This is a genomic window from Acidisarcina polymorpha, from assembly GCF_003330725.1.
Taxonomy (GTDB): Bacteria; Acidobacteriota; Terriglobia; order Terriglobales; family Acidobacteriaceae; genus Acidisarcina; species Acidisarcina polymorpha.
In genome coordinates, this window is sequence record NZ_CP030840.1 from 2,709,862 (window position 1) to 2,767,532 (window position 57,671).

Below are 57,671 nucleotides of genomic sequence, written 5' to 3' on the forward strand. Positions count from 1 at the left end.
CACATAAAAGGTATCGCCAAAGTTGTCGACATCGAAGCGGCTCTCGATCCCGTAGACCAGCGGCACGATGGGAGCATCCGCTATTCGCAGATCTTTCAACAAAACATCCTGGCGCTTGGCGGGAACGCCATGACCGACGCTGAGCACCAGAAAATGACCATTCTCGGTGATTCGAATCTGGACGTTGTCGATCTCACCAAGTTTTTCGCCTCGATACTCCCCGCCGAGGATGGTAACGTCGCTCTCCGGAGGCGTTCCAAAGACGTGGTAGAAGGCCCGGGTGCCCTCTTGCGGAAAAAATTTGGAATAGTAAGCACCCTTGCCGTCGGGACTGATCTGGACTCCGTAATAGCGTGCGCTGGGCAGCTTGTCTGAAGTATCTTTACGGCTTGCGAGATCGAGGAAATGGACCTCTAATTCGTCCGCGCCTCCCACTCGAAGGCCATAAGCCATCAAGGAACCACTGTCGTTCAAGTCGAGCATGGTTACCGAGGTGTTCTGATCGGTACTGAGGGTGTTGGCATCGATCAACCGGTCATCCGTACCATGGAGACCATTTCGCAGATAAATCGATGCCTGGTTTTCGCTAGCGAGTCGTTTGGTAAAGAAGAAGCGATCCCCGCGACGAACCGGGGTGCCAATGACATCGACTCGAAGGAGCGCCGCCATTTGAGTTCGTACTTCGGGAAGGATTTTCACCTGATGGAGATATTGCTGGGTATACGCATTCTGGGCCGCAATGAAAGAGCGGGTCTCCGGACTTTTCGCGTCTTCGAGCCAGCGGTAATTGTCGCTGACTTTGACGGGCTGGCCGGAATCCCCGCTTTGGTATACGTCGACGACTGGAGCAGTCGCTGTTGCCGGGGGCGCGGGCAAGGTAATGCCGGCTCGTCCATGAATTGTTACTGAATCTTGGGCGGTCGAGGGCAAAGGCTCTGCCGCCGCGAGAAGTATCACAGGAGTCACAAACAAAGGCATCAGTCGCATCCATTCTCCTAAACGCGGCTACCGCTGGATTTCGAACGCACGTTTGACGTTATCTTAGCTTGCAATGGATTTGAAAGTGAGTAGGAGCGTTACGGAACGAGGCTCGATGGCTCTCGCATTGTTGCGGTGGCTGTATGCCTTCTAAGTGAGAGTGCAGAAGCCCCTCTCCCCTCGGAAAAAGGTCAACTCCACCGTTTTCCAGATCCGTACCAAGGCAGAGAATGCTTTAGTAAACGCGGCTTCGATCTAAAGGAAGCCGTACCTGGAAACAGGTCCCGGCTGGGCTCGACTCAACGCTGATGGAGCCGAAGTGCTTGTTCACGACTCTTTGCACGAGATCCAGGCCGAGTCCAAGCCCTTTGCCGATCGGTTTCGTCGTGAAAAATGGCTCGAAAATTCTGGACTTCAAGCCAGGGTCGATGCCTTGTCCGCTGTCCCCCACCTCGACAAAGACGATTCGGCCCTTCAGGCTGGTCGACAGCCTGAGCGTTCCGTGGCCTTCCATCGCGTCCAGGGCGTTCTCAATCAGAGCGGTCCAAACATCATTCAATTCACCGCCAAAGCCCCGCAACGCCGGCACCATCGGATCATACTGCCGCCGGATTTCGACTAGACTCAGGCGCGATCGAAACATGGCCAGCGTGCTCTCTAATGCTTGAACCAGGTTAATCTCTTGCAGGGGCTCCTGATCCATATAGGAGTAGTCTTTGATTGCCGTGATGATGTCGAAGATCCTGGAGGTCGATCCCACGATCGTCTCCGCCGCGCGTTCGCTGCTGATGGCTTCCGCAAAGGTGGAAATCGCGAGCGGAAGAACGGCGGAATTTACGGCAGCTGCCAAGTCTTCGAGCATTTTGACGGGCAAGCGAGCATCGGCCAAGGGAGGAGCGATCTTCCAGGCATCCGGAATGTGTCGCGCCTCCAGCCAGTTCAGGATCTTTTCCTCATCAACCCCAGTGGAGTGGCTCGAGTCCGTGGTGGCGCCGGCGACCCAATTCCGGGCCTCCTTCATCCAGTTGCAATAAGCATTCAACTCTTCATCAGAAGTGCAGAGATAGCCCAGCCGGCACTTCGCCGCATCGGTTTCGCGAAGATTTGACGAGAGCGTCTCGGCCGCTCGCCTCGCAGCGGAGGCGGGATTATTGAGCTCGTGGGCAAGATTGGCCGCCAGCTTGCCTAGAGCGTTCAGCTTGACCGTCTGTTCGTCGGCCCGGGTGAATTCGCGAACTCGATCGAGAAGAGTCGACACGACCCGCTGATTCAGAGCAGGGATTGCCTGGAGCATCGCCGGAAAGCAGTCCTCGTGTATATCGAGCCCCCAGAACGACCCGGCAGCGGTGCCGTCGCCTCCCCAGGTTTTCATCCGGGAATACGGAAGCTTGCCGGTCATTCGCCCAGTCCGGCCAAAGAAAAGCGAGGTCGGCCCCATGTTTCGCCGCCGCACGTAAACCTCGCCCCCCAGGATGAAGGTGAGGTGGTGCGACGGCTCATTCTCGGTGAAGACGACGCTGCCGTCTGGTCCAACGCGTTCGCTTCCGTGGCTCGCAATCCAGTGAAACTCTTTATCGGAAAGCCCTTCGAGTTCCGGAATGGTGCGAAGTGCAGCCATAATCTCGCCGATGGGTGTTGGCTTTTCCGGCGGTCCGATGGCGGCCCGTTCCGGGCAATCTGAGGCCTTCACGTCATCGACGCTGAGTTCGATGTTCATCTTCGCCTCCTTTTGCATGACAAGGAAAAGGGAGTTTCGCGGGGTGATTTCAACTACTCAAAGACTACACCAGGCCCACGCTGCCGCTCGAGGCTGCTTCTTCCTGAGGAACGCCCCGAATACAACTCCATTTTCACCCGCAAGGCCCGGTCGGGGAAGACTAGATCGAGTTAGCGATCGACGCTTCTTTGTGGGGGAAACAGGGCAGCAGTGGAATATTTGATTTTCATGGGTTACGCCCCTATGATTAATGCATGCTTGTGCAAGGTCATTCATGTTGTCGCTGCTGTTGCTTCTCTGAGCGCGCTGGCGGCCTGACCCTGTAAGCCGGATCAACCCCAAGGTTTCCGAAGCCCGCGACCAAAAACTACTGTCGCGGGCTTTCCTGCTTTATCGAGAGAAAAATGACTGAAGTTGCCGCCGTCAAAGAAACCAAAGCCCAGCGTGTGGAGCGCCTGAAGCGCGAAAAAAACCCGTGGGAGGCCTTCGACGAGGTGCGCAGGTTTGCCCGCGAGGGTCGTGCCAGCGTGGTCCCCGAATGGGCCTCTGCATACTTCAAGTGGTGGGGCGTCTACACTCAGGGCGATGGCGTCGGGGCGACCGGAGGCAAAGGCGGCGAGGGCCTCGCCACCGATTACTTCATGATGCGCATCGGCATTCCTAATGGAATTCTGAACTCGCAGCAGCTTCGTGTCATGGGCAATCTTACGCGAACGCATGCTCGTAACCTTGCCGACATCACGGTCCGGCAGAACCTACAGTTGCATTGGCTCAGCATCGAGTCGCTGCCCGAGGTGGTCGACGCTCTTGATCGAGTCGGGCTTTCGCCAAAAGGCGCTTGTGGCGATGTCGTTCGCAACGTTACCGGCTGCCCGCTCGCCGGAGTTGCCGCGGACGAGCTCATCGATGCCTCGCCATTGGCGGTTGAGATCGCCGAGTTGCTGACGGCCAATCCCGACTTCTACAATTTGCCTCGCAAGTTCAAGATTTCCGTCACCGGCTGCCCTTCCTGGTGCTCCTATCCTGAGATCAATGACATTGGTTTCACAGCGGTGAGATCAGGCGATCAGGTGGGTTATTCGGTGCGGATTGGCGGCGGTCTCTCCGCGGACCCGCATCTCGCAGTTCGGCTCGATGCGTTTGTGCTTCCGAGTCAGGGTTTAGCTGTCGCTCGTGCGGTAACTGAGATCTTCCGCGACCAGCAAGGCCTGCGCGAGAGTCGCGACCGGGCTCGCCTCAAGCACCTGTTCCTTAAAGAGGGATGGACAGCGGAGAGCTTCCTGGCTGAGCTCGAGTCTAGGCTTGACTTTCCCCTATTGCCGGGCGTTCCCGAAGAGATACCCAACGACATCTACCGGGACCATGCGGGTATTCATCCGCAGCGGCAGCCCGGGCTCTGCTATGTTGGCGCTTCCGTGTTGCGTGGCCGTCTCAGCGGAGAGCAGTTGGAGGCGGCAGCAGAACTCGCCGAGCGCTTTGGCAGCGGCGCCCTTCGGGCGACGGTCTCGCAGAATTTGCTCTTCATTGATGTTCCCAATGGCAAGACTTCTGAACTAGCCGGCGAACTGCAGCAGATTGGCCTTGAGGTGGAGGGAAGCCCCTTCTGGCGTGGAGCCGTGGCCTGCACCGGCACGGAGTTTTGCAAGCTTGCGATTACCGAGACTAAAGGATTTACCCGATGGCTGGTCGATGAACTCGAAGAGCGGCTTCCGGAGTTCGATCAACAGCTCAAGCTCCACGTGACCGGCTGCCCCAATAGCTGCGGCCAGCACTGGATCGCGGACATCGGCATCGAAGGCAAGAAGATCAAGCACGAAGGCCAATTGACCGATGCGTACTACTTCTGCGTGGGAGGGGCGGTCGGCAAGCATGCCGCCATTGCTCGCGCAGTCGGTTACCGCTGCCCGGCGCCGCTTGTTCCCGAGGCAATTGAACGCCTGCTGCGCCGATACCTGGCCGATCGCGCCCCGGAGGAAAATCTTCGCGCCTGGTTCGGCCGCTATCCCAACGACGAACTGCGCGCCCACCTGGCCGGAGAAGTGCTTGCGCCAGTCGAGCGCGATACTCCCACCGGCCGCGCCCCGCATGGAGTCGACTAATGGCAATGCTGCCCATCTTCCTCAAGCTATCCGGCCGCCGGTGCCTGCTGGTGGGTGCGGGTACTGTTGCCCTGGAGAAGATTGGAAGCCTGCTCAAAACCGGAGCTAAACTCACCGTGATAGCCCCGGAAGCGCGGCCCGAGATTCAGCAGCTTGCAACCGAGGGCAGGCTGGTATGGATTCAGCGGGCATTCGAGTTGACAGACCTCGATGGCAATTTTCTGGTGATCACGGCGACCAATGTTCCGCAGGTGAACTCCGCTGTTTATCAAGGCTGTCTGGATCGGAATGTCATTTGTAACAGCGTCGATGACATTCCGAACTGTGACTTCTATTTTGGCTCGATCGTAGCTCGTGGAGACTTGCAAATTGCGATCTCGACTGCTGGGGAGAGCCCTGCGGTTGCGCAGCGACTTCGCCGCGAGATAGATGAGCAGCTCCCCGAGGACTTAGGCGAGTGGTTAAAAAACCTGGGCCAGCTTCGCCGCGAGGTGCTCGAGAGCCATCCCCGGGGGGATGCGCGTAAGGCAGTGCTGCATCAGCTCTCGCATCGCCAGGTGTGCGAATCGCCGACATGCCCCTCGCGGAGGATCGCCTCGCAAGCGATTCCCGAAAATTCGCCGAACACTGTGATAAATAGCGTCGAGCCAAAGGTCTACCTGGTAGGAGCTGGGCCGGGCGACCCGGATCTCCTTACCGTCAAGGCGCTTCGCCTCATTCAGAATGCCGAAGTCGTTCTCCACGATGATCTGGTTCCTCCGGCTGTTCTCGAGAATGCTTCGCTCAACGCGGAAATCGTGAACGTGGGCAAGCGTTGCGGCGCCAAGAACATTACCCAGGACGAAATCAACGCGCTGATGGTGGAACATGCGCGCGCCGGCCGCAGGGTGGTTCGTCTCAAGAGTGGCGACCCGCTCATTTTTGGCCGCGCTGCCGAAGAAATGAGAGCTCTAGGCGAGGCCGGCATCGCTTATGAGATTGTTCCCGGGATCACCGCGGCCTTCGCGGCTGCAGCTGCTATTCAATGTTCATTAACCGACCGTAATTGCGCGTCCAACGTCGTTTTCTCCACAGGACAACATGCGCAGTCGCACAATCAATCTCCCTTGCCGGAGCGGGAAGACGCCACCCGTGTGGTCTACATGCCTGGACGGGATTTGACTCTGCTTGCCGCTCAGTGGCTCGACGAAGGTCTTCCGCCTAATCTCCCTTGCGTGGTCGTCTCCCGCGCCGCTCAGCCCGACCAGCAAGTGCGATGTACGACACTTGCCGCCCTGGGTGCTGCCGAAGCTGCTCTCGCGCCGTCGCTGCTCATCGCGGGTTGGAGCGTTCGGAATGTGACTTCGGCAGCTATCGCGGATGTGTGGGCTGGTCAATCCGCGGTCTGAGATCGAGGAATTGTAAGGAGAAAAGCATGGCAGAAGTAAAAAGCGATTCGAAGCGAGGGGTCTCGCTCGATGTTTATGCGGTAGCCCTCGCGCTTATCCTTGCGCTGCTGGTGCGATTCAATCTGCTGCCACCGGTGACGTGGTAGGGTCTTTTCGCCATTGCAGCGGGCGTTCCAGTGAAAAGCGAGTCATCGCTGGCTGAGAGACGCAAGCAGTGCCACATCAAACCTCGGGGAACTGTGCTCTTAAGGGAGCAAGGAGAAGGCTATGGCCACCACCGCAATCCCAACGTCAACGCCCCCACTGAGTATCGGCAGGCAGATCGTCTCGCTTATTCCAGGCTTGTTGCTGCTCGCGGCTGTCGGATATGCGGGGAAGTTCATTGAACAGTCGATCGGTCATTACACCAAAGCCAACCACATTACCTTTCCAAACATCGAGTATGTTCTCTGGGCCATCGTTATCGGCTTGATTATCGCGAATACGGTCGGCGTTCCACGCATCTTCGAGGCTGGTGTCGCGACTTACGAGTTTTGGCTGAAGGCGGGCATCGTCCTTTTAGGCTCGCGCTTCCTGCTTGGAGATATCCTTCATTTGGGCGGCATCTCGCTGCTCCTGGTCGCAATTGCGATTACGCTTTCCTTTGCATTTATGCACCTGCTTGGCCGCAGCTTCGGCCTCAAACCTAAATTAACGTCGCTCCTGGCAATCGGCTCTTCCATCTGCGGAGTCTCCGCGATCATCGCCGCCAAGCCGGCCATCGACGCCGATGACGAGGATGCGTCTTACGCGATCGCGGCGATCCTCGCGCTCGGCGCGATTTCGCTCTTTACCTTTCCGCTGATCGGCCATGCTCTCCATCTGAGCGACAAGGCTTACGGCCTTTGGGCTGGTCTCGCCGTGGACAACACCGCGGAAGCGACCGCCGCTGGTGCGCTTTACTCCGATGCGGCCGGCAAAGTTGCGGTACTCGCCAAGACGACTCGGAATGCATTGATTGGCTTCGTCGTGCTGGCTTATGCCTTATATTGGGCCAGCAAAGGAGAAGCTCATGCAGTTGGTAACAAAGCGGCCTTTCTCTGGCGTAAGTTTCCCAAGTTTGTCCTGGGGTTTCTCTTGATCTCCCTACTGGCGACACTGGGCTATTTCACCAAGCCGCAACTGACCAGTCTGGCGAACCTTTCACGCTGGGCATTCCTCTTGACCTTTGCTGGTGTTGGATTGAGGACCAGCCTCCGCGAACTTGGCAGGCAGGGATGGAAGCCGTTTGCTGTAGGCGCAATCGGTGAAGTCTTTATAGCATTGGTCACTTTGGGGCTGGTCTACGGAGCGGACCACTACTTGCACTTGTGACGTAGGCTTCCCCCAGCCCATCGTTACAGATTTTCTTTTCTCGTTTATATATTTTCTTTGATCGCTCCCCACTGCGCTGTGGAAGCTTTTAAGCGTAGTTTTCTAGCTGTAACCATTCACTCCCCGCGTGCTCTAATGATTGCGCTCAGTTCGCCCTCCCCAAGCCTCTGCTCCGGCTAGGGGTGAGGTCTGAGCTGATCGCGCGCATTCGAGTAATCCCAAGGAGATGGTAATGATGAAGGCAGGACGCGGAATCCTCGCGCTCACGCTTGGATTCGGCACATTCGCACCAGCGATGTTTGCCGCGGCAGGCTCCACCGTTAACCCAACAGTATTTGTGATGACAAACGCCGCAGACAGAAACGAGGTCGTTGTCTACACCCGTGAGCGCGATGGCGGCTCCTCCGAGGCCAACCGGTTTTCAACTGATGGACGAGGCAGCGGCGGGACGAATGACCCCTTGCAGTCCCAGGGGTCCCTCACTCTCAACAGCGAGCACACTCTCCTCTTCGCGGTGAATGCGGGAAGCGGCACGCTTGCTAGCTTCCGCGTTCGTGGCAAGGGCGAGCTTGCCCTGGTTGATAAGGTCCCTACTGGCGGCAGCGAGCCATTGGCCGTCGCTACGTTTAAGAATCGTGTCTACGTGCTCGACGGAGCTGGTCAGGGGACCGTGGTAGGGTTCTCGGTTGACGAAGCCGGACGCCTGCACGCAATTACTGACGCGTCTGCCTTCCTGAGCGCGACTTCCGCTGGTGGTTCCTCGATCTCCATCACGCCTGATGGCCAATTCCTGGTGGTCACCGAACGCCTCACCAATGACATCGACACTTTTCGCATTTTCTCCGATGGCACACTCGGCCCTATCAACACGATTGCCAGCCCGGTGCCTGGCGTCTTCTCCGCACGGTTCGATCCTCAGGGACAGCTGATACTCTCGGCAACTGGTCCCGCAGGTGCGGCCAATGCATCGACCATCTCTTCGTTCTCCGTAAAGAGCAACGGTGCGCTCACTGCAGTCACTGAATCCCTTCCCACGTTTGGCAACGCAAACTGCTGGAACGCGGTCACTCCGGACGGCAAGTTCGCCTATGTTTCAAATGCCGGATCCTCGACGATCTCTGCGTTCTCGATCTCGAAGACCGGAGTGCTGAAGCCGGTGGGCTCGACGGTTGTTGCAACTCAACCTGAAGGCACGACGAATCTCGACATTACGGTTAGCGGCGACGGCAAGTATCTCTACACGCTGGACTCTATGGTCGGCAGCGTCAGTGTGTTCGCGATCAATGCCGACGGAACACTCACGTCTCAGGGTGAGATCTCCGGCCTCCCGAAGAACGTTGGCTTTAACGGAATCGCGGCTCTCTAAACTTCATCCACTTCCAGCATCACGAAGAGCCTGTGAACATCTGCAACTGTTCACAGGCTCTTTTGCTGGTACCTTTCTCCGCGAAGTGAAGAGCTCCCGTCCCGAACCCGGAGCGAGCACCGGAAACTCAGCAGCTAATGTTTTTTTCTTGAGTGCACTAGGATTGAGGTGAGCGGACTATCCGGAACAGTAGAGGATTGAGAATGCAATGCAAGTAAGCGACGAAGCGGCACTGGATGTATCTCTCGCGGGGATCGAGCGCGCTCGAGAGCGAATTCGCGACTTTATCTTTCTTTCGCCGTGTCTGCGTTCGGCGGAATTGACCCGGATCACGGGGCAGGAGATCTACCTCAAGCTGGACAATTTGCAGCGGACCGGGGCGTTCAAGGAACGGGGTGCGCTCAACAAGATTCTGACGTTGAGCGCCGAAGAGAAGCAGCGCGGCGTCATCGCGGCAAGCGCAGGCAACCACGCCCAGGCGGTAGCCTACCATGCGACCCAGCGAGGCATCCGGTCGCAGATCGTGATGCCGTTGATGACCCCGCTGGTGAAGGTGGCTGCGACGCGCGGCTTTGGCGCGGAGGTGGTGCTGCATGGCGCAAACTACGACGAAGCCTGCACTGAGGCAGTGCAGCGCGCCGAGACCCACGGCATGACCTTCCTGCACCCTTTTGATGACTCCGAGGTGATCCAGGGACAAGGTTCAATTGGGCTCGAGATTCTAGAGCAGGTGCCCGACATTGAGGCGGTCGTCGTGCCCATCGGAGGCGGGGGCCTGATCGCCGGTGTCGCCTGCGCCATCAAGGAGAAGAACCCGCTTGTCCGCATCATTGGCGTCCAGACGGAGCGTCTGCCTTCGATGTTGCGAGCGACCGAGGCGGGCGAGCCGGTCACTGTTCCGGCTGAGGCCACTATCGCCGACGGCATCGCGGTCAGACGTTCAGCGGAGCGGACGCTTCGGCTGGTCGAGCGATATGTCGATGAGTTGGTCACCGTGGACGAGGAAGAGATAGCCAGCGCCATCCTGGTCTTGTTGGAACGGGAAAAGACCCTCGCCGAAGGCGCCGGAGCAACCGCGCTGGCGGCGGTTCTGCAGCGCAAATCCTCGCTCACCACTGAGCGAACGGCGGTGCTGGTTTGCGGGGGAAACATCGATGTGAGTCTGCTGGCCAAAATCATCGAACGAGGTTTAGTAAAAGACGGCCGGTGGATGAGGCTGCGAATTCATCTCTCGGATCGCCCAGGGGCACTGCACCAACTCACCAGGATCATTGCGGAACTTGCCGCCAATATTGTGCAGACGCAATATGACCGCGCGTACTACGGAGTAAGCCTCGGCGATACCGTGATCGACTTCACTCTGGAGACCCGCGGTTCCGATCACATTGCGATCATCGAGCGCAAGCTGACGGAAGCGGGCTACCGGCATCAGCGAATTGAGTAGTTTAGGAGTATTTTCCTTAACCAGTGATCTGCGCTTTGCCAAAGCGAATGCCGGCGTCTCCGCTTTTCTGCTGCCTGCGGGGCGATCCGATGGGGATCATTCTTCCCGTCGATTTTCGTTCGATCAGGGTCGGATGGATGGTGAACTCTGCCCCTTGAGGAGGCGTATCCTGGTTAGAAGAGTAGAGGGCGCGGAAGGCAGTGCGGGCGATATCCGGCCGCGAAACGCGGATCGTGGTCAGCGGCGGCTGAGTGAAGGAACTCAGGTCGATGTCGTCGAAGCCGATGACCGAGATGTCTTCAGGAACGCTCAGCCCTTGCTCGAAGATGGCTCCCATAGCGCCAATCGCCGTCATGTCGTTTGAGGCGAGGATTGCCGTCGGCCGCACCGGCCGGTTAAGCAGGCGGGCCATGGCATCATGGCCGCCGCCCATCCGATGATCTCCTTCTTCCACGAAGGAGGGATTGAGGCGGATGCGCTTGCGCTTGAGGCTGGCGAGGAACGCCTGATGACGGATGCGCGCCGATGTGAGATTCATTGGGCCGGAGATGAAACCGATGTCGACATGGCCGAGATCGGAGAGGTGCTGGACAGCGGCGTCAACGCCGGCCGGATAATCAAGCACGATATTGGATATGCCTTCGCTGGGTACGCCCATGTCCAGGAAGACCATCGGAATGCGGCGACTGCTGAATTCATCGATCAGGTGGGCCTCCATCTCCGAGGTAAGGATGGCTACGCCGTCGACTTTGCGCTGAAGCATGCGGCGAACACATGTTTCCATACGGATGGGGTCGTAGTTGGTGTTGGCGACTAGCACCTCCTGGCCATACTGGACGGCGATCTCCTCGAAGCTCCGTACCAGTTCGGGGAAAAACGGGTTGGTGATGTCGGAGATAATCAAACCATAGAGGCTGCTCCGCCCTGAACCCAGAGCACGCGCATTGTTGTTGGGGTAGAACTTCAGTTTGTGAATGGCCTCGCGAACGCGTTCGGCGGTCTCGGGCGCAACCTTATCAGAACCGTTGATGGTGCGTGAGACGGTCGCAGTGGAAACTCGGGCTACCCGGGCAACTTCTCTGATGTTCATCGGTCTTTCTTGGCGTTCGACCTGCAGATGCATCTCCGCAAACCGACTGCCCGCGACAAGTCCTCCCCTAGAGTTATATACAGATAGAACGGAGTTCGCGTAAGTGTCCAGTGATGAAAGCCGAGTATTTCGACCTTTTGTTCGAGAGTCAAGCAGAGCTCTCGAGCTGGAGCAGGCAGTTGCAGCAGCTGTAATGTGCCTGAAAGCCACCGCTGCGGCTTTTTTTTTGAGGATAAGCCTGGAACGTGCACTTCGCGCTTTCGTAACTTTGCCTGCTCGAAAGCCCGGTTGCTGGCGCGCGTAATGAAGTGGGGAATAGAGGGTTATTCGTGAGGGTGTTTAGCAGGGAATTCTGTTGGAGTACGGTAGTCTTCCTAGGCGCCGGTTGCTTTTGCGGGCCTGGCGTCGCGGCTCAGGAAGCGCCCATCAAGCCCACGGCTCCTGCCCAGCAGTCGGGGATGGGAAACTCGACGGCCGGGGTCTTTGCGCCGGTTAAAGATGCGGAGAATCGCCCGATTACGGCCGGCGGGTTTGTAGACTCCGGGCCAATCGTCTTTCAGGACATCTCGAAGCAGGCCGGCCTCACCGTTTGGAAGCATAAGGTTGGCACTCCGGAGAAGAAGTACATCCTGGAGACCATTGGGTCGGGAGTCGCGCTGCTTGACTACGACAATGATGGCTGGCTCGACATCTATCTCGTGAACGGTTCGACCTATGAAGCCCTGGACGGCAAAGAGCCAGCTCCGCACGCTGCCTTGTTCCACAATAACCATGATGGGACGTTCACGAACGTGGCGGAGAAAGCGGGCGTCACCAACGAACGCTGGGGAGTTGGCGCAGTCGTCGGCGACTATGACAACGATGGCTGGCCGGACATCTATGTGACCAACTACGGCAAGAACCGGCTCTACCACAACAACCACAACGGCACTTTCACCGATGTAGGAGAGAAGGCGGGAGTCACCTTCGGCGGTTGGTCGGCGGGCGCGACGTTCGGAGATTACGACGGCGACGGCAAGCTGGATCTGTTTGTACCGGGCTACGTTCACTTTGACCGCAGCAACCTGCCTGACCCCGGATCGAAGGCGGTCAACTACTCAGGATGCCAATTTCGCGGCGTCAGCGTCATGTGCGGTCCCCGCGGACTGCAAGGGGAGAAGGACCATCTCTACCGCAACAACGGAGATGGCACATTTAACGAAACCACTGAGAAGGCGGGAGTTGGCGATCCCAACGGCTACTATGGACTGGCTTCGGTCTTTGTCGACGTGAACAATGATGGCAAAGTCGATCTGGCGGTAGCTGACGATTCGACTCCGAATTATCTCTACATCAACAAGGGCGATGGCGCCTTCGAGGATGATAGCTATGCCTCTGGATATGCGTTGAACCAGGATGGCCGCGAGACCGCTTCCATGGGCATCGCGGTTGGCGACTATCAGAACAATGGACTGGTGGACCTGGTGAACACAACGTTTTCCGATGATTACAAAGTTGTCTACCGCAACGATGGGGATGCCAACTTTACCGATGTCAGCTACAAACTGGGGATTGCGCAGACGACGATCCCCTTCCTTGGCTGGGGAGATGGCTTTCTCGACTATGACAATGATGGCTGGAAAGACCTGTTTTTCATCGATGGTCATGTCTATCCTCTAGTGGACAAGAACGACTGGGGCACGACATTTGCACAACGGCCGCTGCTCTTCCGCAACCTGAAGGGGCAGAAGTTTGAGAATGTTCCGCCGGTAAAAGGAACTGGCCTGGCGGACGTGATCCCTGGCAGGGGCGGAGCATTCGGCGACCTCTTCAATGATGGCAAGATCGACGTTGTGATCAACGTGATGGATGGCTCACCGGTGCTTTTGCGCAACGTGAACGACGACCATCATCACTGGGTAGAGCTCAAGTTGATTGGTGGTCCGAAGGGACCGCGCGATGCTGTGGGCGCCTCGGTCTACTTGACGGCCAATGGGATGAAGCAGCGCCAGGATGTGCTTAGCGGCGGCAGCTACGCCTCTTCCAACGACCAGCGGGTGCATTTTGGCATAGGCGACGCGGCGGCGGTCGACGGGGTGGAAATTCATTGGCCGGGCAATGTTGTCGAACAAGTGAAACTGCCGGGTGTCGACCGCATCTTTACCGTGGAGCAGGGTAAGGGAGTGACCGGGGAAACCTGCGCCAAGTGCGCGACCGTCGCCACTTCGGCAGCAACACCGAAGACGGCCGCGCCGCGGCGATAGTCGGATCAATAAACGGGCAAAATCAATAAACAGGCCGCTCAGTAAACCTTAGGAGACGGCGGCAAGCCCTCGCGCAACATTGCAAGGTCGCGCCATCCCAGCGGCAACAGGCAATTGGCTGGGGCGTGAAGGAAAAGAGGCGCGACACCATTGTCCTGGTAGCCGGCCAGCCCGCAACCTACCCGAGTCACGAAGAAAGACTGTTCAGGATGTTGGTCCGCGTATTCGATGAAGTGCTGCACCTCATCCTTGAGCCGGTTCCAGCCATTCATGGTAGGGATCGCATAAGCGCGGCCTGTCGGCCCGACACCGATCCCTGGCTCGGCGCCGCAGTGTTCCTGCGCATACTTGGCGGCTCCTGCATAGTGGCGCCCCTCGTCATTGGTGCCGAAAACAAAAATGTCCTTCGCCGAATCAAAGGGTCGCTCGTGTTCCTGGGTGTACTCTTCACTCGCCATCACAGGCTACGATACGGCGGGCGGGATTTGGGTTGCAAGCCGAAGCCACTTCGTCATCTCCGAGCTCGAAACCATTGGCGAAAGATGATCCACAGAAAACGCGGGTTGCCGAGGAGGTACCTGCGCCATAGTCGCTTTGGTTCCGCGAGCAAGCGCCCGAACCACTCAAGCCCGATGACTCTCATCCATCGCGGCGGCCGCTTGCGCAGCCCGGCGTAAGTATCGATGGCCGCGCCGACGCCCTGGATCACGCCCACGGGCAAATCCCGGCAGTTTTCGTGAATCCACCACTCCTGCTTCGGTGAGCCGAGAGCGACGATGAGGAAGTCGGGTGCGGCGGCGGCGATTTTGTCGCGCACCTGCTGTTTGAGCAGATCGTCTGCTTCGAAGCCGAGTGGCGGGCTATCGATTCCTGCCAGTCGCAGACCTGGATAGCTCAACGTCAGCCGACGGGCGGCAATCTCCGCGGCCCCGGAGAGGCCGCCAAGAACATAAAAGGACATGCGATGAGCCGCGGCTGCCTCGCAGATGTTTTCCATCAGGTCGACGCCACGAATTTGCCCGCGCAGCGGAGTCCCCAGCAAGGACGCCGCCCATACCAGCGGCAATCCGTCGGCTACTACCAAATTGAAGCTGCGCAAGAGGGAGGCGAATCCTGGGTCGGCATCCGCGAGTGCGACCAGCCACGCATTGGGGGAGACGATTCGACGGGGGGGATGCTCGGCTCGAGTCTTCATGGAGTCGAGCGCCCAGGTGACAGCGCCCTCAAAATCGATGGCGTCGAGCGCCACGGCTCCGATAATGACGCGCTCTCCAGCCGGCCATGCACGATCCGCTGCACGATCCGCGGGCCAAGGCTTAAGGCGGGTATTTTGCGCTTTGGGCGGGACCTGTTTAGCCATGTCGCCTCCACCGCACCGGTGATCCGATCAAAGTTCACGCATTAATGCGTCGAGGTTAGCGTCTTCAGGAATTGGTAATAGAAGTCCACCGCGGTGAAATACGACTTCACCGGAACTCGTTCGTCCTTGCCATGCATGCGTATGTCGTTGGTCTCGATCGCGATCCCCGAAATTCCGTACGTCGGCATGCCCGCAGCGTTGGTGTAGACGCCGTCAGACGCACCGTCGGCCATGTCGGGGATGATTGGCGTTCCCGGCCAGAACTTGCCCGCCACGGAGGTGAGCGCCGCGAGCACCTCCGGCTGTAGGGCGGCTGGCGGAAGCGCCTTGGCGTCAGGCGCGCTGGCAGAGACATCGCCTGCATCGCTTACGTAATTCACGGTGATCTTCGGATCGGCAAAGATGCCAATCAGTTGCTGCCGGACTTCCTCACGCGAATGACCGGGCAGGATCCGGCAATTCACGTTGGCTTTGGCCATTTGCGGGAGCGCATTGTTTGCATGGCCCGCGTCGAGACGGGTAGCCACGCAAGTAGTGTGCAGAGTTGAGTTATGGGCGGGGTCCTGCGACAGCCGGTCGATGGCAGCTTGGTCCGGCGGGGTGCGCAATATCGCCTTCATGTCTGCGGCGGTCTGGCCGCTCTCGACCGTGCTCATCACTTCGAAATAAGCCCGGGTCACCGGATTGAGTTCGAAGGGGAACTTATACGCCTGCAGCTTCGCGAGTGCATCGGCGATATGGTAGATGGCATTGTCGGGTACCGGCAACGAACTATGCCCACCGGGATTGGTGACGACCAGCTGATAGTCGGCGTAGAGCTTCTCACTCGCGTCGACGTTGACGCTCAGCGGTTTGCCGCTCTTAAGGTCGACTCCGCCACCATCATGGTTCAGCACGTACTCGGCGTCGATCAGGTCGCGATGATTCTTGAGCAGCCAATCGACTCCATTGGACTTGCCTCCCTCCTCGTCGGCGGTGAGAGCAAGGATGACGTCGCGGTCTGGCTTATAGCCTTCCTTTTTCATGCGGATGAGCGTGGTAATCATGATGGCGTCACCGCTTTTCATATCCTGGGTACCGCGTCCATAGAAGTAGCCATCCTTCTCGACGAACTGAAACGGATCGGTCGTCCAGTCTTCGCGGCGCGCCTCCACCACGTCCAGGTGTCCGATCAGCAGGATCGGCTTGTGTGATCCGAGTCCTTTGAGCCGTACCACCAAGTTGCCTTTACGAGAGTTCGGGCCCATGACGATCACATCTTCTTTAGAAAAGCCGCTGTCAAGGAGGCGTTTTGCCATAGCGTCCGCGGCAACCGTCGTGCTTCCGACGGAATCTGTGGTGTTGATCTCGATCAGCTGCTGAAAAACATCCCGAGAAAGCTGGTGATCTACTTGGCCCCGCGCGTATCCCGGTCCGAACGGGACCACGCACAGTGGAAGCGCCAGTGCAAAAGAAAAGCGACGCGCTGCCACAAATCGAAGCAAGTGAATCATGGGGCTCTCCAGCCGAAAGGCAGGTAAATTCGAATGATGGCCAAGCGTAACAGATGTGAAAGCGCGCAGTATGGCACCACATCTGAGCAGGATGAGCGGCAACTGCGGGGTCCCTAGGCGCGGGCTTAGCCGAGTGATTGCTCCCTCATACGTCTGTCCGTGATCGAGTCGAAACGTTTAATTTTGTCCGGAGGTGATCCGCACCTTTAGACAGCGGGGTGCTTGATCGGGCCCCTCGATTCCCGCGTCCTGGATGGAACCGGCACTCTCGATATAAGAGCCAATCCGGCATAACTCTATGAAAAATATGAACTTTGAGCCGTAATTTATTTTCATGTTCCTGAGCTATTAACCTCCCGTTCATAAAAGACCGTTAGCGTAATAGTCTGTGAATCTCAACGCTCAGGACACTCGATTGGCTGGAACCCTCGCAACGAACTTCCCCAACGGGTCGTCCGGATCCCCTATGCCAGGAGGTCCTCCCCCCCTCAGTGAAGGCTCGGCGATACGGAAATTCCTGAAGTCGCGAGGTAGTTCGGCGAGGACGGATCGGGTTTTCGGCGGGGTGATGTTGGTGTGCGCCATGGCCATCTTCGGCATCGTGGGGCTCATCCTGTTTGAGCTGATCATGCGTTCCCGGCTTTCGATTGCGAAGTTTGGGATCAGTTTCTTTTTCACCCAGGCCTGGGATCCAGTTACGGGTGCTTTCGGGGCCCTGCCATTTATCTATGGGACGTTGGTCTCGTCGTTTCTAGGATTGCTGATCGCCGTGCCCCTCGCGATCGGGGTCGCCATATTCCTGACCGAGATGTGTCCGCAATTCCTGCGGGGCCCATTAGCTTTTCTTACTGAATTACTGGCAGCAATTCCCAGCGTCGTCTATGGGTTATGGGCAGTATTTGTTCTGGTGCCGATTTTGCGCACGGATGTCAACCCGCTGCTGGCAAGAGTGTTTGGCTGGACCGGCTTCTTTGGTGGCCCGAACTACGGCATCGGCATGCTGGCCGCCGGAGTCATTCTGGCGATTATGATTCTGCCGGTGATCTCCTCTCTCACCCGGGAAGTCATGATCTCGGTTCCCCACTCGCAGCGTGAAGCCGTGCTCGCACTGGGCGCTACCCGGTGGGAAATGATTCGCATGGGCGTGTTACGCAACGCCCGCATCGGCATTGTGGGGTCGATCATACTGGGTCTCGGGCGTGCACTTGGGGAAACCATGGCAGTCACCATGGTGATTGGGAATCGCCCTGAGATTGCAAGATCTCTCTTTGCGCCCGGCTACAGTATGGCCAGCGTCATCGCCAACGAATTCAGCGAAGCCTCGGACGACCTCTATCTCAGCGCGTTGGTCGAGATCGGTCTCGCTCTATTTCTCGTCACGATCGTTGTCAATGCTTTGGCTCGAGTGCTGGTCTGGGCGGTAACGCGGGGTGCTCCGGCCCGCGTCGCATAGAGGCGGAAGCCGGGCAGGCAGCGCTTTCCAACAGTCGAACGGGCTTGATACCTATGGCTACCAGTGTTTACAAGACGGGCACCTACAACCGGATCAGCCGGCAAATCGCGGACCACGCCGCGAGTGTGCTTGCCGTACTGAGCACGGTCATCGTGGTTGCGCCACTGGTGGCGATCTTCGCGTACTTAATTTACAAGGGCGCTAGTTCACTGAATGTGGCATTCTTTACCCAGGTTCCCCGGCCGGTTGGAGAAGCTGGCGGCGGTATGGCGAACGCAATCGCTGGCTCGGGGCTGCTATTGCTGATTGGCAGTGTCCTAGGCGTGCCGATCGGGATTGGCGGGGGGATTTTCCTGGCGGAATTTGGCCGCGGCACGCGGCTTGCCAATGCTGTCCGCTTCACTGCCGACGTGTTGAATGGTGTGCCGTCGATCGTTATGGGCATTGCCGTCTATTCTTTGATCGTTTTGCCCCAGAAACATTTCTCCGCATTCTCTGGTGGCATCGCCCTGGGCATTATGATGATCCCGACGATCACCCGGACCACGGAAGAAATGTTGTTGATGGTGCCTAATTCGATTCGGGAAGCTGCGTTGGGGCTGGGACTGCCGAACTGGCGTTCGGTGCTGTCGATTACCCTGCGAACGGCGTCACCAGGCGTGATTACCGGTTGTATGCTGGCGTTTGCTCGAGTCGCGGGCGAGACGGCTCCGTTGCTGTTCACTGCATTCGGAAACCAGTTCTGGAGTGCGAATCTCGATCAACCTATTGCCGCGCTCCCCCTTCAAATTTTCGTATACGCGATTTCTCCCTATGACGAGTGGCATCGGCTTGCCTGGGCAGGCGCGTTGGTATTGATCGTTCTGATCGTGATTTCCGTTGCGCTGGTACGTTTTGTGACTTCGCGTGGCGTTTTGAAAGGAACCAGCTAGGTGGGTGCCGGAATCCAGGTAACAGGACTGAACGCTTGGTATGGCACCAACCATACTCTGCACGACGTCAATCTGAACATGCCGGCAAACAATGCGACAGCATTGATCGGCCCGTCGGGCTGCGGCAAATCAACCTTTGTCCGCTGCCTCAATCGGATGCACGAAACCAATCCTGGAGCGCGAGTGACCGGCAAGGTCCAGATTGCGGACCTGGACATCTATGCAGACCTGTCGGCGGTCGAGGTGCGACGGCGAGTAGGGATGGTCTTCCAGCGTCCTAACCCTTTTCCGACGATGTCTATTTACGATAATGTCGCCTCGGGGCTCCGGTTGAACGGCTTTAACAATCGGCGGGCGTTGGACGGGATTGTCGAACGATCTTTGAAGGATGCCGCACTCTTTGACGAAGTGAAGGATGATCTCAAGAAGAAGTCCGGCGCCAGTCTTTCCGGCGGCCAACAGCAGCGGCTCTGTATTGCGCGGGCTTTGGCGGTCGACCCGGAAGTCCTGCTGATGGATGAGCCAGCGTCCGCGCTCGATCCGGTTTCAACGGCGAAGATCGAAGACCTGATCTTTCAGTTGAAATCGCAATACACAATCGTCATCGTGACCCATAACATGCAGCAGGCGGCGCGGGTTGCGGAGAACACCGGGTTTTTCCTTAGCGGGAAGATGATCGAGTTCGATGCGACGCACAAAATATTCACGAACCCCAGTGATAAGCGGACTGAGGATTACATCACCGGCCGCTTCGGTTGACCGGGAGCAATGCAGCCGGCCGGGTCTGTTCCCGGCGGCACTCTTCAGTCCATTTAGGACAGCGTAGTATGCAGTAGTCAGTATGTAGGAGCCGAAGTACAGAAGGCGTCATGTGCCAGAGATTAGTTTTGTAGGCTTTTCCTGAGGGATAAAGCCCGTCGTATTCGGTTATTTTGCATTAGATACCTGTACTTCTGCTTCAGCGGGAGAGAGATGTCATGGTACGGCTACGGTTTCAACAGAGCCTTGACGATTTAAAAGAACGGCTGTTGGTCATGGCGGGCATGGCTGAGCAAGCCATTCAACGCGCGATTGAGGCCTATCGTACCCGCGACATGTCTATCTGCGACCTTGTGGATCACGGCGAACAAGCGATTAACCGTTTCGAACGAGAGATCGACCAGATGGCGCTTGATCTGCTCGCCATGGAACAGCCGATGGCCATTGATCTACGGTTCATCCTGGCGGTGATCAAGATTAATGCCGACCTCGAACGAGTTGGTGATGCGGCCAGCAGTATCAGTGATCGCGTCCGCGACTTGCAGGCCTTCCCGGTAGTGGATCTTCCTGTCGACATACCTCGTATGGCGTCTCTGGCCGCGGGAATGGTGCGTAAAGCGCTTCACGCTTTTATCGAAGGAGATGCAGAACTGGCGCGTTCGGTGCTGTCGATGGATGATAATGTCGACCGCCTGAATGACAGCGCGTATTTTTCGCTATCGAGCCTGATGAAAAGCCAGCCGGAACTGACGCCACAGGCACTCAATGCAATGATGATCGCTCGCAACCTGGAACGCGTGGCCGACCATGCAACCAACGTTGCGGAAGATGTGATTTTCTGGGTACGCGGCGCCGACGTTCGCCACCATGTGCCGCAGGCGGGCGGCTCTTCGACTCCAGCTGCGGATTAAAGCAGCTGTCTCGATTGTGATGTGCTGGAATTGGGGCCTCTCCTGGTGAAGGGCCTGCCGGTGCTAGCAGTTCGCATTGCGGTTGGTGTGCGTCTACTCTGGGCCAGTCCTCTCGCGGTTCAGGCCGCCCACCATAGCAGCTTCTTCAGAAGGGGATAGTAAAGCCCAAGGCGAAGTTTCACCTCATCGCCATGAGCGAGGCGCATCATTCGGCCATAGCTCTCCAGTTGTTCTCTATAGATCAGTTGCTCCTCGTCGAGAAACCCCGAAACGTTGGGGGCGGCGGTCTTGTAATCGATGATCCACAGGCAATCGCTACCTTCGCTCAGCGGTTCTGCCCCAGCTCGAAAAAACCGGTCAATTCGAAGCGTCCGCGCGACTCCATCCACCAAGCCCGTCCATGAGCTCTCGACGCCATCCTCGTCACGAGGAGTCAAGATCCACACTCCTTCCTCATCTTCGAGCGCGAATCGAAGCGCCTTCATGCTCAGCTTCGCGCAAGCCTCCGCATCTCCCGGAGTCAGTCCTTCGTGACGCGCCAAACCGAGTGCTTGTTCGTAGAGACGGGGGGAACCAGCCAGCAATTGACTTCCGGGAAGTCCCGATCGACGTAAGCTGATCGATCGTTCAAAAAGGGCGTGAACCACCGTGCCGAGCGTCCTCGATGATCTTGCCCCCTGGGGTCGTCTTTGATCTTGAACAGGTACGTCCGCCGTGACTGCTGTATTCGACACAGTCTTTGTTACATTCGAAAGAAAGGTCTGTCTGCTCCAGTTCGCCGGTAAGCGTTGGATCGTGGAAACAGCCGCCCCTGCCGCGATCGCACTCAGAATGCTGGACGAGGATGCAGGCGGAGGAAAAGCGAGTATGCCCTGTATTGGTTCAGCCACAGGCAGGGGGCGCCGACTGACGAAAACAGGCTCCAAAGCGGGCCATGCCGTGTTCAGCAGAGTGCCTGGCTTACTGCTCAGAGTTGAATTCGTCACCGTCGCGGTGCCAAAAAGATGAAGCTCCTCTCGCGCCCGGGTGCAAGCAACATACAGCAAACGCTTGCGCTCCTCGGCCTCCCGGTTGTCTCGTTGGAGCTGCACCCAGCGGTTCAATGCCGAGGTGTCTTCGCCTTTGCTGTCGATGGGTGCGGCCAATAATTCGATACCCTCACCGGTTGTCCGTTCGAGGTAGCGGATCAACGACGGAGCATCACGCTGCGCCCTCTTGTGCAATCCGGGCAGCAGGACTACGTTGAAGCCCAGTCCTTTTGCCTTGTGGATCGTCATGAGCTGAATCCCGCATCGCTCGCTTGTCTCGGGATCCGGTCTGGCGAAGAGCCGATTCAATTGATCGCTGAACTCCTCGCCCATCGCACCGATACCATCCGGGGAGACTCTCTCTAACATCCGAAAATAGGCGAGGGCATTTTCATATCCCGTGACATCGACGCAGGCGGCTCCACCAAGGCTCCGCCACGTTCTCTCGATCCAGGATGCAAACGACGTCTGGCTGTACCGGGAACGAAGCGCTGTCTGAAGTACGGAAGTAAGTCGGCTGACACGCCGTTGCGCCTCTTCCGTTAGAAGACAAATGCGCTCTTCGATCTGCCGGGCGACGCTCGCTTCCATGCGCTGCCGGTCATCCGTTCCACACAGCAAATGGATCTCGCGCAGCTCAAGCGCGCACCAGGGCGCACGCAACAAGGCAAGCCAAGCGATGCGGTCCATCGGATGGAGTAGAGCACGAGTGAGGGACTGCAGATCGAGGATCTCTTGCCGGCCACCCAGGTTCTCAAGTTCGATCGCGCGAAAGGGAATCTGCTGCTCTCGAAGCGCAGCGGCGATGTGGATCAGGTGGTTCTTGGCTCGCGCAAGCACCGCAACGGTGAATTCTTTGCCGTCACGCTGGGCCGCCTCAATCGTTGGAAGGTGGCGGTGGATGATCTCCAAAACTCTTGATGTCTCTCCTTGATCAGCTTCACCTGCATGAAGTGAGCGATCGTCCTCGTCGGCGTCATCTCCTTGCAAGTTCTTTGCGGACTCTACATAGTCAGGATGGACCTGGTAGGCGCCTGGAGACTGGTTCATATTTTTGGCCACACCAGGAAGAAAATCGACAGCGGCTGCTTCGGCGTTGGCGTTATGAGGAAAGATGATTTTGAAGATCGAGTTGAGTGGCTTGACGATGCCGGCACTGGAGCGGAAGTTGGTCTGGAGATGGAGATCCTTCACCGGGAGCATCCGTTTGCCGGTGTTGAGCCCTTGTCTGCGGACGAGGTCAAAAAGCTCTACGTCTGCCTGGCGAAACATATAGATGGACTGCATCGGATCGCCAACAAGGAAAAAGGTACGTCCATCTTCCGCATCGGCTGTCCAACTTTGAAGGAGCAACGCAATTAATTCGTGTTGGCGGCGAGAGGTATCTTGAAACTCGTCGATCAGCAAATGATGTATTTGTGTGCCCCGATCGCTCGGCAGGCCCTCGGCGCCAATGCCGAGCAGGACCGCGCGGGCAGCCATTCCAATCTCGACGAAATCAACCGAGCCTCTCTCGGCAAAGACAGAGTTCAACTCAACAGCTGCATGGCGAAGCGCCGTAAACATGGAGCGCAGCGTCTTCCATTGCTGCTCTGAATAGCGGGCAGGTGGGAGGTTGCGAATATCGACGAGCAGACCGTGTAGCCGCGGGATCTTGGTGAGGTCGCCCACCAAAAGATTCATGCGCTGCTTCGCGTTATTCTTCTTGGGTGGGAAGCCGGTGGTAATGTCGTAGCGTTTGCGCGGTTGACCTTCGTTGGTAAGCAACAGATCGCATAAGCAATGCCAATGCTGGATGAATTCTGCGGACACGCCAGGAAGTTCCTGAAGCCCCGCCAGCAACTTGATATCGATCTTCAATTCCGTGCTATTGCAGGCGTAATCTGCAAGCTCTAATAGCTCGGCGGTCATCATTGGGTGCGAGGAGAGCAGAGCATGGGCCTCGTTGAGCACCTTACCGATCTCTCGTTGAAGCGGCGCTTCAAGCTTGACCCTTGCTTGCTCCCAATCGATTTCGCCGGCCAGAGGAAAGGCCCGCATCCATTGGTCCCGGGTGCCGAGCATGCCGGTCAGCAACGACTCGCAGTCACGAAGATTACTGTCACGCAGGGTAAGCAGCGAGGTAAGCGCGGCGTTGAGTTCGACATCACTTCCACCGAGTTGGTCGAGCGTCCGGCGTGCAGCATCCCGGTAAAGTGGTTGTGCATTCTCGGTCGGCTCGAGTGTTCCGCTGAGCCTGGCCGTGAGTGGCATCTGGTGGGCGATACCGAGGCAGAGCGAGTCGATGGTCTGGATGTTGAGCCGCTGCGATTGTTCGAGCAAGCGCCAGCCTCGCTGGTTGGAGTTGGCGAGCGCGGCCCGTGCGAGCGCCACTGCCTGAAAGTCCTCTGAAGACAAGGCTTCGTTGCTCCTTACCTGCTCGAGCTTGCTTAGAATTCGATGCCGCATCTCGGCAGTCGCAGCCTTGGTGAAGGTGATCGCAAGCACCTGCTCCGGTTCCTCGACCATGGCGAGCAATTTAAGGAAGCGCATGGTCAGAAGCTCGGTTTTGCCCGAGCCCGCGGGGGCCTGGACGAGAATCGAACGGGTCGTATCCAGCGCCTGATCGCGGGCCTCCTGGTCGAGGAGGATTGTTTTACTCGCTCTCGTCATTCACCGGGTCCCCAGGGTCAACGTCGTTTTCCTGATCGCCTTCTTCGAACTCAAGAACCACAGGCGTCTCGGCCACACGGCACAAGGGGCCGAGAGCGCAATAAGTACATGTTTTCGGATAGGCTTTTGGAGCAACGGCGGCGTCGCCTCGCAGAAACTGGTCAGCCAGCTCTGCCAGCACATCGGACCATTCGCCGAGCACGTCATCGTCAAGACTTATCTTGGACGGTCTCTTTTGACGCTTGCCTGAACTCGTAACAGTGACTGCACTATCTGCGACATGACCGCAGAGTCCAATCTTGCGTGCCCTGATTTCGGCGAAGAGAACGCCTAGCAAGTCTTCAACTTTCCCGTGAACTGCGTAAAGAGGCAACTGCGGTTCGTCGGGCCGCGGCCCACGCCACATTACCGGCGAGACTTGCCCGGTCTTGTAGTCGATGATCAGGTTGCCGCCGTCAACCTGGTCGATGCGATCCACGCGCAGGTTGAGTTTCAGCCCATTGATCTCGGTCTGGATCTTTTTTTCATGCGCGAGGACGACAAAGGGCTGGCGCTGCATTTCATACTCGAGCCACCGTGACAGTAGCGAATACAGCCGGCCCTGCTCAACCTCCAGGTAGCTCGTCATCCACTCGCTCAATTGGAAGTTGCCGCTGCGGTCGCTGAAGACACGTCGAATGTGGTGAGAGAGAATACCGGGCAATCGTCCGGTCTCTTTAGCATGGATGAGCTCCTCGCGAGTTTCGAGCCTCATGTCATCTGGATTGTCTTTCGCCCAGAAGGCCTCGAGAACTCTGTGCAGAATGTCTCCACGGTCGAGAGGAGTGAGGCCACGCTCTGCAACCCGCATTTCTTCGGCCCCAAGCCGTCGGCTTGCGAAAGCTTGAAAGGCGCATGCCGATTGGCGCTTCAGGATCGCCGATCCCCCGGCGGCCAACTCCCTCGGCCAACTGATGAGCGAGCCATCCTCCACCGCGGCCGTTTCCCGCCGGTGGGGCGCTTCTTGTGGCGCCTGTAAGTCAGCTCTCAATTCTAACGAGGATGTCGATGCTATCCGCCCGAACGCCACCTCCAGGAGCGGCGAGGCGCGCAACTCTTCAGCTTCGTCCCGCCGTGCATAGCTGAAAACAGAGATGGACGAGCTCGCGGCTCTTCGTTGCATGACCGATAGCGAGAACTGCCAATCAAGCTCCAGCGACGAGTGTGGTATGGCTGCCTGGCGTTGCAGCCGTTGCGGCAGAAGGGAGTGTGGCGAAGCCTTGGGAGGCCATTGAGAATCGTCGACTCCGAAGAACCAGATTGCGTCGAACTGTTGGCCAGAGGCCTCTAACGCGCCCAGGATCTGGATCGGGGCATTCCGTGATTCTGGAGAAAAGACAGTTTCATTGGAATAAAGATCAAGCATGGCTACGAATTCAGCGTAGCCTACACGGCTGGAGTCAAAGCCGAGCGCCGAGAGTTCATCGGTAAGTCTCTCCCATCTTTGGAGGGCTTGATATTCAACACTGTGCAGGCTCCGTGTGCCGGGCCATCCGGATTCTCGCAAGAGCGAGGTCGCGTAGTCGATCCACTCTGGAATCGTCTCCTTGCGATCCGATCTGGTCTCGCGCGGCATCCCTGCAAGTTTGCGCATTCTGCTTAGAAAACGGTTCGCACTCAGCGACCCGGTGCGCGGCCGATGAGCGACGAAAGCCTCTAGCGGCGTCTTAGGAGGAAGGCGTGCATATTTGCGGATTTCGGCATCGAGAGCGGCCATCTCATCGGGATCCTCGCCTGACAAGGCAAAGAACCCCGAAGTCATGAGCCACGAGATCGACGATTGATCGAGAGGTTGATGGGTCCATTGAAGCAGAAGAAGAGCAGCTTTCACCAGGGGCGAGGTTTTTAGAGGAAGCCCAAGTGAGAACTCGAACGGCATGGCGTCCTGACTTTCGATCCCGATCGACTCCGGCATCAGGATCGCGCGAAAAATGCGGTCGATCTCCCCGCGAAGAGCGTTCACGTTTTGGACGATGATGGCGATGCTGGCAGTCGGGTTGGCTTCAATTTGCCGTCGGGCCCACCAGGCGCACGTAGCGAGTTCGTCGTGTAGATCGGCCGCTTGGACGACTCGTAGCTGCTGATTGATGGACGTGTCGGGCGCCGCAACTACTGCGGTTCCCGCCACCCGCACGGCATCGATGAGTCGCTGTTGAGCCGGGGCGGTGCGATCGAAACCGACCAGCAAGAGGTCTTGCGTAAGTTTCAACTCTGATATGCGAACAGCAGAAGCCAACCAACCAGCTAGATCGCTGCGGCTCATCCAGCGGTTGCTCTTGCACTCGCGCTCGAAGCGGGCAGCCCAGCCGCGAAACGACTCCGCGTCGGGAGTCGCCCAGCGCCACGATTCTCTCCGCCCCTCATGCCCTTCGAAATCGCTCAGCAGCTTCCAGGCGGAGGCGGCGAGTGTCGCGATGGATTCAGAATCTCCTCCTCCGGTAGAAGCCACGATCCGCTGCCAGACAGCTCGCTCTTGCCACGGAGATAGCAAGAGCGGGTTGTCGCTATGACTTAAGAGATGATGTCTCCACACTACCTGGAGCCAGTTCTCCCACGCATGAATCGAGGGCGTCGGCCATGCCGTTCTTCCTCGCATTCGCTGCAACTCGGCATATGCCCGGTGAAGGCCTCGCGCCGAGCGGGCATTCGCCGTGACCACCGTCCCTCCTCTGTCAAGATGGTCGAAGACTGTCGCGTGTAACGGGGAATTCTTCGGAGTGGAAGGTTGAGTTTCGACAGTTTTCACTAGTCGAAGTGTAAACTGACTCGGTGAAGCGCTTCTTGTTCTGCTTGCTGATTGCAGCCCTGGCCTCGATCGTATGTGGTTGCAAACACAATGCTCAAGGTTCTGAGAGCCAAGATGCCCAGGCGTCCGCCACGATCGCTGCCGGCAAGCAATATCCGGTGAAAGGAAAGGTGATTTCGACTGATCCAACGCACGGCGAGGTCACCCTGGAGGCAGCGGCGATTCCGGGCTTTATGGAAGCAATGACCATGCCTTACAAGCTGCGAACTCCCAACATCCTCACCGAACTTCACCCAGGCGACCAGATTACCGGCACACTTTACGTGACCGACACGAACGATGTTCTCGATCAGATTGTGATCACCGCTCAGGGCCAGCCCGACTACAAGCCGCCGATTCAATATCATGTGCTGAATCCCGGCGACCTGGTTCCTGATTTCAGGTTTTTGAATCAGAGCGGGAAGCACATCTCTATCGCAGATTTCAAGGGGAAGGCACTGCTGCTCACATTCATCTATACGCGCTGCCCGCTACCGGATTTCTGTCCCCGCATGAGCCAGAACTTCGCCAAGATCGATAAGGCGCTGGCGGCTGACCCGGCGCTGTATGCAAAAACCCACTTGCTGACCATCAGCTTCGACCCGGAATATGACACCCCGGCAGTGTTACGCAGCTACGGAGGCGCTTACACGGGCGAATACAGCCAGGAGAGGTTTATCCATTGGGATTTCGCGGCGCCGAGCAAGAAAGACCAGGAAGCAGTTGACGAGTTCTTTGACGTTGGCGCGACTCCTGAGAAAGACCGCACGATCACTCATTCTTTATCGACGGTCTTGATTGGTCCGGATGGCAAAGTGGTTCATTGGTATCCAACCAACGATTGGACGCCCGAGCAGGTGCTGGCCGATATCAAACAGGTGATCAGTTGAGGACGCAGATGAGGACGCAATCATGATTGTCATTTTGATGGGGGTGACCGGGACCGGCAAGACAACCGTCGGGAAGCTGTTGGCGAGCCGGACGGGATGGCCTTTCGCTGAGGGCGACGATTATCACTCGGAAGCGAATAAGCAGAAGATGCATGCCGGCATCCCGCTAAACGATGAGGATCGCGCACCCTGGCTGGCAACCCTCCACGATGTACTTTACGGCTGGTATCAGCAGGGGAAGAGTGGCATTCTGGCCTGTTCCGCGCTGAAGCAGGCATATCGCGATACTTTATCGAGCGGGATCCCCCGGGATGATTATCGTTTCGTGCTGCTCGAAGTGTCCCGCGAACATATTGCCGAGCGGCTAAGCCATCGCACCAACCACTACATGAATCCAGGGTTGCTCGATAGTCAGTTTGCCACCCTCGAAGTTCCCTCAGATGCGATCCGGGTCTCGGCGGAAGGCACACCTGAGGAGACTGTCGCGCTAATTCTCGATCAACTAGGACTGCCTCAGGGGGTGTGATGGGCCCAAAGCTCCCTTGCCCAACTCCCCCTGAACTGTAAACAAATCCTCCCGGTTGCCCGTCCAATGGGGGTGATGCAATTCTGTAGATCTTTTTTCTTCTCGCTTGGTGCATCCCTCACACTAGCGGCAGTTCCGGGGCATCTCGCGGTCGCGCAGCAAACGCCGGCGTCGGGCGCTGCTGCTTCGACCAGCCAGACAAAGCCGCCTGCCCCAGATACTGGCGCACCAACTACCCTCTCGGTGAACGTGAAGGTTGTGACCATGCCAGTCACTGTACGTGACAAGCATAATCAGATAGTCAAGGGACTTACCAAAGAGGACTTTACGCTGACTGACGATGGTCATCCGCAGACCATCAAGTATTTCAATCTAGACACGAATCTGCCGCTAACGCTGGGTTTGCTGGTCGACTCCAGCATGAGTCAGCGGACAGTGCTCGATCAGGAAAAGACCGCGAGCAAAACGTTTCTCGGTCAAATGCTCACAGGCGATAAGGATAAAGCCTTCGTGATCCATTTCGACCGTGAAGTCGAATTGCTGCAGGATCTCACGGCTTCGCGGGACAAACTGAGTTCCGCAATCGATCTGATCGAAGTTTCCTCAGCTCACAACGAGGATGCTTCGAGTGACGGTTCCTCGGGCAGCGGCCGCAGCATGCGCGGGGGCGGGACACAGCTTTACGATGCCATCTATCTCGCTTCCGATGAATTGATGAAGAAGCAGCCGGGGCGCAAAGCATTGATCATTCTCACCGATGGGGTGGATCGCGGCAGCAAAGAGACGCTCAACTCAGCCATTGAATCTGCGCAGCGCGCGGACACCGAGGTGTACTCAATCTACTTCAAGGGCGAGCGCGACAGTGGGGGCGGGAACGGCGGTCTCCCGGGGATGGGGCGGCACGGTGGCGGCTTCCCTGGCGGCGGCGGAGGCTATCCTGGCGGCGGTTATCCCGGAGGGGGTGGAGGCTATCCTCGTGGAGGCGGTGGTCAGCGTCCCACCGAATCGCATGTCGACGGCAAGAAAATCCTGGCTCAGATTTCCGGAGAGACAGGTGGCCGGATGTTTGAAGTTTCGAAGAAAGAAACTGTGGAGCAAATCTACGCGACCATTGCTGAGGAACTGCGTTCGCAATACGTGCTCGGCTACACTCCCGACAAGACCGACAGCGGAGCCGGTTATCACAAGCTGGCACTGACGACCAGCAAGAAAGATGTGACTGTACAGACCCGGGCCGGCTACTACTCCGATCGATAGAGGCGCCCCGAAGGCCTAATCAGAAGGCTCTACGGCCTGCGGATCATTACCGAACTTCCATAAGATCTGGCGCAGGATCCCTGTCCATGCGAGCGTGTGGGAGCGGTCGAGCGCCATGCTTCGGATCAGGCGGCGAATACGGATCTGATCGAAGTTGGCAGGGTGGCGGCGAGCGTATCCGCTCTCCTCCATTATTTGGTTCAACAATGCGGTCAAACGCTCCAGATCCCCCGCAAGCGCAGGCTCCAGCGGCTCTTGCGGTAAGGAGAGGCCGCTCTCACGGACCATCTCGTAAAGACACACAGCCACCGCTTGGCCGAGGTTCATCGAGGGATGGCGCACGCCGGGCGTCTGATGCATGGGAATAGTGACGAGCCAGTTGCAATGACTAAGCTCTTCGTTGCTGAGTCCGGTCTTCTCCGAACCAAAGAGCAGCGCTACACGGCCTTGGTGGCCTGACAGTAAGTCGCCGCGCAAATGGACGCCGGCCTCGGCCAGAGTGATGACCGGATGCTCGCGTCTTCGCGGACCCACCGCTGTGGTGCCCGCCACTAAGCTACAGTCCGCGACCGCCTCTGCGACCGATTCGAACTCCTCTGCCCCGGCCAGGACCGCTGACGCATTTGGCTCGTTCCAGGGGGACCCTGTATTCGTTAACCAGCCGCAGGCGGTGAAAGCCGAAGTCGTACATTGCCCGCGCCGCCGCCCCGATGTTATTTGGATCCCGGGCGCGCACCAACACAACGCATAGCCGATCAAGTGCGTCTTCACTAAGCATTCCAAAACGATTGTAGGCTGGAGGCGTCTTGAAGGGGGCGATCGCAAGGGGAAGCCCATGCCAAAGTAATGCTCCTGAAGCGATTCCATGGCCTCACAAAAAGCCCGGCAGGTATTAGCGTTTTGCATTACATCCACCCCGGCTTTGCTCTAGAATCGCATGGCGTCGAGGGCTTGCTTCAAGTGCGCCCTCGAAATTGGCGGAGGAGCTTTGGAATCCACTGAAATAGCAATCCGACAGGCGGAACTTGTGCTCAAGTTGTATGAGTTGCGGCGCGAGCCCGTGATGCGGCTGGCACGCAGCTATGTCGGCGGCGAATTTCTACCCTCCTCGGCTGACGAATTAACCGGGCTGGTGGCTGCCGGGAACCAGCAGAGCGCATATATTCTTCAGGTCTATGGCTACTGGGATATGGTGGCGGCTTTCGTCCTGCATGGAGCCATCGATGAGTCGCTGCTCTACGATGTTTGCCCAGAGATGTATTTCCAATTCGCCAAGATCCAGCCCCACCTGTCAGGCTTCCGCGACAAGATGGGCCTTCCCGAATGGATGAAGAGTCTGGAAAACGTTGTCGATGGCTCGCTCGAGGGCAGGTCGCGCCTCGCGCATATGCGCCATAACTTGGAGGAGATTAGGGCCCATCGCAGCCAAGTTCCGCGAGAATAGGCCCTTCTCTGCCTTACACCGGGATACCGCGCACTGACCTACACCCACGCACTGACCAGACGCCCAGCGCTCCCCAGAACCCTCAACTGATCGCTTCGTCCAGCAAAATAGCGAGCATTCATATCGGCGCTGCCGATATCTTCCAAGTCCCGGAACCTGCCAAGTTCCGCCTTGATCTCTGCTGGAGTAAAGAAAAGCCGAAAGGGTTCCCCGGCCAGTTGGACGCGGGATGCCAGGGAATCGTGCGCAAGTTGCTCGAGGAGGGGAAGAGCGGAACGCGGCTGTCCGTAATCAAGGACAATGCCGCTGCCCGCGGGTTGAGAGGCAACGAAGTTTAAAGTTGCCTGGAACGCGGGAAGGGTTAAGTAGGGCACGACTCCGAGACACGCAAAGAAGGCTGGCAGTTCAAACTCGAAACCAGTGGCGCCAAGCTCTTCCGGCAACGACTGGCATTCGAAATCGACTGGCGTATAAGTCAGCTGCTGGGGAATCACGATGTCGTTCGACTGCAGCAGGGTGCGCTTCCATTGCTGGGTGGCGGGATGGTCTACTTCGAAGATCTTTAAGTCGGGATAGGGATTGCGATAGGCGAAAGTATCGAGGCCCGCGCCGAGCAGCACATATTGGCGGACGCCCCTCTCGAAGGCACGACGCAGGTTTTCCTCGGCATAGCAGCTTCGCGCGACGAGAAAAGCACGGAGTGAAAAGGAGAACGGCCGGTCGGTCCGGACCGGCGTCTTTCGAAGTTCTTCTACATAGGTCTTGCCGAGAATGGGAACCGCTAACGGGTCGTTAAAGACCACCGGCGAGTCGTAGATCTGGTGCGCGGCTCGGCGCAAGGCTACGCGGAGTGCTGTTCGAGATGGGACCTCCTGCTGCATGGGGATTTGGCCGCCTCCGCCTCCTGGCCAAGCAACTCACAAATCTATGATTTCAGTATGACATTCGCTGTCATTGTGAGAAACCCAAGGGTCTCGGTGCATGAGACTTAATCTCCTTCCAGATCGATTCCAACCACAACTTGGCCCGACCGATGCGAAGATTCCGCCTGCGCCCAAGATTTCGATTGTTTTCCGCGCCCAAGTGGGTGAAGCTTGAAAAACTTTCCCGGTGGGCAAGAGAGTCCACCTGTTTGAATGCCGTTTCACCGACGATTCCCCGAGGACTTCATGAGCCAGGCGGGGAGATTATTAGACTGCGGAGCGCGAGGAAATCATGCTAACTCGGACGATCTTTTCATCTCAGAAACACCCCATCCTATCAATGTTGGCCTTGACCTTCCTTCTTGGGGGAATCGCACTTTGCCAGCATCAGGACGAGAGCACACTGATAAGCAACCCGCTGCTTATGCCGGCTAGAACTATTGCCTCTTCTCTCGTCGATGGTGGCATGCCCGCGGATGACGCATCCGGCAGGGTCTCGGTAACGTTATCGACTTACAATCCACCCTTTGGTGCGGTTCATCTATCCAGCAAGTTTAATAGTCTGGCCTTCGACACCAACCAAGTAACAAAAATTCGCAGCCCAGGAATGTGGGGAAGCGGCGATTTAGTAAGTCTCTTTCAGCTCATAGGCACTGAGGGAACGCTCCGCATCGGAGGCAGCAGTGGAGACTCCGTGCTCTGGGGTTGTACAACCAACGCCTCTCCTCCTAATGGAAGCTGTACTGGTCCCTGTGGGAGCACTGCAGGGCTGGGCAATAACAAGATGCCGGTCACCGGTACCACGCTTGCACAGATAGGGATCGACGCTGAGTATACCGTCACAACTTGCGATATCGATAATCTCGCCGCCTTTCTCAATGCCACCGGCTCGCCGGGCTGGAAAGCAACCTGGGGATTGAATATCTGTCTCAATGACCCCAGCACCGGGCCAAATGTCGAAAACAATTGCAATGGAAGCAAGAGTCCCCGAGGGGTGCTCGCAGTTGACGGCCGCGGTATCTCCGATGCGGACATCGATGCCTATGCAGCCGTTCAAGCGAATGCAGCGGCCTACATCGCTTACAAGTTAGGTCCTCACCTGTCAGCGTTCGAAATCGGCAACGAACCACCGGAAGCATGGAAGAACATGCCTGATCCGTTCAAAGACTATGAATATATCTGGAGCCGCTTTCGCAAAGTGATCTTAGCCCGAGTACCGGGAGCGAAATTTGTGGAGCCCGCTGACTTAGGCTTTTCCAGCCGGAAACCGCCGAATGCGTACGTTGTAACCGGCGCTCAACCCTGTCGTTCCGGCGACGGATGCGTCAGGAACAGCGCCCTCGTCACCCCGCAGACGGTCATGGGCAGTTATCACATCTACCGCACGACTCAAGGATGCAACCCCGGCAGCAACCATTGCAGCAGTAGCACCCATCCGGCTGGGCCAGAACCTGACTGGCAAGCTCACGCAGATGCGAATGACATTGGCGGATCCCTCTTCCCTTACCTGCACTCTACGATTCTTCCCGCGGTAAGCGGGTATGCGCTAAACGGAGCATCGCTTCCCTATGTCATGGGAGAAGGTGGCGAGTTCGACGCGAAGACGAGCAATGTAGGGAACGAGTATGGAGCGACTCTGTGGTATATCAACTTCGCGCTTATCAACGCTATGTTCGGATCCTCGGGAGTTTATATCTTCAATGAATGGTCTCCGATGGGAATCAACTACGCGAACGGCTCAGTAACTCAGGTGAACCCGCTGGAATATGCTATGTACGCGTCCAGTCACTTGATGAACGCGACATCTGGAGGCATGCTGCTTGCATCTAATGTCACCGGACTTTCTTCGGACGCTAAATCCGGGCTCAAGTTTCCCGGTAAAGAAAGCTATCCTTGCCGGTATGTTTCCTACCCCACCGGAGAGGGTCCGATGCATCCTCCAGTTGCGTATAACGGGCGGGGGAAAAAAGACAGCTACACTACTTCGAACTTCTGTGCATGGGGTGTCGCAATCAATGGCGGAGGAACGAACGTTATCCTGGTGAACAATGACTATTACAACCCGGTAAACGCGAGCATCACCTTCCCGAATATGACTAGCCACGCGGTCGAGGAGACTCTAAGCGCTACCGGCTGCAGGCCCTCCGACGGAATGCACGTAAGCACCTGTACGAATGGCGTTACCTTTGGTGGCAGTGACATCAGCCCTAACGGAGAGTTTCATCCTAAGTCGACGACTCTTTCGGTGTCTTCCAATATCGTGGAGATCACTGTTCCCCCGGGTAGCGCCGTCTTAATTGAAGGAAGACCGTAAGCCTCTTGGAAGGCTTCTTCCTATCTTCGACAAGCTAGGAATCCACTCTTTCTCCTGCCACGAACTCGACGCCCTCCAGATCTATCATGCCAAAGAGTGAATCCTGCGTTGGTCAAGATTCCCGACAAAGCATCGCCGGCTTGTGATTTTTGTGAAAATCTTTGCACCTTCGAAGATCAATCGGCCGAATACCTTGACCATCAGATCAAACCATTAGTAGCTGAACCGATCTAATAATCCGGAGATCGGCGGAACTCTAAAAAACCACCACTTAGCATGCACGTGTAAGTAGCGAGATAGGTCATTTGCCTTTCTCTATCTCTCAAATGATCCGCTTCTAGGTGCTGATGCCAGTAGTCACTCTTCAGGTGTTAACGGTATTCATTAGACTAGACGAGGTGAGCCGTTCCTTAACATCGGGCGCTGACCGTGGAGATATTACTTAGCGGTAGTGCATTCTTACACGGCGCCGACTGAGAATTGACGGAGAATTACTTTAGTGTTCTATTAATCCCATCTTGGTGTTGAAACCTTTGCTATTTAAGTGCTAGGGATTGAACATTAGCTCGGTCCTATGTACTCTGGTTTTAAAGACACTGTCTATCTAGCTCCATCGATGCTTGAATATTTTTTCGCCGCACCCCGGTGAATTGCGTGGCATGAGTCTCGTCCCACGGTTACTTGAAGTGTGTCCAAGGACACTGCCTAGGTTAATGCCTCCCCCTGTTTGCTCGATTGAAGAGTAAGTCGACATTCTTCAAGCCTGCGCATGGAACGAAGGCGCTAACTAATCAGGAGTAAGACTATGATCGCCCGCACCTCTCAGCTCGCTATAGTTTTAAAATCCACATTCCTGGCGATGGCTCTTTTCGCCATTGCATTCTGCGGACCCGCTGCTTCGCGTGCTTATGCCGGAACGAAGTCGGTTTCCGTGACGATTCAACAGGGCGCCACGCAAATGTCTATTGATTCCACATTCAATGGCTTCAGCTGGGATAAAAACACAATGACAGGCCCACTCTTCTCCCCTGACGACGACGCGCTGGTGGCCCTTTTCCGGCAGTTGGGCCCAGGGGTCCTGCGTTCCGGCGGCAATAGCGGCGACCAGGTTGTCTGGGACCCAAACGGTCGTGGGATGACGCATATGGTGATGTCTCCTCCCGACATAGAACGCCTTGCCGCGTTCCTGAATAAGACCAATTGGAAGGTAATTTACGGCCTCAATTTCGCAATCGGAAATCCGCCCCTCAAAAACCTTCCCTCGGAGGGGGCCGTTGCGGCAGCAGCAGCCACGGCCGCGAACGAAGCAGCGACGGCAGCCTCAATCCTCGGCGATCGTCTTATTGGCTTCGAGATCGGGAATGAGCCCGGCGACTTCAGCAACAACGGCCTGAGACCGTCCAATTACTCGTTCGCCGAGTTCAAGACGGAGTGGCAGACCTTCGCGAATGCAATTCGCACTGAGGTGCCCAACGCGGTGTTTGTGGGTCCCGCCGACCTTACTTATACCCCGCCCTTTATAACCAACCTGGGGAAACAAGCGGGATTGATCACCCAGCATTACTACCGCAGCTCCGGAGAGGCGGGCAATAGCACCGACATTCAGCAGCTGCTGACGATCGACCCATATTTAGTAAATACGATTCTGCCGACCACTCGTTCGCTTTCGGCTGCCGTTCCCGTGAGGTTCAGAATGGGAGAGTGTAATGCCTTCAGCCAACCAATTGGAATGGGAAACATCTTTGCTGTGGCGCTCTGGGCGATAGACTTCGAGTTTCTCAATGCCATGAATAATTCCGCCGGGGTCAACTTCCAGCCTGTCCCCGGGATTGCCCCCCTCGATACCAGAGATGGCAAGGGAGTGGTAACCGGAGTTAACCCGCTTTTCTATGCGATGAAGCTGTTTTCAATGGCTGCCGACGGCACTCTGTTGAAGACGTCGGTTTCTGCGCAACAGGGTGTATTCTCGGCCTATGCAGTGTCCGGAAATAACGGGTCTACCTATGTTGTATTGAGCAATAAGGACTCGGCGAATGCTGTAGAAGCTTCCATCAACTTCATGCAGCCCATGGCATCGGCAACTTCCACGGTATTGACCGCGCCATCGCTGACCAGCACCAGCGGAACCACGCTCGGCGGGTCGCCCATCAACCCCGACGGAAGTTGGTCTCCAACCAAGATTGAGCCAGTAGCTGTCTCTAACCGAACGGCTACCGTCACTATTCCGGCTGGAAGTGCTGCTTTTATCGAGGCATTGCCTGCGACCACCTCACTCGGCGTTCCGAAGAGCAGTCTTTGTGTCCAGTCCACTCAGAATACGAGTGACGGTTCCTACGTTCTTCAACAAGCCGGCTGCAACTCCACTTCGCCTGGGCAGGCTTTCGCATTCGTTCCCACTCAGGACGGGTTTTACTATGTGCTCCCGCAGAATTCGAATCTCTGCTTAGACTGGCAGCAGCCGAGCGTGCTTCAGACCGCGTGCGCACGAACTCATACACAAAAGTGGCAGATTGAATCGAATACGAACGGAACCTACTCGCTCCTCAGCAGGGACGGCCACTATTGCCTGAACGTCAGTGGAGGCCTGGCGGAAGACGGGAAACCAATGACGGCGGGAAGTTGCACTGGCCAATCCAGCAGTCAACTCAACTTGAGTAATCCTCCGGATGCTCCTCTACAAACGTCATCGACTTCGATCATCCTCGGGTACGACAACCTTTGCATGGACATCAAAGAACAAAGTCTCTCGGTTGGGCCCTATGTTCAACAACATGCCTGCAACGGTAAGTCGAATCAATCCTTCGCGCTAGCATCCACGCCTGATGGCCACTACACGATCTCTTCGAACGAAAGTCTACTGTGTTTGGATGGGTCTGCCGGCAATACCACCGTGATCCAGAATGTGTGCACAGGAGGAAATGCGCAAGAGTGGCAACTGAATAGCAAACCGGGGGGCACCTACACTCTGCAAAACGCAGCGTCTCAAGGTTGCCTGGGAATTCCGAATGGCTCCAACTCGGCCGGCTCATTATTCGCGCTGGGTGCATGCAATGCCGGCGCCAACCAGATGTTGAAGTTGGCCACGCCACCATCGCCATAGTCGGTCTATGTTCACCCGGCTGTCAACGGCGGCTCCCTTCACCACGAACGACCTACTGTTCATGGTGAAGGGAGTCGCTACTCCTTTAGTCTTATCTACTGCGAGGCCATCATCTTGATCACCGCCAAGTCACCCAAAGCGTGGCAAGTCAAGCGATCCATGAAGATCAATTTCCTGGCTATGGGGTGTCTTGAGACTTCACCTCGCCTGATCCGAAGATCGCAGAGGTGACCTGGGAGGCTTTGGTCTGTTGGAGACGATATCCGTCCCTTGTCCGGACTCGGTAGGTCTGCATGTCTTTGCCGGCTAACTTCACGGTGATCGTGCGCCAACCCCGATTCGAGTTTGGCTGGGGGTAGTAACTAAGGAAGTAGAGGTGGGCAAGATCATCGCGAATCGAGGCAAACGCCTGGGTTTCATCCTTCCAGGTCTTCGCAAAATAGGCCTTGCCCCCGGTTGCCTTGCTCATCCGTTCAAAGACAGCAGTTGAAATCGGCTCAATCTGTGCTTGTGCAGTGCTGACCATATAGATGATTGTGCCGGTCGACTGGGCCAATTCGGCGACATCCTCCGGAGGCACCAGGCTGGCGTTGTCCGGGCCATTGGAAAAGACCACGATCACTTTTCTTCCGTTGATCCGCGCGGCGTCCTTCACCGTTAAGAGCAGGCTGTCGTACAGCGCGGCGTTGTCTCCGGCTACCGTGCTTCGAACGCTTCGCAGGACCTGGGAGCGGTCTGAAGTTAATGCCGCAGCCCGCGAAAGGTCCCGGCTGTAGGAATAGAAGGCGACCTTGCTGGCGCCCTGCAAGGAGCGTACGAAGTCAGCAATTGCATCCTGCGCGTACACAAAGGTTCGATACATGTAGTTGCTGGTATCGAAGAGGATGAAAACATTGGCATCAAAATATGGCGATGCCAGCATCTGGCTCGCGGTACTGTTGGATGGCTCGCTCGAGGGCTGCTCCGCATCGCTTTGTCCTGAAGATCCGTCGGCCGAACCGGCCGATTTAATTACAGAACGGCTAGATTCACCGCCTGCTTCGAAAGTAGCGATCTTTTCCGGGATGCGGTCTTCGGTGACCACGAAATCCTGAGGTCGAAGACCGGTGACATAGTTGCCTTTCCGGTCGGTGACTGCTACGCCCAGTTGCACCAGGTTGACATTCACCCGGATGGACGCCTCGTCGTTCTGGGCCCCCGTCCAAGCACCGGCATCCAGAAAGAGGCCCGCAAAGACCAAGCAGGATATGAGATGCTTCTTTGCCACGGTTCTCCTTTGATCCACCAAGCTACTCAGCAATCAACGCCGGGCAGTGGTTTCCGCTCCTGGAAATGAGGTCAGCTTGCCCTGCAAAAAATCCTCGCCGGCCCCGTGCATCGCTCGAACCACTGCAGGCCAGTCCTCGAAATGGCTGGCGAATATTTTCGAGATCATGAGGTGAGTCAGCAGTGGAGAGAGAACGTTCAACGTCTCTGGTGAAATACCCCTCTCATCTCCTAACCTGGCCCAATATAAGTTGGTTGAGTCCCACGATTCCGAAAACAGGCGGCTCGCATATCCAGAAACAGCTGGAAACGGCCGGACACTCAGCATTTCCCGGCCATAAGTCTGAGCAAGAGCCGGGTGGGGAATGCCGAAGTCCTTCGAGATGCGGTCAAGGCCGACTTCTGCTGGATACTGACGGGACAGGTTGTCCAATGCTTGACCAGATTCCCCCCAGGAGGAGGTTTCGTTGGGATACCGCTGACGAAATTGCACCGCCAAATAGAAGGTATCGGCGGGAAGAAGCCGGGCAATTTCGCTCGTCACCTCTCCCGATTGCATTGCTTGCTCCATCTGCGCCATTCGTAGAGGCGACATCCGCTCGGAAAGGATGGGGACAAGCCTTTCCCGTAGTTCCTTGTTGGCTGCCGCAGCATTCAATAGATCCTCCCCAGCCCGCTGATAGAGGGCGACGGCATGCAACTCATGCGGACTCACATTCCACCAGCGCGATAGCGTCGCTCCGGCCAGAAGATTGGGAACAATCTCCTGCCAGATGAGCGCCTGGACGTTTGCCGGCGCAATGAAGTCCTGTTCAGCGGCAGCTACTGCATACGGTAAATCCGCCAATGAGCCGACGAGGTATGCGCCCCCGCCTGCGGGTGCGCCCGCTCCGAACAGCCCAGGCGACTGCCAGACATGATTAATGCCAGAGACGGTCGCTCCCGCGAAATCATGCGAGCGCACGAAGAGAGGGTTAATGTGGAGGATTTGAGATCCTGGCGGTTCATAGTAGGCATAGTTCAGGCCCACCAGGGTGTCCCTTAGGAAAGGGGTGAGTTGTCCGCGCGCGGCCTCCAGTTTTCCTGGTTGATTCGTCTGGCCAATGATCTTCGCTAGATCCGTACGCAGCTGAAGCTGCGCATGTCGCCGATTGAAGACGCCCGGCGCCCACTCGGCCTTCTCGTTTTCAGTGAAGATGCGCCGCGGCATCTCGAAGTCCCGAAGCTCACCGGTCAAGCTCCGCAGCTCCGCGCTTGGGGGGGCTCCGTGCGTCATCGCGCTCAAGCCCCGATTCAGTTCAAAGAGCGTATCCAGGGGGGTTAAGCGCTGGTCTTCCATGACCGAACGTATCCTGCCTGCAACCTCAGAGCGAGCCGCTTGGCCTTGCGAAGTCTTCTGTGGGGGGCCGGCCAGCAGTTCGACGATCTCACCTTGCGAACCAGTGGGTTTACCGGTCGCCGCCAGCAGAACCTCGCTAAGGGACCTCTCGCCCGCGTCGAACAACTGTGCTGACGACTCAAGACGTCCAAATGGATCGATAGTCTTTTGCCATGAAGGAGCAAGTTGGTCGTAGGGGATTTCTCCTTGCCGAGCCAGAATTTGCCACAGGCCGAGGTTCGCCTGGAAAATTCCTAGTGCGTCTCCGCGCAAGTCCTCGTCAGAGATACGATTCAAAGACTCAGCCGCATGAATGAACCGGTTGATGGATGAGTCATTCAATTCAGGAAACTCGGAGAAACTTAGATACCAGTCACTGAATTGCGGATAGGCCTGGGCCATCAGGAGGGTCGTTTCCGGTGATAGCCGATTTTGCGGGGGCCTCTCCCGGTCCAGTTCGCTCAGCGTTAAATAGGTTTGCACTGGGCCGTTGTCTTTGTACGAGCGGGTAAAAGAAACCATTGATTCCAGCAGCTGCTCTGAGTTGCTCCAGTGCCGCCCGTGCCTGCCGACAATCTGCCTCCAAATTTCGAGGTTTCCCGGGACGAGTGGCTCGCCGTTGGGCTGCCATTGCTGGCGCGTGAAAAGAACCAGGAGCGCCGGCGCCCTTCGAAAGGACGCCCTGGCTGCAAACTCATTTCCATCGGGCTCTCGGAATGCTTCGTAAAGACGCCGCAGCCGCGGCGATTTCGTTAAGTGGGTTTGCTGCTCTCGATCGACCCGGGCAATGGTGTCAAAGTAGGCGGCCAGCCAGCCCCGATCCTGTGCCAACAGCCGTATGGTGAAGTCTCGAGGCGATTCGGGGCTGGCTCCTACTAGATCCTTCCAACCGTCCTCGGCAGCCGGTCCTCCCGGCACGAGCACTTTTCCTGAGCGGATACAGAGCTGTGATCCGTAGAAGTCCAGTACAGCGGCATGAGGCAGCAAATTCACCAAGCCGGTCGAACGCTCCATCGAAAGTGCAGTTTCGGGGTCGACTCTGGATACGGCCCAGTAAAGACGAGCGACCTGCGGATCGTGGAGGAGCACATCGAGCAAATCTGGGTGGTATTGCTTGGCCCAGGTGCTTAGGTTGGTCCAGTCGGTTTGCTGAAACAATAGCGGAACTCGCGTGGGCGCGTAGGGATAGTCAAAAGGAGTATTGGTCTGCAATGACTCCTCAAGCTGGGTCAGGGGAAAGCCCGAGTCGATGGTTAAAAAGGCGGTTTCTGGATTGAACGCCGCTAGACTCGCGTCTTTTTGTCCGCACGCATTGCGCAGACGGTAGCCTAGCACTTGCAGCAGCGGTCCGGCCTCTTCACAGCGGGAGACGTGAATGCTGCCGTTTGGCCCTGCCAGCTCCTGAAGCGCCCTGGCCTGGCGCACATACCGCTGGAGCAAAATCACATATTCAGTCTCCCGTCCGGAGGGGTAGCCCATAACGTAGACGTCGCGGGCTAGGACAGGCAGCACCTCCTCCACCGGAATCTCTTGGGAAATACCGGCCATTCTAAGGAAAGACCGTAGCGGTCCGGGAATAGTGATCTGATTTATTGGAGGCAAAACCGATCGAGAAGGCTTACTGGCAACGCCTGTTGGTGCCGAAGGTTCAGGCTGACGCAAGCCACTAGCGGACGCCACAGAAGAAAACAGCACCCAAGCGAAAACTGTCGCGAAGACAGCTCGCTCATTGTGAGGAAACCTCATGGCTGGACGCCTCTTTACAAGATTGGCCGTGCTATCACCGGATTAAACCGAACGACTGCCACCAGGGCTAAACGTTGGCCGGTGTGAGTTTGAACTCCGTTTAGTAGCGTCTGGATTCGGTCGACGGCTCACTCTCCGGTCAGGCCCTACCGGCGCCTTCGGAGTAGCTGTTTTGTGACGAAACCACGTTATACCAGTATCCGCGGAAAATCCAATACCATTTCGCCCTGTCGTCGACCGATCTCGAACGTTTCCTTTGTGGAATCAAATCATTGAAAAGCCGCTTTCAACCGCTTTCTCTTCAGTCGTGTTTGTCGGGCACAGGGGAAGAAATCCTCGTCGACCTGACGCAGGAGATCGTGAATGCGTCGTGAACGCTAAACTCTCGCTTTATCGCTGTGGGCGGGCAGTCACAACGTAGTAAGGAGCGGTTTTCAGCCACGATGCGCGTTGGAGGCATTTCAAGCCATAGAGTCGACGTTTCCACGAACCACTATTCAAGATGGTTCAAAACAACGCCGCCCGATTCGCTCGATTCGTAGAGCGCTTCCACCAGTGCCATGGTCTGGTAGGCATCTTCGAAATGGGTAGGCAAGGTGGAGGCTGATCCCTCGACAAACGCTTGAAGCGCACCCATGGTGCCCATGAATCCGTCGGGGAAGTTGTTGCCAGTGATCGGTATAGATTGCCATTGTTCTTGATTTGCTCCGCGCTTTGCGAACGATGCCGAGTCAGGCTTGCCAGTTGGGTAGTCCAGATTGAGGCCCATTGTCATACGAGCTGCTCCTTTCAGGCCTTCCCACTGCACAAAACTATGCTGATGCTCGGGACCAAAATTGTGATTGTGGTTGGTCGCGACAAAGACGCGCATCGCATCCCCATAGTCAAGGATGGCCACCGTCTTAGTAGGAGCCAAATGAGCGTGCTCCGGGCTCTTCACCGTCTTGGCGTAGACGGAGCGCGGATTCCCAAGCCAGGAACGGATTAAATCGAAGTAGTGGATGCTGTGGTAAAGGATCTCAAGCCGCGGGGCGTTGGCCAGAAAGCTCCACAGATGCCAAGGCGTGTAGGTGCTCGTCTGCACCTCGACATCGACGAGCTCGCCAAGCATTCCCTTCTCCGCCAGGGATCTGACCGCGAGGTTGTTGGGTGAATATCGAAGGGAAAAATTTACAGAGGCGATCAGGTTTTTGCGACGGCAGAGATCTCTGATCGCGCGGGCCTCTGCTAGCGTCTCCCCCATCGGCTTCTGCATCAGCACAGCCGAACCGTCTTTGAACTCAGGCAGGATTCGCAGCAGTTGCGAGGCGGGAACGGCAACGTCGAAGATAGCGTCGGAGGGGGCGAAGCGGATCGCCTCGGTGAGAGAGTTAAAGCTACGGGGAATGTGCCTTTCGGCCGCTAGGCCGGCCGCCCGTTCCGGCAACTCATCCATGATGCCGATGACCGGGAACTGCGCTTTCTCATAAGCGGGGAGATGCGCAGCCCGCACGATTCCTCCAGCTCCAATGATGACGATAGGGCGAGGCCGCTTTGGATAGACAAGGACCGCGGAGGAAAAGCTTTCCCTTGCTTGTGCGGGAGAGGACTGCATCGACAACTTCCTTTCTTCGATGCCTAGTTATGGTGAATAAGTTTTTCTCGCCATGCCTCGGCGATCAAAGTCATCTGACGAAAGGCTTCAGATCTCACCCGCCTGGTCGATGCTCAGGACATAGGCATACTTACCCGGCAGCGAAGCCGGTAAGGACACTTTGACGTCCTCTCCAACCTGTGTCCAGGTTAACGGTTTGTCGTATCCGAGTAGCTCGATCGTTGCGCCGGCTTTTGGCTTCAACGAGGCGATGGTCACACTGGGCCCTTGGATGCTGCCCATCATCGTCGCATAAAGAGTGCTATTTTTCTGCGTGAACCGGACATCCATGCCGCTGGTGGTCTTGCCCTCGGCACGCTTCCACGGGTGAGTGCCATAAATGGCGTCACCGTTTTGGGCTAGCCAGGCGCCAAGCTCCTTCAAACGCGCCATCTGCACTGCCGGGATTGTTCCATCGGCTTCCGGGCCGACGTCGAGGAGCAGATTGCCATTCTTGCTGACGATGTCCACCAGCAAGTAGATGAGCTTGTCTGGAGCAATTGTCTGGGCCTCACCCTCGGCGCGGTTGTAGCCAAAGGATTGGCCGAGGCCGCGACACTCTTCCCATTTCTTGGGGCTGATCTCTTTCAGGGTGGAGTATTCCGGCGAGGTATAGTCGGCATGCTTGATGCCAAACCTGTCATCAACGACGCCATCCGGTACCGCGTTGTAGTATTCCGCCTCGATGTCCATCGGGTGCCCGGTCTTCGGATAGTCGATGTCATTCCAGAGGACCGATGGCTGATAACGCTGGATCAGTTCGCGGTATTGTGCGTCCACATATTTCCCGTAAGCTTCGCTCTGTGGCTTGGTGGCTTCGAAGCTCTCACGGGAGCTGATCGGTCCGGGAACGAAGGTCCAATCGAAGCCTCCCGAGTAGTACAACCCCATCTTCAACCCCTGCTGGCGAACCGACTTGGTCAGATCGCCCACCAGGTCCCGGGTCGCATGTTGGCGATCGGCCGGCAGTGTCGGATTGGGCGTGACGCTGGGCCACAAGGTGAATCCCTCGTGATGCTTGGTGGTCAGCACAACATATTTGGCGCCAGCGTCCTTGAAGATCTGGGCCCAGGCATCGGGATTCCATGAGGCGCTCTGCTTGTCGAACTCGGCGGCAAAATCGTAGTAGTTGTGGTTAGGGCCGAAGTGTTCGCGATCATACTTTTGTGTTGGCGACCCATCAATTCGAACTGTGTTGTAGTACCACTCGGCGTAGGGATTATTTTTAAACTGGTTCGGATCGTTGAAATTCACCATAGTCAGTGGCGCCCAGCCGGGGACGGAGTAGAGGCCCCAGTGGATAAATATCCCCAGCTTTGCGTCGTCGTACCATTGAGGAACCGGGTGCTGGTCAAGCGACTGAATGCTTGCTTCGTAGTGTGGCGGCGCTTGCGCGAAGCCCGCGGTCGAAAGCGCCAAGGCCGCGAAAGCAGCCAGCTTCGCAGTCGTGCCTCTTTTCGAATACCCGTAAGACCGTATCAAATTTTCCTCGCAGTTGACCAAGACGCGGAGGCATCGGGACGGACAATTCGGTCCGAAATGGCCGCGCTATGTCGTTATAGTTAACGTTTACTCGATAACGCACTAGAGTCCTAGGTGGAGCATACGCTTGTCAAGCGATTTCCACTTTGGAGGAGCCAACGTATCCGAGTATCCACGTTCGAAAACCAGCGGTCCCTAGGCCTGGAGCGGTTTACCAGCTCTTTTTGATCAAACCGTCCACTGCGAAACCGCCATTCTGGTCTCGGGTCCCACTTACCGCAATTTTCGGCGTTAGCTGGTACTGGCCCTGAATCGTCTGATTCTGGGTCGACGCGACATTGCTAGAGAAGGTGATGAACAGATTCCCCGTAACCCGCTGCTGGATGGTGATGTTTGCGCCAGGAGGTCCTTGACTGGTTCCTCCCGCCAATACCGGACTAATCGAAAGCTGAGAAATGCCGGCGATCTTTGAGACACGACTGGTTACCTGGTTGCTCACCTGGGAGGCGATCAATGACTCGGCTGCCTGATTCGCCGGGGTCGACGGATTGGCTGCATTGGCTTCGGTTGTTTTGCCGAAGGCCAACAAGTTGATAATGTCCGCAGAAGGCAGCGCCGGATCGGAGCTGTAGTTCGTCCGTAATTGATCGATGGGACCATTAAACCGCAGATAGACGCTGTATTCCTGGATGTTGGTGTAGAGCGTGAGGTTGAGGACCGGCTGAGTTTCGGACGGATTGACGAACTCGATGGTGCCGCCATTCAGCACGAATCTTTCTCCGTTGAGGATCACGTCGCCATTGTTGAGGTTAACCCGGCCCAGGATGACGGGATCTGCTGCCGTGCCGCGCACCTGCAGGTTCGCTGAACCGTTGATGCTTACGGTTCGGCTTACAAGATTGACGTCGTTCGTTGAATGTACGGCCAGGTTCAATTGCAGATTTTGACTGAAGCCCTGGCTGGGCGGAAGAGTGATCCCGCCGGAGAATTGGCTGATGAAGTTAGTCAGATCGAAGGCCGGGGTAAACGAGATGTCCGATAAGCTGACCGATCCGCCAAGCAGCGCATTATCGGTCGATCCGGTAAGCGTCACGTTAGCATCGACGCCTTCCCGAACTCCTTGTGGATAGAGCATGCGGACGCCCTTGGCAGCCAGCCCCAAATCGAACTGGATGGCAGGTTGATAGGTGACGCCGCCTTGCGCGGTGACCTTGCCTCCCCCAACGGTTCCCTCGAAGCTGCTAATGTTCAGCCGATTCTTCGTCAGGGTCAACACGCCGTTGCCGTGTTGGAGCCCGATGGGCAGGTCCCCGGAGGAGAAGCTAGCGTCCACTATGTTGACTTGTCCACCTATATTCGAGCTGCTAGGCGCTCCGTAGGAATTGATGTCGAATTTGATCTGACCCGAGGTCCTTATGTCAGGGCTGAAGAGCTGCGCCAACTGGAGATTGACGGAGCCCAGCAGCAGAGCCGAGATTGGCGGGTTGGGTTGTACGGGGAACGACGCCTGGAGCTGAAGATCGGTGTCCGTTCCGCGAATGCCGAATCGCTGCAAGGAAACGATATTGTCCTTGTAATCGATGTGAATCGGAGCGGCAGCGGCCAATTGGAGCGTCTTCTGATAAGCCACCTTCAACACCGGAATCGTGACGTGGGCCTCTAGGCGTTTCTGGTCTTTGAGCGGTCCATTTAGCGTTGCATGGAGCTCAGTTTCTCCGCTGACATCAGCTGCTTGCGCCGGAGCGTACGCCGCCAATATCGGCTGCAAGGGAATCGATTGAGTGTCGATCGATGCCTCTGCCGGGTAGTCGCCGGTTAGGGCGACCTTGGCTACTGCCCGAAGAGAGCTATTCACAGCTGAGCAGATCAGGTTTGCATTCGCTAGATGATTCGCGAGGTTCACGTGCAGATTGGAATTGCTGAAGGTCTGCCCCTGGACGATGAGTTGTGGGATGTTGAGAGTGGCATCAAGTCCAGGATTGTCAAACGTTCCTTGTCCACTTGCATTCGCAGAGAGCGTGCCGGTCGCATTGATGCTCTTGCTTTTCACGCTCTGCAGCTGACCCAGCTGGAGTCCGGTGGCGGTCAGCTGTGCCGTGTAGGTTTTGTTCCTGGGGCGAAGGCTGAAGCGGCTCTGAAGCTGACCGTCGATGACTTGGACTGCTAAGTCGCCGTGCAGTTCGTCTCCGGCGCCAGCGAAGGAGAGATTCGCCGAATCGATTGGCTGTTCATAGACGACAGTCCTCCCGAGCGACACGGTTCCTTGTCCCTGGGGGCTTAGCTGGGTGCCATGCACATTCACATTTGCGTTGAGAGTTCCGGTCACCGGCACTTGGGAGCCAGCGATCCTGGCAAGATCCGCGAGACTCAGCTCGCTCGCCTGGAGTCTGAGGCCGAGCTGGCTGGTTGGAGTGAAAGACCAGTGGGAGAGCGCGGTGTTGGCGTTGAAATGGATCCGGCCGCGAGAGGCAAGCTGTAACTCCGCATTTGTCAGCCCAGCGCCGGTCGGGCTTAGGTCGACGGTACTTTGCAGCTGTTTGATGCCGGCTCCCCTGATGAGAACGTTGGAGGCGGAGAGGCGTCCGGCCAGGTGGGGAGCCTTGGTTGTCCCATGGATCGTCCCTTGAAACGAGGCAGCTCCGGCCAGATCCAACTGCGGGGCTGGGCCGTTTGACGGTGGCGGTTCAAAGACACGGGCGATGACCTCGACCTCGTGCAGGTCCCTCGCTTCGAGACTGACGTTCAGGTTGGACGTGTTGCTCATGACCCCATCTACGGTCAATGTTGTGTGAGGGGTCCGAAGATAACTTCTGGATAAGGACAGCTGGTTCCCGCGACCGATATATCTTGCATGGATAACACTGTCGACTGGAATTGCTTGAGCGACTGGAATTGCTTGAGCGACCGGGAGTGCTTGGGGATTGCCAGCTGGGGCGGCTCCGGCGACGCCGCCGGTGATCGTGGACTGCGCTGTGGCTACCAGATCGTCGAGTGTCTTTCCCCAGTTCGCGTTTGCATCTGCGTTGAGCACTCCATTGAGAGTGGCCCCGTTAGGGAGCGCAGAACCCTGGACCGCGTGGTTGAGCTCTCGCAGCGATAATCCCTGAAGAGTGGCCTGCACCTGGGTGTGCGAATCGCCTCCCATTTTGGTCATCTTCCCACTGCCGCTCAGGCGTCCACCGAGAATCTCCAGGTGGAAATCTTGAAGAGCTGCATCGCCATTTTCCAGCGAGTAATGCCCCAGCAGGTCCGTGGCTTGCATACGCAGGGAGGGAGTGCTGAGATCCAGCCGCTGACTACTAACATCTCCCTTCAAGTCGATAGAATCAATCATCGCTAGATTCGGAGTTTGTTGGTAGTGCGCTGAGCCGGTTGCACGAACGATCCCGGTAGGTATGGAGGGATTGTTCAGGATCTGCCGAAACTCGCTTGTATCCAGGAGGGCGTCGTAATGCGCCCGGAGATCCGGCTTGGCATAATTCTCCAGGTCAGCAGTTACCACCAACTGCGACGGGCCGCTGGTCAGCTTTGCCTCTTTGAGAACGAATCCGCTTGGCGTGGCTTCAAATTGCGCCTCCAGATTGTGGGGAATCTGCTGCAGAGCGCCGGAGGTGAGGCGGCCGTTCGAGTAAGCAAGCCGGCCGGAGTACTTCTGCGACGCGGCATCGAAAGTGGCGTTGAAGACCAGGTCATGTAAGTCCGCATCGAGGTCGCTTTGACGGTTGTTGTAGAACGCCTCGCCGCGGTCAAGGACGGCGTGACGGATGCCCAGATCGAAGAGGCTTGTTTGACTGCCGCTCGAGCCGGAACTCTTGATTGTCGGGATATTAGAGCGGCCGTTCGCGTCGGTTGTCACTTTGACGACGGGGCGGTCAATGCGCAAAGTATCGAGATACCACTGTCTGCGAAAGGCGGATACGATTTTCACGCCCACTTCGGCGTGTTCGACTTGAAGGATCGGAGGGTCCGGATAAGGGTTTGCGCCGTGAACCGTGATGCCATAGAGATCGAGGCTTAGATGAGACAAGCGAAGAGTGAAGTTCTGCAGCTGCACTTGCACACCCAAGGTTTCGCTGGCTTGCTGCTGAACCTTATCGATCAAGTAACGATGAAATCGAGCGCTATGGAGAATACCAGCTAGAGTGAGAGCGATCAGCAGTACGAGCAGTGCGGAAGAGGCTGCGATCCAGCCGCCGATTCTCAGCCATAGCGGGGTCTTCTGTTGCTGGCGTTCTGATGGGGATAGATTTCCTTGAGGAGAGTAGCCAGTGTTCACGAGTACCTCGCTTAAAACGCTTGTCCAATGCTGATGAAGTATTGCGTCGCTTGAATGCCGGGAATCGGATTGAGATTTCTGCCAAGGTCGATACGCACCGGACCAACTGGTGTTGCATATCGTAGGCCCAATCCCACGTTATTGGTGTAGAGCGAAGTGAAGTCATGAAAGCCAACCAGAGGAAAGACGTTGCCTCCGTCGTAAAAACCAACCACCCCGAGACCCTTCTTGATTGGGAGCGGAACGCGCAGCTCGGAATTGATCAAAAGCAATTCGTTGCCCCCGCTTGGTACCTGGATGAAAGTACAGTCTGTCGTAGACCCGCTGCTACAAGCGGGAATCTTTCTCTGCGGGCCCGCTCCATCGAGAGGGAAGCCGCGCAGGGTGTTGCCTCCCCCGGTAAAGAAGGACTCGCTCAAAGGCACACGGCTGTTGGAGAAGGGTTGAGCAAGACCGATGCGGAGGCTGTTCGCCCAAACAATGCCATGACGGAGCGGCCTGAAATAGGCCAACTGCGCGGTCAACTTAGCGAAGTCGACGCTCGAGCCAAGCTTCGTGGAGTTGAAGTCAAACTCGACTGTCTGTAGGACTCCCTTGTGTTCATCCAGGGTGTTATCGCGGGTATCGCGGGTGAGGTTAGCTGCGATCGTCGAGAGCCGAACATGCTGGTCTTGTGGTAAGACCAATTGCGGTATCTCGATCCTGGTCAGGTCGGTCTTGCTATAGCTATAGCGGAGAAAGAGGATGTCTGCATTTGCCTTGTCGAGGCTGCGCTGTACCTGATAACTGCCGAGGAACACCTGGGAAGAGAATATCGGATTCTCCTCGTTGCGTTCGGCGGAGATCGATGCTGTGGACTTCCATGGAGACCAGCGAAAATTGGGATCGATATAGTAAGCCGCGCCCCGCTGATCGAGGCGTCCGGCGAAGCCAGTAAAGGACAGCGTCTCCCCTTTGCCTCGAAAGTTGTTGCGGGTGTACTGAAATGTTCCTCGCGGTCCATAGAAGGTCGTCTGACTGGTGGTAAAAGTAGAGGGTAGTCCCACGGGAGGCAGGTTCGGCAGGGCCACCGTGCCGCTCGGTACGCTGCCGCCACGATTGATAAATTCGAATCCAAATCCGTAGGTAATCTGGTTTTTCTGCGCCTCGTGGACCTTGACTAATACATCTTCCTGGGTCTGGGTGGTGATGGTTCTTTTTGGATCTACCTCGGCCCAGTCGAAGACGCCGGTGTGGTTATACAACTGGCTCTCTGCCGTAAGCAGCTCGGTTTCAGTAAGCGGCTGTTCCCCTTTGATTGCGGCTACGTCCTGATCGATAAGCCGCTGCTGGGTGTCGACTCGGCCAAGCGTGTAAACATTCGATGCATAGACTCGTGGTCCCTCGTAGATGTGGTAGATGACGTCGATATGATGAGGATCATTCTTCGAGACCACTTTCGCTGTTTCCCTGAAAGTTGAGGTGAGATAGCCGGCTTTGAGATAGTTCGCAACGATGTTCGCGCGGTCGCTCTGCACAAGGCTCTGAGAATAGGGCTTGCCGGGCGCCAGCTGCAATCCTTTTGGGGCGAAGCTGGTTTCAGGAAAGGTGGTTGCACCCTCGATTTTCAGAGAGTTGACGATGTCGCGCGGGCCTTCATCGACAACAAAGACGACCTTGATCGCAGGTCCATCATTGACGACTTTAGAGGCTACTTGTACGCTGCTGTAGCCCTGAGCCTGGTAGACCGCTTCGAGGTTCTTAACGCTGGACCTCACCAGCTTTTCGCTGAAATTGCCAGGGGAAAAGGGATGGGACTTCTGTACGGTAAGGCGCGAGGTCAAATCGGAGGAGGGGAGGTGAGTATTTCCGGAGACACTGACCTCAGAGACCTTGCGCTTCTTTTCCTTGCTGATGCGGTAGACGATGGTGTCGCCAGTAGCTAATATCTTGCTATCTGAATCGACTTTGACGTCAAAGAACCCTTTCGCCTGGAAGTAGGAGATCAGCGCCTCCCGGCCTTCCTGTACTGATTCTTCGTCAACAGCGATGCCTTGATAGACGGGGAGCAGCGACTTGCGAGTCCAACTCCAAAGGTGAGCGCCCTCTAAGTCGACGTGAACCACAGGTCCGGGATGGACGCTGAAGTGGATGTCTGCCTGATTCGTATCCTGATGAAACTCCGCACCGGCCAACTCCACTTCGGCGTTAAGCCGGCCACGCTTCTGTAATTGGGTTTGAAGATAAAGGGCTGCTTTCGACAGAGTGGTACGGCGATAGGTCTTGCCGGTCCGGATGGCCGCACCTCGTCCGCGGGCGATCAAGGTCGCGAGGCTGGCCTTGATTCTTGCCGCTTCTTCAGCAGTGACGCCATCGACAACGATGTTCCCAAACTTCGCCCGGCGGTTGAGGGTGACGTGGAAGTCCACGTTGGCGACGCCGACCTGGGAGTCTACCTTCACTTCCGACTTCACCTCGGCTTCAAAGTAGCCTTCCTGCCGGAAGAAGTTGATCAGGCTCTGGCGGTCGCGCTCGATATCCAGGGCATCGAAAGGCGCCTGGGACGGGAAGTCCGCCACCTGCACCAGGCGGGAGTAGGCAAACTGCTCCGCGCCGGGAAATCGAAAGATCCCAATATAAATGGCCGGCTCGAGAACCAGGAGGACACGAACACCGTTGGGTTCAGGTTGTACCTGGAGCTGCACTTCCTTGAATTTTCCTGAAGCCTTGACCGCCGCCACTGTCTGGTCCAGCTTCTCCTGGGAGAAGGGCTGTCCGTCTTTTTGCGCGAACATCGGCGCAAAGTCGGAGTTCTGCAGATCCGGACGTCCTGCGATCTCCACCGAAGTGACATTTTGGCCCTCGTAGGAGGACAAGGTCTGGGCTGTCGCTGCTCCGGTCTTTGGGACCTCTTGAGAAGTCTTCGTCTGAGCGGGAAGGTCTCGGATCAGCAGCAAGACCGCGCAGAGAAGACCGAAATGAAGAATTCGCCTGCGGACCATTCTCTTCGTTCCCAGGCAAGTGCAAGTTGCGTATGTGCGATGGAGCAGATAAGTACCCACTTTACTGGCAGCTAAGATGCTGAGGCTGGCTAAGCGGTTTGATCCTGAAGGATTCGGTGGGAGCGCGTCAGGAAGATGCACGATCTTCCACGGGAAAGGGAGTTGCTGGCGGTTCACAGCTGCCCTCTTCGAGGGACTGAAGGAGATGATTTTTTGCGGCGGCAGCTTCGATTTCGCTGTTTAGCTCGGCGCCGAGAAGGAGGGCAAGTCCGGAGATATAGAACCATGTCAGCAGGATGATGACCGCGCCCAGCGAGCCGTAGGTCAGCGAGTAGTTGTTGTAGAAGTGGAGATAAATCCGAAGGGTGAAGGAGGCGAGCAGCCAAGTGGCGATCCCGACCGCTCCTCCTGGGGTGAGCCAATGCCAACGACGCGTTTTCACGTCGGGCGCCCAATAGTAGATGACCGCAAACGACAAGACAAGCAAGGCGGTTGCGAAGGACCAGCCGGCCAACCTGACCACTGCCGCTGCGAGCGCGGCAAGCACCGGGTGAGACAGGCGTCTGTGGGCTAAGGCCGCGAAGAAATCCGCGCCGAGCAGCGATGTCAGTATCAATGAGACGAGGATGGTCAGCACAATCGTCAAGGCAATTGCGCAGATTCGTGCTTTGAAGAACGACCGTGATTCGCGAATTTTGTATACCGTGTTGAGGGTATCCTGGATGGCTGAGATGCCCACCGAAGCTGACCAGATGGCGGCGATCAGCCCAAAGGTGACTTTGCCGGAGGTAGCGGCAGCAGCCGTCTCATTGTAGGTGTTCAGCACTGTCCCCATGGCTGCAGTAGGAATCACTATCGAAAGATAGTGCAGCAGCTTGTCATATATGTGAGCGGCTGAATGCGCGGCGAGGCCAAGGATTGAGCTGGCGCTGAATAAGGTCGGGAAGAGAGCGAACAGGAAGTAGAAGCCTAATTCGGCGGCCCGGCCAAAGAGGTTATCGGAGAGTAGCGATTTCCAAGTGTGGTCGGCGATCACGCGCAGGGAGGTCCCTTGCAAATTCCAAAGAGAATGGAGGGGAGATCGAGAGACAAGCTCCCATACACGTTGCTGGAGGAGGCGTTGCGAGGTGTGGATCGGAGTTTCAGCGCCGACCATAACGGGGGCCCAGAGAGAAGATTATCAACCTTTTGCGCTAGATGGATGCAGGAATGGCCCTCAAGGATAGCCGGTCCACTTAGAAGATGATGGCCCCGTCAAAACAATCAAAGGCTCCTCTACAATCAAAGCCTCTTCTTCTGCTTGAGTGGTAGTCTGAGGCGCCCGCTCCATCAGAGAAGCCAGGACATCAAGGCACGACCAGCAGATCGCGCTCGCGCTCTGTCTCGAGAGGCAAGAGAGCAGCCGAAACTGCGTCAAGCAAGATTGAAGCCGGACCGGTCATCCCAATCCAGACATGTCTCCAACTGCTAATGCTTCACTTTTGCCACCCTCCCGCGGTGAGGTCTTCATATAGCATCCAAGGCTTGACGAGAGAATCGCGAATTCAAGCATTGACAAGAAATCGAATCTCTCTTATTCTCCGATTCATGAGTCGTCACTTACAAGTTCGTTGTTGTCCTATCACACAGTTTCTTGTGTGCATGGCTATTGGCGACGCGTGTGTGACAGACTAACTCTGCAGCGATCTCGTAAGTGAGATAACCCCGCTCAGAATCAGAAGACGTCCCCAAGCTTCCCAAGCAGAACGATCTTAGCGTTCTGTGCCTGCACCGCCTCGACAAATCCGAATAGACCACGTCTTTCCGCAAAGTCTTTGGTGTCTTTGCGCCCGGGCTGGTTACTGCGATGCTAAGGCCGTCCGTCAGGCTCTTCAGCCTTGCTTTGTCTCGGATTCATGCGTCAACCGGCGGACTCCACCGAGGAGCAGAGGGATGTTGAAGAGATTTGTAATAGCTATGATGCTCTCCACGGCTGCGTTTGCTCAGCAGGCGTCGAACGCAGCCACCGACGCTGAGGGTGCTCAGCATGCACCGGCCACCAAGGCCAAACAGCTTACCAACCAAGAGTTCGATACTTACCTTGCCCATCCAGAACAAGTCCTGTTGCTTGATGTGCGCAGACCGGACGAGATTTCGACCATTGGCGGCTTTCCCGTCTATCTCAGCATTCAAGCGAAAGATTTAAAGAACCATCTCGGTGAGATTCCGAAGGACCGGCCTATCATCACGGTCTCGAACCACGCGGCGCGCGCCAGCGTCGCTGCCGATCTTTTGGAAAGCAATGGCTTCAAAGTCCTCGGAGCAGTAGGCGCAGATACATATCAGAAAGCTGGAGGAGCCCTCGCGGTTAAGATTCCTATTCCGCCGCCGACGCCCGGAAGTAAGCCGAACACGGTCGGCTCGAACCCGCAGCCAGCACCTACGGGATCACACTGAGCCTCCAATGACTCTCGCTGATATTAAGCAACTCACTCCGAAGATAGTTGTCATCGCTCTTGTGATTTCCACGAGCACCGCGATGTGCAAGGCTCAAACGCTTCTTACCCAAAAGGCGCTCTCGGTGGAAGCAGCTTTGTCTGTCGCTACTGGTGCTCTAGACAAGTGCCGCGCAGACGGGTATCGAATCAGCTTGACGGTGCTCGATGCCAGCGGCCTGGTCAAGGCCCAGGTGCGAGGGGATGGTACTGGTCCCCACACGCTTGAACACAGCCGGCGCAAGGCATACACCGCGCTTACCTTCAAGCGCACATCCGCGGACACGGCCAAGGCCTGGGCCTCGGCCACAACCCCACCGCCGGTGATCGAGGGTACCGTAGGCGCCGCGGGCGGGGTACCCATAAGAGCAGGCAATGAAATCATCGGCGCGATCGGGGTTAGCGGCGCGCCCGGCGGAGAAAAGGACGAGGCTTGTGCGAATGCGGGCATCGCTAAGATTGCGGACTTGTTGAAGTAACGCTTTGTCTGTTCAGCGGACGCACTGTGGGTACCGCTTCGGGTTTGAGCCAGGGGCTCATGCCGTAGAGTCGCGGCCGCGTGTCCGGTCTCGCATCCACGAGTTGCACGCACGAAATGCTTATGGCGGAGTGGAACACAAACCGGTTGGTTGTTTGTGAGGTTCGCTCGAGGTGGAAAGACGACGTGTTCAAGAGAATCCTTGTAACTCTGACAATGAGCATCCTCTGCTTCCGTGCGCCTGCGCAGGTTGCTACTGACGCCATCATCACCGGGGTGGTTACCGATACCGCGGGCGGCGTGGTTCCAGAGGCCTCAGTGACAGTGACCAATGTGGCCACGGGCATTCGGTCAACGGTGGCGACAAACAAAAATGGGCTATATCGCACCGCGCCACTCAAGATTGGCGAGTACACGGTGAGCATCGAGGGGAAGGGTTTCAAGCAGTTCTTTGAACCAGGCGTGGCGCTCGACATAGGAGCCATCCGTCAGATTGACGCGACGCTTGCAGTCGGCGATGTCGTCGATACGGTGCAGGTGCAGGCCAGTACAGAGCAGTTACTGCAGAAATCCGACTCCTCTGTAGGTACGGTGATCACCAATCAGCAGATTGAAGAGCTGCCGCTCAACGCCGGGAGCAATGGGCGCGACTATCTTCAGCTTGCCACGCTCTCTGCGGGAACCACTCCCGCCGTTCCCAACAGTACCGGAAACTCCGGCGGAATTAGCATTGGCGGACAAGCTGGCAGCCAAGCGGCATTTCTGCTCGACGGCATCGACAATAACAACCAGCAGATACTTACAGCGCACACTGGCCAGAAAGAGATCATCAAACCGTCGATCGACGCCATTGCCGAGTTTAAAGTCTTGACCACTAGTTATTCGGCTGAGTTTGGACGCTCGTCGTCTGGGGTAGTTAGTGTTGATCTGAAATCGGGAACCAACAACATTCATGGAAGCGCCTTCGAGTTCCTTCGCAATGACGCCGTTGACGCGCTGCCTGACTTTTCCGCAACGAAGCTCCCTTTCAAGTACAACGACTTTGGCGGTACCCTTGGAGCTCCCATCCGCAAGGACCGGGCTTTTATTTTCGGAGATGTCGAGTTCTTCCGGCTCAGGACGCAAAGTACCGTCTATAGCCTGGTTCCTACAGCTGCTCAAAAGACTGGTCAGTTTTCTACGCCGATCTACCAGCCTGGTACCTACAACGGAAACTCTCGCGCTGAGTTTCCTGGCGATCGGATTTCCGGCGTCGATCCAATAGCAAACGCTCTGCTGCAATATTTTCCGGCCCCGAATTTCAAGGGAAGTGGATCGCTTGCCGCTGACAACTACTACTACAACCAGAGTGGAAATCAGAACAACTACCGTTGGGACGTTCGCGTGGACCAGTCACTGTCCAGCAAAACGAGCTTGTTTGGGCGCTATAGCTCGGAGCAAGTGCGTTACGCGTTATCTAACTCGCTGCCGCCGCTCGACGGTCAATACTATGCGGGGTCAGGCGCGCAACTGATCGACAGCCAGGCATTCGTCGTTGGGTACGATACCACCTTCTCTCCGCATCTTCTCGGGTCGCTGCGGCTGGGGTGGAACAGGCTCCATTGGAACGAATCATATCCGCGGCAGAACCTGACCGGGGTGGGCATACCAGGTGTCGCAACTACCAATCCTGGTTTCTCCGAGATCCTGATTACGAATTTCACCACGATCGGCATTAGCAATGTACCCAACACTGATGACAGCCAAAATCGCGAGATCGCGGCGAGCGCGACCTGGAACCGCGGAGCGCATACCATCAAGTTCGGCTGGCAGGAATATTGGCTGCAGACAAATTTCGACAGCTCGCAGCTGACCAGCGGCATCTTCAGCTTTAATGGTCAATATACGGCGGCGACCCCGAACTCCACACCCAGCAATGACCAGCGCTTTGCCGACTTTCTTCTCGGCGCCACTTCGCAGGAGAAGTTATCCAGTCCTTCTATCCTGAATTTCCGATCGCCGTATACGCACTTCTACGTACAGGACGATTGGAAGGCGAGCCGCTCCCTGACGCTGAACCTTGGATTGCGTTATGAACTTAGCCTTCCGGCGGTCGACAAGTACAACAGGATCGCCAATTTCGACGAAGACAGCGATCCGTCGAGTCCGCAGCTTGTATACGCCGGCGAGTACGGCGGTAGCCGGGCGCAGCGGGCCCTACAGAATGTGAGTTACACGGGACTCGCTCCGAGGTTCGGCTTTGCCTTCAGTCCGGAAGGCAGCAAGACAGTGCTGCGCGGCGGTTACGGTATCTTCTACTCGAATGCCATCACGGTTGGGGGCATGCAGTCGATGGAGAACAATCCCCCTGTAAACCAACTGCGCCTCATCACGTCTCCGAGTCCAACAACTCCGAGCGAGTTTTTGCAGTATG

37 protein-coding genes (2 of these 37 only partly in view) are annotated in these 57,671 nt (G+C 56.8%); 19 read left to right on the forward strand and 18 right to left on the reverse strand.

Annotation, left to right across the window (positions count from 1 at the left end):
• Nucleotides 1-987, reverse strand: the 5' end (the start) of a protein-coding gene (locus ACPOL_RS11600; protein ID WP_236657413.1) for a prolyl oligopeptidase family serine peptidase. Its footprint begins 1,170 nt before the window's first position; only the first 987 of its 2,157 coding nucleotides appear in the window; the start codon lies at nt 985-987; its stop codon lies off the left edge, out of view.
• Between the two features lie 226 nt (nt 988-1,213).
• Nucleotides 1,214-2,695 carry an ATP-binding protein gene (locus ACPOL_RS35465; protein WP_114210781.1) on the reverse strand — a complete coding sequence of 494 codons (1,482 nt, stop codon included), beginning with the start codon at nt 2,693-2,695 and terminating at the stop codon, nt 1,214-1,216.
• Between the two features lie 404 nt (nt 2,696-3,099).
• Here ACPOL_RS35465 and ACPOL_RS11610 point away from each other — a divergent pair, with 404 nt between their 5' ends.
• The 5 genes from ACPOL_RS11610 (at nt 3,100) to ilvA (ending at nt 10,345) form a co-directional block, all read left to right on the forward strand.
• On the forward strand, nt 3,100-4,794 hold the full coding sequence (locus ACPOL_RS11610; protein WP_114207210.1) for a nitrite/sulfite reductase: 1,695 nt from the start codon (nt 3,100-3,102) through the stop codon (nt 4,792-4,794).
• Nucleotides 4,794-6,182: a siroheme synthase CysG gene (cysG, locus tag ACPOL_RS34690; protein WP_114207211.1), complete on the forward strand. Its 1,389-nt coding sequence runs from the start codon at nt 4,794-4,796 to the stop codon at nt 6,180-6,182. Before ACPOL_RS11610 ends, cysG begins: the two co-directional genes overlap by 1 nt.
• Nucleotides 6,183-6,449: 267 nt before the next feature.
• Nucleotides 6,450-7,535: a YeiH family protein gene (locus ACPOL_RS11620; protein WP_114207212.1), complete on the forward strand. Its 1,086-nt coding sequence runs from the start codon at nt 6,450-6,452 to the stop codon at nt 7,533-7,535.
• A gap of 232 nt (nt 7,536-7,767) precedes the next feature.
• Complete coding sequence (locus ACPOL_RS11625; RefSeq protein WP_236657414.1) at nt 7,768-8,901, forward strand: lactonase family protein; 1,134 nt, start codon at nt 7,768-7,770, stop codon at nt 8,899-8,901.
• A gap of 208 nt (nt 8,902-9,109) precedes the next feature.
• The gene (gene ilvA / locus ACPOL_RS11630; RefSeq protein ID WP_114207213.1) at nt 9,110-10,345 is read left to right on the forward strand and encodes a threonine ammonia-lyase; all 1,236 of its coding nucleotides are present in this window, start codon (nt 9,110-9,112) and stop codon (nt 10,343-10,345) included.
• A gap of 16 nt (nt 10,346-10,361) precedes the next feature.
• On the opposite strand, the gene ACPOL_RS11635 is transcribed toward ilvA, so the two are convergent.
• Nucleotides 10,362-11,435 carry a LacI family DNA-binding transcriptional regulator gene (locus ACPOL_RS11635; RefSeq protein WP_114210783.1) on the reverse strand — a complete coding sequence of 358 codons (1,074 nt, stop codon included), beginning with the start codon at nt 11,433-11,435 and terminating at the stop codon, nt 10,362-10,364.
• Nucleotides 11,436-11,893: 458 nt separating this feature from the next.
• Between ACPOL_RS11635 and ACPOL_RS11640 the strand changes: the two genes are divergently transcribed.
• Nucleotides 11,894-13,678 carry a CRTAC1 family protein gene (locus ACPOL_RS11640; RefSeq protein WP_114207214.1) on the forward strand — a complete coding sequence of 595 codons (1,785 nt, stop codon included), beginning with the start codon at nt 11,894-11,896 and terminating at the stop codon, nt 13,676-13,678.
• 38 nt (nt 13,679-13,716) lie between these two features.
• Here the strand turns inward: ACPOL_RS11640 and ACPOL_RS11645 are convergent, their stop codons facing one another.
• From ACPOL_RS11645 to ACPOL_RS11655, 3 genes are read right to left on the reverse strand one after another with little or no spacing between them, the layout of a single operon-like run.
• Entirely contained in the window at nt 13,717-14,136 is a 420-nt protein-coding gene (locus ACPOL_RS11645) for an A1S_2505 family phage non-structural protein (protein ID WP_114207215.1), read from the reverse strand.
• 53 nt (nt 14,137-14,189) lie between these two features.
• Complete coding sequence (locus tag ACPOL_RS11650) at nt 14,190-15,038, reverse strand: WecB/TagA/CpsF family glycosyltransferase (protein ID WP_114207216.1); 849 nt, start codon at nt 15,036-15,038, stop codon at nt 14,190-14,192.
• 41 nt (nt 15,039-15,079) lie between these two features.
• Complete coding sequence (locus ACPOL_RS11655) at nt 15,080-16,531, reverse strand: M20/M25/M40 family metallo-hydrolase (RefSeq protein WP_114207217.1); 1,452 nt, start codon at nt 16,529-16,531, stop codon at nt 15,080-15,082.
• A gap of 466 nt (nt 16,532-16,997) precedes the next feature.
• On the opposite strand from ACPOL_RS11655, the gene pstC reads away from it, so the two are divergent.
• From pstC to phoU, 4 genes are all read left to right on the forward strand, one after another.
• Nucleotides 16,998-17,984 carry a phosphate ABC transporter permease subunit PstC gene (gene pstC / locus ACPOL_RS11660; protein WP_114207218.1) on the forward strand — a complete coding sequence of 329 codons (987 nt, stop codon included), beginning with the start codon at nt 16,998-17,000 and terminating at the stop codon, nt 17,982-17,984.
• Nucleotides 17,985-18,037: 53 nt separating this feature from the next.
• Nucleotides 18,038-18,916: a phosphate ABC transporter permease PstA gene (pstA, locus tag ACPOL_RS11665; protein ID WP_114207219.1), complete on the forward strand. Its 879-nt coding sequence runs from the start codon at nt 18,038-18,040 to the stop codon at nt 18,914-18,916.
• Nucleotides 18,917-19,675 carry a phosphate ABC transporter ATP-binding protein PstB gene (gene pstB, locus ACPOL_RS11670; protein ID WP_114207220.1) on the forward strand — a complete coding sequence of 253 codons (759 nt, stop codon included), beginning with the start codon at nt 18,917-18,919 and terminating at the stop codon, nt 19,673-19,675.
• 218 nt (nt 19,676-19,893) lie between these two features.
• On the forward strand, nt 19,894-20,586 hold the full coding sequence (gene phoU, locus ACPOL_RS11675; RefSeq protein ID WP_114207221.1) for a phosphate signaling complex protein PhoU: 693 nt from the start codon (nt 19,894-19,896) through the stop codon (nt 20,584-20,586).
• Nucleotides 20,587-20,705: 119 nt separating this feature from the next.
• On the opposite strand, the gene ACPOL_RS11680 is transcribed toward phoU, so the two are convergent.
• Together ACPOL_RS11680 and ACPOL_RS11685 are read right to left on the reverse strand one after the other, a co-directional pair.
• Complete coding sequence (locus tag ACPOL_RS11680) at nt 20,706-24,266, reverse strand: UvrD-helicase domain-containing protein (protein WP_114207222.1); 3,561 nt, start codon at nt 24,264-24,266, stop codon at nt 20,706-20,708.
• Nucleotides 24,250-26,964, reverse strand: coding sequence for a PD-(D/E)XK nuclease family protein (locus ACPOL_RS11685; RefSeq protein ID WP_161557302.1), 2,715 nt, complete (start codon nt 26,962-26,964; stop codon nt 24,250-24,252). The genes ACPOL_RS11680 and ACPOL_RS11685 overlap by 17 nt, the downstream gene beginning before the upstream one ends.
• Nucleotides 26,965-27,074: 110 nt before the next feature.
• On the opposite strand from ACPOL_RS11685, the gene ACPOL_RS11690 reads away from it, so the two are divergent.
• From ACPOL_RS11690 to ACPOL_RS11700, 3 genes are all read left to right on the forward strand, one after another.
• Nucleotides 27,075-27,980, forward strand: a complete 906-nt coding sequence (locus tag ACPOL_RS11690) for an SCO family protein (RefSeq protein ID WP_236657415.1) — start codon at nt 27,075-27,077, stop codon at nt 27,978-27,980.
• A gap of 22 nt (nt 27,981-28,002) precedes the next feature.
• Nucleotides 28,003-28,506 carry a gluconokinase gene (locus ACPOL_RS11695; RefSeq protein ID WP_114207224.1) on the forward strand — a complete coding sequence of 168 codons (504 nt, stop codon included), beginning with the start codon at nt 28,003-28,005 and terminating at the stop codon, nt 28,504-28,506.
• Nucleotides 28,507-28,581: 75 nt separating this feature from the next.
• The gene (locus ACPOL_RS11700; protein ID WP_114210785.1) at nt 28,582-29,763 is read left to right on the forward strand and encodes a VWA domain-containing protein; all 1,182 of its coding nucleotides are present in this window, start codon (nt 28,582-28,584) and stop codon (nt 29,761-29,763) included.
• Nucleotides 29,764-29,778: 15 nt separating this feature from the next.
• Here the strand turns inward: ACPOL_RS11700 and ACPOL_RS11705 are convergent, their stop codons facing one another.
• Nucleotides 29,779-30,315 (reverse strand): TrmH family RNA methyltransferase, encoded by a 537-nt coding sequence (locus ACPOL_RS11705; RefSeq protein ID WP_338026787.1) that lies wholly within the window; start codon nt 30,313-30,315, stop codon nt 29,779-29,781.
• 4 nt (nt 30,316-30,319) lie between these two features.
• On the reverse strand, nt 30,320-30,541 hold the full coding sequence (locus tag ACPOL_RS35470) for a TrmH family RNA methyltransferase (protein WP_275066513.1): 222 nt from the start codon (nt 30,539-30,541) through the stop codon (nt 30,320-30,322).
• 210 nt (nt 30,542-30,751) lie between these two features.
• Here ACPOL_RS35470 and ACPOL_RS11710 point away from each other — a divergent pair, with 210 nt between their 5' ends.
• The gene (locus ACPOL_RS11710) at nt 30,752-31,207 is read left to right on the forward strand and encodes a DUF4760 domain-containing protein (protein WP_150132962.1); all 456 of its coding nucleotides are present in this window, start codon (nt 30,752-30,754) and stop codon (nt 31,205-31,207) included.
• 38 nt (nt 31,208-31,245) lie between these two features.
• Here the strand turns inward: ACPOL_RS11710 and ACPOL_RS11715 are convergent, their stop codons facing one another.
• Complete coding sequence (locus ACPOL_RS11715; RefSeq protein WP_114207226.1) at nt 31,246-32,088, reverse strand: class I SAM-dependent methyltransferase; 843 nt, start codon at nt 32,086-32,088, stop codon at nt 31,246-31,248.
• Nucleotides 32,089-32,554: 466 nt separating this feature from the next.
• Here ACPOL_RS11715 and ACPOL_RS11720 point away from each other — a divergent pair, with 466 nt between their 5' ends.
• Entirely contained in the window at nt 32,555-34,444 is a 1,890-nt protein-coding gene (locus tag ACPOL_RS11720) for a glycosyl hydrolase family 79 C-terminal domain-containing protein (RefSeq protein WP_150132963.1), read from the forward strand.
• A gap of 805 nt (nt 34,445-35,249) precedes the next feature.
• Nucleotides 35,250-37,544: a glycosyl hydrolase family protein gene (locus tag ACPOL_RS11725; RefSeq protein WP_114207228.1), complete on the forward strand. Its 2,295-nt coding sequence runs from the start codon at nt 35,250-35,252 to the stop codon at nt 37,542-37,544.
• Nucleotides 37,545-37,722: 178 nt separating this feature from the next.
• On the opposite strand, the gene ACPOL_RS11730 is transcribed toward ACPOL_RS11725, so the two are convergent.
• The 7 genes from ACPOL_RS11730 to ACPOL_RS11760 all read right to left on the reverse strand — a co-directional run bounded on the left by ACPOL_RS11730 (nt 37,723) and on the right by ACPOL_RS11760 (nt 53,462).
• Nucleotides 37,723-38,811, reverse strand: a complete 1,089-nt coding sequence (locus tag ACPOL_RS11730) for a VWA domain-containing protein (RefSeq protein WP_236657416.1) — start codon at nt 38,809-38,811, stop codon at nt 37,723-37,725.
• A 33-nt stretch (nt 38,812-38,844) separates the two neighbouring features.
• Nucleotides 38,845-41,700, reverse strand: a complete 2,856-nt coding sequence (locus tag ACPOL_RS11735) for a hypothetical protein (RefSeq protein ID WP_236657417.1) — start codon at nt 41,698-41,700, stop codon at nt 38,845-38,847.
• A gap of 727 nt (nt 41,701-42,427) precedes the next feature.
• Nucleotides 42,428-43,528 (reverse strand): Gfo/Idh/MocA family protein, encoded by a 1,101-nt coding sequence (locus tag ACPOL_RS11740; protein WP_114207229.1) that lies wholly within the window; start codon nt 43,526-43,528, stop codon nt 42,428-42,430.
• 87 nt (nt 43,529-43,615) lie between these two features.
• Entirely contained in the window at nt 43,616-45,049 is a 1,434-nt protein-coding gene (locus tag ACPOL_RS11745; RefSeq protein ID WP_236657418.1) for an alpha-L-fucosidase, read from the reverse strand.
• 211 nt (nt 45,050-45,260) lie between these two features.
• Nucleotides 45,261-49,325 (reverse strand): translocation/assembly module TamB domain-containing protein, encoded by a 4,065-nt coding sequence (locus ACPOL_RS11750; RefSeq protein WP_114207230.1) that lies wholly within the window; start codon nt 49,323-49,325, stop codon nt 45,261-45,263.
• An 11-nt stretch (nt 49,326-49,336) separates the two neighbouring features.
• On the reverse strand, nt 49,337-52,306 hold the full coding sequence (locus tag ACPOL_RS11755; protein ID WP_114207231.1) for an outer membrane protein assembly factor: 2,970 nt from the start codon (nt 52,304-52,306) through the stop codon (nt 49,337-49,339).
• Nucleotides 52,307-52,433: 127 nt separating this feature from the next.
• Nucleotides 52,434-53,462 carry a YihY/virulence factor BrkB family protein gene (locus ACPOL_RS11760; RefSeq protein WP_114207232.1) on the reverse strand — a complete coding sequence of 343 codons (1,029 nt, stop codon included), beginning with the start codon at nt 53,460-53,462 and terminating at the stop codon, nt 52,434-52,436.
• Nucleotides 53,463-54,238: 776 nt separating this feature from the next.
• Between ACPOL_RS11760 and ACPOL_RS11765 the strand changes: the two genes are divergently transcribed.
• From ACPOL_RS11765 to ACPOL_RS11775, 3 genes are all read left to right on the forward strand, one after another.
• Nucleotides 54,239-54,742: a rhodanese-like domain-containing protein gene (locus ACPOL_RS11765; RefSeq protein ID WP_201759166.1), complete on the forward strand. Its 504-nt coding sequence runs from the start codon at nt 54,239-54,241 to the stop codon at nt 54,740-54,742.
• A 7-nt stretch (nt 54,743-54,749) separates the two neighbouring features.
• Entirely contained in the window at nt 54,750-55,259 is a 510-nt protein-coding gene (locus ACPOL_RS11770) for a GlcG/HbpS family heme-binding protein (RefSeq protein ID WP_114207233.1), read from the forward strand.
• Nucleotides 55,260-55,444: 185 nt separating this feature from the next.
• Nucleotides 55,445-57,671: the 5' portion of a TonB-dependent receptor gene (locus tag ACPOL_RS11775; RefSeq protein WP_161557303.1), read on the forward strand. 1,094 nt of this gene lie beyond the right edge of the window; only the first 2,227 of its 3,321 coding nucleotides appear in the window; the start codon lies at nt 55,445-55,447; the stop codon falls past the right edge of the window.

Coding starts and splice junctions, on each gene's coding strand:
- ACPOL_RS11645 (WP_114207215.1), bottom strand. CDS start 14,136: ATGGCGAGTGAAGAGTACACCCAGGAACACGAGCGACCCTTTGATTCG.
- ACPOL_RS11695 (WP_114207224.1), top strand. CDS start 28,003: ATGATTGTCATTTTGATGGGGGTGACCGGGACCGGCAAGACAACCGTC.
- ACPOL_RS11720 (WP_150132963.1), top strand. CDS start 32,555: ATGCCGGCTAGAACTATTGCCTCTTCTCTCGTCGATGGTGGCATGCCC.
- ACPOL_RS11620 (WP_114207212.1), top strand. CDS start 6,450: ATGGCCACCACCGCAATCCCAACGTCAACGCCCCCACTGAGTATCGGC.
- ACPOL_RS11640 (WP_114207214.1), top strand. CDS start 11,894: ATGGGAAACTCGACGGCCGGGGTCTTTGCGCCGGTTAAAGATGCGGAG.
- cysG (WP_114207211.1), top strand. CDS start 4,794: ATGGCAATGCTGCCCATCTTCCTCAAGCTATCCGGCCGCCGGTGCCTG.
- ACPOL_RS11610 (WP_114207210.1), top strand. CDS start 3,100: ATGACTGAAGTTGCCGCCGTCAAAGAAACCAAAGCCCAGCGTGTGGAG.
- ACPOL_RS11740 (WP_114207229.1), bottom strand. CDS start 43,528: ATGCAGTCCTCTCCCGCACAAGCAAGGGAAAGCTTTTCCTCCGCGGTC.
- phoU (WP_114207221.1), top strand. CDS start 19,894: ATGGTACGGCTACGGTTTCAACAGAGCCTTGACGATTTAAAAGAACGG.
- ACPOL_RS11700 (WP_114210785.1), top strand. CDS start 28,582: ATGCAATTCTGTAGATCTTTTTTCTTCTCGCTTGGTGCATCCCTCACA.
- ACPOL_RS11650 (WP_114207216.1), bottom strand. CDS start 15,038: ATGGCTAAACAGGTCCCGCCCAAAGCGCAAAATACCCGCCTTAAGCCT.
- pstA (WP_114207219.1), top strand. CDS start 18,038: ATGGCTACCAGTGTTTACAAGACGGGCACCTACAACCGGATCAGCCGG.
- ACPOL_RS35465 (WP_114210781.1), bottom strand. CDS start 2,695: ATGAACATCGAACTCAGCGTCGATGACGTGAAGGCCTCAGATTGCCCG.
- ACPOL_RS11770 (WP_114207233.1), top strand. CDS start 54,750: ATGACTCTCGCTGATATTAAGCAACTCACTCCGAAGATAGTTGTCATC.
- pstC (WP_114207218.1), top strand. CDS start 16,998: ATGCCAGGAGGTCCTCCCCCCCTCAGTGAAGGCTCGGCGATACGGAAA.
- ACPOL_RS11625 (WP_236657414.1), top strand. CDS start 7,768: ATGATGAAGGCAGGACGCGGAATCCTCGCGCTCACGCTTGGATTCGGC.
- ilvA (WP_114207213.1), top strand. CDS start 9,110: ATGCAAGTAAGCGACGAAGCGGCACTGGATGTATCTCTCGCGGGGATC.
- ACPOL_RS11715 (WP_114207226.1), bottom strand. CDS start 32,088: ATGCAGCAGGAGGTCCCATCTCGAACAGCACTCCGCGTAGCCTTGCGC.
- ACPOL_RS11680 (WP_114207222.1), bottom strand. CDS start 24,266: ATGACGAGAGCGAGTAAAACAATCCTCCTCGACCAGGAGGCCCGCGAT.
- ACPOL_RS35470 (WP_275066513.1), bottom strand. CDS start 30,541: ATGCTTAGTGAAGACGCACTTGATCGGCTATGCGTTGTGTTGGTGCGC.
- ACPOL_RS11655 (WP_114207217.1), bottom strand. CDS start 16,531: ATGATTCACTTGCTTCGATTTGTGGCAGCGCGTCGCTTTTCTTTTGCA.
- ACPOL_RS11760 (WP_114207232.1), bottom strand. CDS start 53,462: ATGGTCGGCGCTGAAACTCCGATCCACACCTCGCAACGCCTCCTCCAG.
- ACPOL_RS11725 (WP_114207228.1), top strand. CDS start 35,250: ATGATCGCCCGCACCTCTCAGCTCGCTATAGTTTTAAAATCCACATTC.
- ACPOL_RS11765 (WP_201759166.1), top strand. CDS start 54,239: ATGTTGAAGAGATTTGTAATAGCTATGATGCTCTCCACGGCTGCGTTT.
- ACPOL_RS11755 (WP_114207231.1), bottom strand. CDS start 52,306: ATGGTCCGCAGGCGAATTCTTCATTTCGGTCTTCTCTGCGCGGTCTTG.
- ACPOL_RS11635 (WP_114210783.1), bottom strand. CDS start 11,435: ATGAACATCAGAGAAGTTGCCCGGGTAGCCCGAGTTTCCACTGCGACC.